Below are 56,047 nucleotides of genomic sequence, written 5' to 3'. Positions count from 1 at the left end.
TCTCGGCGAGAGCGGGACGGGCAAGGAGCTTGTGGCGCGGTCGATTCATGAGAATGGCCCGAATGCGACGAAACCATTTGTGCCAGTGGATTGTGGTGCGCTGGTTCCGACACTGATTGAAAGTGAGCTCTTCGGTCATGTGAAGGGAGCGTTTACCGGAGCAGATCGCGCGAAGGAGGGACTTCTGGCCTCGGCTGAGGGCGGGACGGTGTTTCTGGATGAGATTGGGGAGCTGCCACTCGATTTGCAGGCAAAGCTTCTGCGTGCGTTGCAGGAAAAGGAAGTGCGTCCGGTGGGTGCCACACAGTCGAAGCCGATTTCAGCGCGTGTGCTAGCTGCGACTAATCGCGATTTGGCGGCAATGGTCGAACACGGTAAGTTTCGTAAGGACCTCTTCTTTCGTCTGAATGTGGTGAATTTGCGGATTCCGCCACTGCGCGATCGTAGAGGAGACATCGCACCGCTGGCGGTGCACTTTCTTGAGCGCATTGATCGCGAAAACGGGACTTCCCACACGTTCTCTGATGAAGCGTTGAGAGTGATGGCTGAGTACGACTGGCCGGGCAATGTGCGCGAGTTAGAGAATGCGATTGAGCGTGCATGCGCGCTCTCATCCGGGCCGGTGTTGCACATGGGTGATCTGCCGACACAGTTGCAGGACTTTCGGATGCATCAGACGCAGACGAGGTACGTCGAGCCGGAACAAGATGAGACTGCGGAGATGGTGCGTGGCAAGAAGGGCATTGTCTCCATCGCAGAGATGGAAAAGCACGCAATTCTGGGCACGATCCGCCAGTTGAATGGTGACAAGCTGATGGCGGCAAAGCTGCTGGGTATTGGCAAGACGACGCTCTATCGCAAGCTGAAGGAGTATGGCATTACTGACGATCTTGGAGACCTCGACAGCTTCGCCAGGAAGGCGTAACGGCATTTGCACTGACGGTTGGCAGCACCGGATTGGCCGCGTAGCTTAGAATCGCTCGTGAGGTGGATGCGATGCCGTGTGCGCATGTGAATCAGATACAGAAGGTGAAGCCGTCGGCTGATGGTTGCGAAGAGTGCCTGAAGATGGGCAGCACATGGGTGCATCTGCGGATGTGCATGATCTGTGGTCATGTGGGCTGCTGCGACTCTTCTCGACACAAGCACGCAACGCAACACTTTCACACGACGAAGCACCCGATCATGCGTTCGGTTGAGCCGGGTGAAGACTGGGGCTGGTGCTATGTGGATGAGGTCGAGTTGGACTTCGCCTGATTGTCCCCGGGAACACCGTGTCTCCCGTTTGTTATGCTGACGACATCCTTTTGGGAACTTTGACGAGGAAAGTGAGTTGGCATGTCAGAAGAAGCTGTAAAGATTACTGTGCGCCCGAATGGGCCTCTGCGAGTGGAAGGCCCGGTTGTATTGCAGGACGCCGAGGGCAGGGTGTGGGACCTGACTGGAAAGCCTGGAATTTCGCTGTGCCGTTGCGGCGCGAGCGAGAACAAGCCCTTTTGCGATGGCGCGCATAAGCGGATTGAATTTCAATCTTCGCCGACTCCTCCGTCTGCAGGCTAGAATCGCGGTCTTGTGCGGCTGCCGTCTGAGTACCGGGCGGCAGCCGGTCTGCATGAGGGGGACCGATGAATTTGTGCTTGAAGAACAGAGTTGTGTGTTTTGTCTGTGCGGTGTCTGTTGGCCTATTAGTGGGTCCGCAGACTTTGTTGGCGGTTGCGGGTGCGCGCCAGACCGGGACTGCCTCTCCGGCTGATGTTGCTGGACTGTATCGGAACGCGGTCGAGCCGGATGTGCTGGTGGTGGTCTATCACGAGGGTGGCGATCTCTATGAGGAAGGGCCACGAACGCCGCGCGAACAACTGGTTGAGTCATCGAAGGACCACTTTGCGACGGTAGTGGATGCGGTGAGTTTTGTCTTCAAGCGCAACGCCGATGGCGACGTCGAGAGCTTTACGCAGGGTACTGGCGGTGACTGGCCAGGATCGCTGAGCCATGAAGAGCGGTTTGACCGGGTGAACGGCGACACGGCGCGACTGAACCACTTCCGTCCGTATATGCGCACTGAGGCGATGATTCCGGTACGCGATGGGGTGCGGCTGCATGTGGTGATCCTGCGGCCAGAGGGGTCTGAAACGTCAGGGCCACCGGTGCCCTTTCTGATGACGCGCACGCCTTATGGCGTGGATGGTTACACGTCTGATGTGGTGAACGCGATGAAGCCGGAGCTGGCGCAGAGCGGATACATTTTTGTGTTCGGAGATATTCGCGGGCGCTATGAGTCGGAAGGCAAGTTCGTGATGAACCGGCCTATTGTCGCCCACAAGACGAAGAATGATGTAGACGAGACGACCGACACGCGCGACACAATCGACTGGTTGCTGAAGAATGTTCCGAATAACAACGGCAGAGTGGGGGTGCTGGGGATTTCGTATCCTGGATTTCTGGCCATGATGGCAGGCATTGATGCGCATCCCGCGGTAAAGGCGATCTCGCCGCAGGCTCCGATGACTGATGTTTGGATGGGTGACGATTTCTTCCACAATGGGGCCTTTCGCGAGACCTATGGCTTCGATTATGTGCAGGAGCTCGAGGCGCAGAAGACCGATGCTGTAGTGCAGTCGAAAGAGGACACGTATAACTTTTTCCTACGCAACGTGGACTTTGCTGGTGCAGCCAAGGCGGCGGGAATGGAGAATCTGCCTACCGCGAAGATGTTTCTGGAGCAGCCTTCGTACACGAAGTTTTGGCGCGATATGGCCGTGGAGTGGCACCTGACGAAAGTGGAGGTGCCTACGCTTGAAGTTGGGGGCTGGTGGGACCAGGAAGATATGTGGGGCACGCAGGCGGAATATGCGGCACTCAAGCCGCACGATTCGAAACATGAAGTCTTTATGGTGCTAGGGCCATGGAACCATGGCGGCTGGGTATCGACGACGCGCCATCTGGGAGTGCTGGACTTCGGCGCGCCGGTGGGCGATGAGTACAGGAGGAGCATTGAGACTCCATTCTTTGAGAAGTATCTGAAGGACCGCCCGGGATTTGACTTGAAGGATGTTGCCAGCTTCCGCACGGGAGTGAACCAGTGGGAGCGGTACGATGCGTGGCCGCCGAAGGTTGGATTTCATGCGGTGAAGCTGTATATGACTGCGGATGGCGGATTGGGCGAAGTTGCGCCTGGTGCTCAAGGGGTGGGCGGGAAGGTTGCGGTGAACTATAGCGCTATCCCGTTCGACCCGATTCCTTATCGGCATCGGCCGATTCAGGCGACGTATGGGAAAGGTTCGAAGTGGCGGACATGGCTGGCGGAGGACCAGCGGTTTGTGAGCGGGCGCAAGGACCTCAGGAACTTTGAGACTCCGGTGCTGGACCACGATGTGACGGTCACAGGGGATGTGATGGCGGATTTATTTGCCTCGACTACGGGAAGCGATGCGGACTGGGTGGTGAAGCTGATCGATGTGTATCCGGACGATGCGCCTGCGCCGATGGGCGGCTATCAGTTGATGATTGTCGATGAGATCTTTCGCGGGCGCTACCGCGAGAGCTTCGAGAAGCCGGAGCCGATTACGCCGGGAAAAGTTGAAGAGTACAAGTGGAGTCTGCATGGTGTAGATCACACGTTTCTCAAAGGGCACCGCATCATGGTCGAGGTGCAATCGAGCTGGTTTCCGCTCTATGATCGCAATCCGCAGACATTTGTGCCGAACATCATGGCTGCGCCGGCGAGCGCGTATGCAGGGCAGACTGTCTCGATCTATGGGTCGGCGAAGTATCCCTCGCACTTGGATGTTTCGGTCGCCGACCGGTAGGCTTTGGAGTCCAGGGGTCTAATTTCGATGTCGATCAAGACGATCAGTAGCCGCGAAGTTTACCGCAACCCCTGGACGCGTGTCCGGGAGGATGTGATCGAACGTGCGAATGGACAGCGCGGCATCTATGGTGTTGTCGACAAGGATCCTGCGTCGATTATTATTCCGCTGGAGCAGACACCTCAGGATGAGTTTGTTTACCTGGTGCAGCAGTTCCGTTATACGGTTGGTGGGACGTTTATGGAGTTTCCGCAGGGTGGCTGGGAGCAGGCTGAGGTGCTGCCCGAAGAATTAGCTCGCGGTGAGTTGCGCGAAGAGACTGGCCTGACCGCGGAGCGTATGACGCTGCTCTCGACGCTACAAATTGCGTATGGCGTTATGAATCAGAGGCACTATGTCTATCTTGCAGAAGGGTTGACGATGGGCGAACACGACCGCGATCCCGAGGAACATGACCTGGTTGTGCGGAGGGTGAGTGTCGACGAGTTCGAGGCGATGGTATTGGATGGAAGCATCGTCGATAATTGCACAGTTGCTGCGTGGGGACTCTACAGGCTATGGCGTGAGCGGCGCTGACGGGAACTCCTTGATGTGATTCCGCATCAAAACTGCCTGAGGTGGTCTTGATCGGCGAGGATTTCAGTCGCGGTGCCAGGAGCAATGTAAGGCCAACATGGCTTTCAAAAAGAGTGCTCGTCTTCGCCGTAGCGACTGCGGTTGCAATCGGAGTAGTCATCGAAATTGCGGTACACCGTGCGGAGCCTGTTCTAAAGCAGCGTGTTCTCGAAACCCTGAGCACTTCCTTTGATAGCAGGGTTGAGTTGGATAACTTTCATGTGTCGATTGCCGATGGACTTGCTGTGTCTGGCAAAGGCTTGCGGATATTTCCTTCCGCGGGGGGGGACGAGACTGGAATGCGTCCTTTGATTACATTGGGACGCTTCTCATTTCATGTGAACCTACCCGGATTGTTTGCCAGCCCGATGCATGTGGGGACGGTTCATGTGAGCCACATGAAGATCGATATTCCTCCCAGGAGCGCTCGTGCGCAGGGAAAACGCAAGGCGCCGATGGGCAAGATCAGGATCGTCGTCCAGCAGATTGTGTTTGATGATTCTCAACTTGTTTTGGAGACGGATAAGCCAGATAAAGAACCGAAAGAGTTTGATCTGAAGCATATTGTGATGCGCGACGTTGGCCCCAATGAGCCTTGGTTGTACGATGCGGCGCTCGTCAACTCTATTCCTGCGGGCAACATTCACGCGACGGGTACGTTTGGACCTTGGACGAATGAGAGCCCTGGTGATTCTGCGGTGACCGGCCACTACACGTTTGAGCATGCGGACCTGGACACAATTAAGGGTATCGGCGGGGTGCTCTCCTCTGTTGGCGACTTCAAGGGGCGGCTCGACCGTATTGAGGTTGATGGCACGACCGACACGCCAGACTTCTCACTCGACACGGCGAAGTATCCCATGCCGCTACATACCCGGTTTCATGCGATCGTAGATGGAACCAGTGGAGACACCTACCTCGATCCAGTTGAGGCGCAGCTAGGAACCTCCGACTTTACCTGCAATGGGACAGTGGTCAACGTCAAAGGCAAGGGGCACATTATCGATCTTGATGCTGATGTGCCACATGGCGCGGTGCAGGACTTTCTGTCATTGGGTGTCGCAGCGAGGCAGGCGATGATGACCGGAATGCTGCAAATGAAGGCTCACTTGCATATTGATCCAGGCGAGGAGAGCGTCTCTAAGAAGATGAAATTACAGGGCCAGTTTGCGCTGAGCGGTATCCACTTTACGGACCCTGTGATGGAGGACAAGGTCGATATGTTGAGTCTGCGAACGAGCGGACATCCCAAGGAGGCTAAACCTGGCGCTCCAGATGTGCATTCGAAGATGGTGGGAGAGTTCGTGATGGCTGATGGGAAGGTCCGATTCAGCAAGCTGAATTATGCTTTGCCAGGAGCGACGGTGGAGTTGACGGGGCTGTACTCCCTCGATGGGCGACAGTTTGACTTCAGTGGGAAGGTTAGGACTGACGCAAAGATCTCGCAGATGGTTGCGACTCGGTGGAAGTCGTGGCTTCTGAAACCGGTGGACCCGTTTTTTGCGAAGAATGGGGCGGGCGCTGTTGTTCCCATCAGAATTAGCGGGACGCAGTCCGATCCGAAGTTCGGGCTGAATCTACACCATTAGGCTGCGCTGGCACGGTCTCCTCCGGTACGGCTACATCCCTCGTTGTAGGAGCGAGCCAACGGGTGATTTTCAGAATTGGATCGATTCGCGAAACTTTTATATGAAGTTCACGTCTTCATCAGCATGGCGCATGCGCTACTGCATCGCCACGGCAACTAGAGGAAAATGAGATGGCCAATCGACTGAAGTATTTGACTGTTACCGGCCTACTGTTGATCGCTTTGAGCTTCACGTTCGAGCGCAAAGCATATGCCTATATCGATCCCGGCTCCGGGCTGCTGGTCTTCCAAGGCATCAGTGCAGTTGTATCCGGGACACTGTTCTACTTCCGCCGTCGCCTGAAGGCACTCTTCGGTAAGACTCCTAAAGTCGAGTCGACCGCTGCCGACTCCCAATAGCGGCAACTTTTCCGATATGATGCACTTGCCTGGACCGCGTGACATAAAGTCGATTTTCTCCGGTCAAGGCATCATTCGCGCATGACACAACGTTCTCTCAAGCAGAAACAGGGCCAGTGGTGAAGCCGTTTATTCACCGGGCTGCGGTGTCTTTTGGTCTGGCAAATCTTTATTTGCTGGCTCTGACCGGCCCACTTATTTCAAGTGCGCACGACCTCGTATATCACCTGACGGGGTCGGCCTCGGTCATCTTCATCCCCGTCATTATTAATTTACTGGCCCTTTGGGTGGTATTTATCGGCCTCTTTGCCCTTGCTGAGCGCTCGGAACGGCTGATGGTTGCTATCTGGAGCGCGACATTGCTTGCTCTGCCTTGGATTCTGGTCAAGACCTTTATGGGGTTCTTTGGCTCGAGCGTACCCCGATGGGTGAGCGCTTTGATCGCGCTGGCATCGCTGGCTACATTTCTGGCGATCGTGCTGTCTGGACGGATGCGCAGAGCATTTGAGAAAGTGCAGCCACTGGCTGCAACGGTGCTGGGCTTCTTTGCGCTCTGTGGTGTGCTCATTCTGTGCCAGCTTGTATGGTTCGGTTGGCAGGCGCGCGACCTGAACCCTGCCCCCCGACTGCATCAGGAAAATACTGCTACGGCAGTGGTCAAGCCGCACATCATCTGGATCGTCCTGGACGAACTCTCCTATCAGCAGGTTTATGAGCAGCGTTTTCCAGGATTGCAGTTGCCTGCGTTTGACCAACTTGAAGCTGAATCAACGATGTTTACTCAAGTCACCCCAGCGGGCGAGTATACCAGGCAGGTCCTGCCTTCACTGCTGACGGGAACGCCAGTCAATGGAATCAGCGTGTCCGGCGCGGGTATGCTCTCTGCGCTGCATAATGCGGCAACACATCAATGGGTGAGATTCAGCCCGCAAGATACGGTTTTTCGGGACGCTCTCAATGCTGGTTACTCTACTGGCCTCGTCGGATGGTACAACCCATACTGTCGCATCCTCCCATCGGTGCTCGATCATTGCTACTGGATGTATCACGAGGACACTCCGGCACGTCTTTCACCGCAAGGCAATGCCGCATTGAACACCGTTCTTCCTCTGCGACTCTTATGGAAAAGAGTCAGGCATTTCTTCGGCATTGGCCCAGCAGTGCTCTCTGCGGAGCAAATCGACATTCGGATGCACTCTGGCGATTACCGCGATCTGCTCGCGGCTGGCGATGATCTGCTCAATGACCCTTCGGCGAACTTCATTCTGCTTCATATGCCTGTGCCACATCCATTCGGGTTTTACGATCGGAAGAGCGGGCAGATTGCGTTGCATCATACGTCCTACATCGACAATCTTGCTTTGGCTGATCGATATCTGGGGCATGTTCGGACCTTGCTTGCAGAACGGGGCGAGTGGGATTCGTCCACAGTTGTTGTCATGGGAGATCACTCATGGCGGACGAAGTTGATCTGGGCTAATTCAGATGGGTGGTTGGCGGAGGACCAGGCAGCCAGCCATGGCGGCAAGTTTGACAGCCGCCCTGCGTACCTCGTAAAGCTACCGAATGAACACGGCAGTGCTCGCATCGATACGCCATTTGCCGCAGTCCGTACCCGAGCGATGTTTGACGCTATGCTGCAGGGGCGCGTGCAGTCGCCAGCGGAATTGCAATCCTGGGTTGCGAACCAGCGCTGAGGTTGTCGAACCTTCAGAACGTTCGCCACATCTAAACTAAGATGAAGAACAGGCAGTCTGTATGAAGCGCGTCCGATATACGAAATTCACCGGCGACCTCTCCTCAAGCTTCGGTCTCGAAGATCTTATCGATGCACTGTCTGATTTCTTGCTCGATTCTGGTTTCAATGATCCCTACTCGCAGTTCAGTGAGTTCAATGAGCAGACGCTGGAGAACTTGCGCGATGCCGTTCGTCAGGCGCTTGAGTCTGGCGAACTCTTTGACGAGGAGGCGCAGGAGAAGTTCGATGAGCTTTCGGAAGAGCAGGTTGAGGAACTGATCGATCGCATCGTCGCGAAGATGCAGGAGCAGAACTTCATCAATGCTGAGCAGCCACAGACCGGGCAGGGCATGGCGGGCAATGCGGAGAATGCGCGTTTTGAAGTGACGGATAAGGCGATGGATTTTCTGGGTTATAAGGCGCTGCGTGATCTACTGGGGCCGCTTGGAAAGTCGAACTTTGGGAGGCACGACACGAGGCACGAGGCTGCCGGAGTCGAGATCAATGGTTCGACGAAGCTTTATGAGTTCGGCGACACGCTCAACCTCGACATCACGGCAACGCTTTCGAGCGTCTTTGCGCGTGAGGGCATCCAGAGCGCTGTAGAAGGCGAAGAGCGGGTGCCGCTCAGCATTGGTTACTCGGACCTGTATGTGCACCAGTCTGACTACCAGTCGTCATGTGCGACGGTGGTGTTGCTTGACTGCTCGCATTCGATGATTCTCTATGGCGAAGATCGTTTTACTCCCGCCAAACGTGTGGCCATGGCGCTGTCGCATCTGATTCGCACTCAATTTCCGGGTGACACACTTAACCTGGTGCTGTTTCATGACTCCGCTGAAGAAGTCCCGGTGTCACAGCTTTCTCGTGTACGTGTTGGCCCTCACTACACCAATACACGCGAGGGACTGCGTCTGGCCCAGAGGATTCTCGCGCGGCAGAACAAGGACATGAAGCAGATTGTGATGATTACTGACGGCAAGCCATCGGCGCTGACGCTCGCCGATGGACGCATCTACAAGAATGCCTTCGGCCTTGATCCGCTGGTCATTTCGGAGACGCTCGAAGAGGTGTCGCGGTGCAAACGCTCCGGCATCATGATCAACACCTTTATGCTTGCACAGGAGTATTCGCTGGTGCAGTTTGTCCAGCAGGTAAGCGCCATGTGCCGCGGCAAGGCGTACTTCACCACACCGCAGACACTAGGCAACTACTTGCTGATGGACTTTATGTCCCGTCGCATGAAGACCATCCACTAGCGGCTACGCGCGCGTGCCTGCCATTACAGCGAAGCGATTGTCTTTGTACCAGCAGTCAGCGTCAGCAAAGCCTGCCTCGCTCATCCATTCGAGCTGATCTTTGACAGGTGAACAGCGGTCTTCCTGCTGGCGATAAAGCGATGCTTCGATCTGTTGGTCAGTGGCGCCGGCGGCGCGCACCTGCCTGAGCCAGAGGGAGCGATAACGTGCGTCGAGTGTAGGCGTCGGTCCGGCCACCTGCTCGGCGTTGATGAAGACGCCACCTGGCTTCAGCGCGGAGTAAGCTTTTTTGAAGACGGTGCGTTTGTCGTGGTCATCAAGGTGATGCACAGAGAGAGAGGTGACAACTGCGCAGAGGCCGTCGGACAATGGCTCTTTGGCATAATTTGCACGCTGGTAGGTGATATTCGGATCGTTGCCTAGTCGGTCTCCGGCGAGCGCTAGCATAGGCGCGGAGAAGTCAATGAGATGAATGTGTGCTTCAGGGAAGCGATTGCGAACAAGAACTGTCAGCAATCCGGAACCGGCGCCAAGGTCGAGAATGTTCTTCGTTTGCGAGGGAATAAGGTCGATGGCCCAGCGGTAGAAAGTATCGCAGCCGGGAATGAGTAGCGAGCGATCATGGTCGTATGTGGATGCGGTCCGGTCAAAGACTTCTCTGGTGCGGTTCATCATCTGCTGTCTCCTCTATTTCGGAGGATAAGGCAAACGAATAAAGTATTACATTTATATAATTAATTCGAATAGGTGTATCTATACAGATGGATTTAGTTGAAGCCGCGGCGTGTCCGGTTGCGGGCGGTGAGCTCTTCCTGCTCGCGCTCTCTCATGCGCTCTGCATAGTTGGCGGCGTCCTGAACCCGCTGCTTCTTTTCAACAGCGGAGAAGACGCGCTCTTCTGCCCGGCTGATGCGCTTGTGCGCATACATGCCTTCCAGCAGAAACTCGGCTGCGCTGACGGTCGTCTCGGGAGAGGACTTGCTCGTGATCTTCAGTGGAGTGAGTTTTTCGAAGAGCCCTTGTATCTGCTGCAATTCGGTGAGCGAACTTGCGGCGGGTTGTGAGTCGTTGAGTTGCACCGTGCCGCCCAGGTTGAACCACTGCTCGATCTGTTGTGTGTTTGCGTCACCGAAGTGCTGGTCGAAGACTGTTGCAATCGAGGAGCGGATGATCTCGCGGATGACAGTATCTGCGCCGCGCATCTCGCCTTCGTACTCCAACTCGATCTTTCCAGTGATGCCCGGCAACGCGGAATAGATATCGCCTACACGCGGCACGACGAGCGACTCTCCATGCAGCAGAGCGCGCCGCTCGGCGTTCGAGACAACCAGCTCCATCGTGCTGATGGGAAGCCGTTGCGAGACGCCGCTACGCTTATCGACCTTTTTGTCTTCGCGCGCATGGAAGGCGATCTGTTCGATGATCTGGCGGATGTAGTGCGGGATTTCGAGACTTGCGTGATTCCGCGCAGTCCACGCTTCTTGCGCGGTGATGGCGATGCCTTCTTCGATGTCTTCCGGATAGTGAGTGCGAATCTCGCTACCAATGCGATCCTTGAGCGGCGTGACGATCTTGCCGCGCGCGGTGTAGTCCTCGGGATTGGCGGAGAAAACCAGTGCAACATCCAGCGGCAGGCGGACGGGATAGCCCTTAATCTGCACATCGCCCTCCTGCATGATATTGAAGAGCGCGACCTGAATCTTCGCTGCGAGGTCGGGAATTTCGTTGATGGCGAAGATGCCGCGGTTAGCGCGGGGCAGCAGGCCGTAGTGCATGGTCAGCTCGCTGCCGAGGTCCTGGTTGGAGCGTGCGGCTTTGATGGGGTCGATGTCGCCGACGAGGTCGGCTACAGTGACGTCGGGTGTGGCGAGCTTTTCAACGTAGCGGTCGTCGGGCGTAAGCCACGCGATCGGCGTGTCGTCGCCCATCTTCGCTATCAGGTCGCGGCTGAACTTGCTGATGGGGGCGTAAGGGTTGTCGCGGATTTCTGAGCCCGCGACATAGGGAGTCTGCGGGTCGAGCAAAGTGGTTAGTGCGCGCAGAATGCGAGATTTTGCCTGTCCGCGTAAGCCCAGCAGGATGAAGTTGTGGCGAGAGAGCACAGCATTCACAATCTGCGGCACAACCGTGTCTTCGTACCCGACAATGCCGGGAAAGAGTGGCGACTTGTCCCGTGCTACGGCGCGCAGTCTGGCGATGAGGTTCTCGCGCAACTCGTCTTTGACGCTGCGGGCCAGACGGGCCGGGGTGAATTCGCTTTTGCGGAGTGCGCTGAGTGTTGCAGGAAGTGCGTTCGCCATGTCTAAGTATAGATGTTTGGCGAACGTGTAAGGGTTCGGCTCAGATGCTGAGATCGTCGAGCAGCGCCTGCATTTCGCTGGCCGCATGGGAGTTGTGCGTGCGCTTGGCGGCGGAGATGCCGGCTTCGAGCCGTGCAATGGCTTCGTCGGTGCGGTTGAGTTTTGCCAGTGTCTGCGCGGACATCTGATAGGCGGGAACGTAATCCGGATTGTGCTGGATGAGCGTGTCGAACTCGACGAGCGCCTGGTCGGTGCGGCCCTCGGAGGCATGCGCCATGGCAAGTCCGTAGCGGGCGAAGGCGTCGGTTGGGTTCTGCTCAAGTACCTGCGTGAGAAGCGCGATTCTGTCCATGTCTTCGATGTTGCTGTGTTCGTGTTGCGGTTGGCAAGTTGGGCAAGGGTAATTGCGGCGATTTAGACTGGTAAGAATGAGCGATTTGATGATTAAGCGCACTGTTGCTGAGTCTCAGTCGGAGCGGAGCGAGATTGTGCTGCCGGCTGACTCGAATGCCTTGGGAAGTTTGTTTGGCGGACGGCTGATGCAGTATATCGACCTGGTAGCGGCGATGGCTGCTTCGCGTCATGCTCGGACGTATACCGTGACGGCTTCGATGGACCATCTGGATTTTGTGTCGCCGGTGCGGGTTGGAGAGTTGCTGATCCTGAAGGCCAGCGTGAACCGCGCGTTCAGGACTTCGATGGAAGTCGGTGTCCGCGTGATGGTCGAAGACGTGCGGGGGCAGCGGCTGCGGCATGTTTCATCGGCTTACCTTACCTTTGTCGCGATCGATAAGGATGGGCACCGGATGGAGGTGCCGCAGGTGGTGCCGGAGACCGAGCATCAGAAGCGGCGATATGAAGACGCAGGACGACGGCGGGAGATGCGCTCAGGTGAAACGGCACGCAAGAAAGAGATGCGTGCTGCGATGCCGAACGGATGGCACGTGTAAAGATGCGGGGCCGCGCATAATTTTTGGATTGTTTGAGACAGGAGAATTCTGATGGGACACATGGGACATGGAGCACCGCAGGGGCCGCAGCCTCTGCCTGGAGTAGCGTACGTAGTGGCTGTGGGAAGCGGCAAAGGCGGCGTGGGCAAAACGACAGTCGCAGTGAATATTGCGATCGCGCTGAGCAAACTTGGCTACAAGGTAGGTCTGCTCGATGCGGACATCTACGGCCCGAACGTGCCGACGATGATGGGCGTTACGCGTCAGCCGAATGTCGTGAACGAGAACCGAATCGAGCCAATCGTTGCGCATGGTGTGAAGTTCATCTCGGTCGGGTTGATCTCACCGGGCGACAAGCCGATGGTGATGCGCGGGCCGATGCTGCACCAGATCATTCGCCAGTTTTTGCAGCAGGTAGAGTGGGGCGAGCTGGACTTCCTCATCGTCGATCTTCCTCCGGGAACGGGCGATGTGGTGATCTCGCTGGTACAGACAGTGCCGCTGACAGGGTCGGTTGTCGTCTCGACTGGATCGAGCGTGGCGTTGCAGGATGCGCGCAAGGCGCTGGAGATGTTCCATCAGGTGAAGGTGGATGTGCTTGGTATGGTCGAGAACATGAGCCAGATGACGCTGCCTTCGGGTGAGGTCATCGATGTTTTTGGAGCAGGCGGCACCGAACGCACGGCAGCGCAATTTGGAATCCCATTTCTCGGTGCGGTCGATATGGACCCGCAGATTCGAGAGGGCGGCGACAAAGGATTGCCTGTTGCGCTAGCCGGGCTTGAGTCGAAGCTCTGCAAGGGCTTCTATGATGTGGCAAAGCAGGTCGCCGAGCGGGCGAAGGAAATTGCTGCGAAGAGCGAGAGCGTCATCGAGATTAGCTGACGGGACGAAGTAGACTTAAAAGTGGCAAAGATGGAGGGACTATGGCAGATGCGGAGCGGGTAACGGCGCGGCAGCGGTCCATTCTAACGGCCATTATCGAGAGCTATATCGAGACGGGTGAGCCGGTGGGTTCAGGCACAATCGCCCGGTTGCAGGGGGCTGAGGGGGTTGGCTTCAGCTCTGCCACTGTTCGGAATGAGATGGCTGAACTTGCTGAGGCGGGCCTGCTTGAGCAGCCGCATACCTCGGCTGGTCGCGTGCCCACGGCGCGAGCGTTTCGGATATATGTGGAGCAGTTGAGTGGCGGGGCTTACCCGCGAATCGACGCGGCGCGGTTACCGGTGAAGTCAAGGCAACAAATAGACTCCAGTTTTGTTGGAATTGCAGGAACACAGGCTGTGCTGGAGCGCACGTCGCATGTACTGGCGACGCTCTCAAGCGGAGTTGGTGTGGCGATTGCCGCTGCGGCTGGAGGAGATACGCTTGAGCACGTGCATTTCTCGAGGTTGGCAGCGGCACGCGTGCTTGCAGTCGTCGTGACACGCAGCGGGCTGGTGCGAGACCGAGTACTCATGCTCGACCGCGACCTGGCTCTGAGTGAATTGGAGACAGCGGCTAACTTCCTGAACGAAAACTTTCGCGGTTGGGATGTCGAGCGTGTTCGTGCCGAGATTGCGCGCATGGTGGAACGCGAGCAGAGTGAGTATCAGCGACTGCTTGACTCTGTGCAGCAGCTCTGGGCGAAGGCAGTTCCGGAGTCAGACGCGACTGAGCAAGCGGTATATGTCGATGGCGTGGCGAACCTTGTTGGCAGTCAGGAGAATCAGGAGCGGCTGCGTGAACTGCTGGCGGCACTCGAAGCCAAGCAACGTGTTGTGGAATTGCTGAATGCGTACATCGACGCGCATCAGGAGAGTGTGCGCGTAGTCTTTGATCTGGACGAACACGTGCCGGAGATGGCCGGTTTGGTGCTGATTGCTGCTCCAACCGTGCGCGGAACTGTTGGCGTGATTGGATCAAAAAGAATCGATTATGAGAACACCATGAATGCGGTCAGCTACGTGGCGCGGCTCTTTGATCGGATGCTCCATCCGGGCGGTTGATTCGAGCAGAGTTTAGGGACAGATCAAAGGCATAGGTGTCTGCCATGGGTCGCGCTATCGCGCGGAATAGGCAACAATAGAAAAGGAACCTTATGAGGAGACACGAAAAGATGCAGGATGAGACGATCGTGCAGGCTGTGCAGGAGGGTGACGCTGTCACCACTTCGGGTGCCGAGCCTCCGAGCGAGATGAGTGTGTTGCAAGCCGAGCTTGAACTGGTCAAAGGTGAGCGCGACCAGCTGCTGGATCGGCTCGCGCGCTTGCAGGCTGAGTTTGACAACGCTCGCAAGCGGGAGTCTAAGGAGCGGCTGGATGCTCAGGACCGTGCTGTTTCGCGCACGGTGGAGCCATTTCTGGGTGTGATGGACAACTTCCAGCTTGCGCTCAAGTCTGGCGGGACAGCGGAACAATTGAGGGCGGGCGTCGATCTTATTCTGAAGCAGATGGACGACGCGCTGAAGGGCCTTGGAGTGCAGCCGGTTGAGGCGGTGGGGGCTCAGTTCGACCCTCGAATCCACGAGGCTTTGGGTAGCATCGAAACTAAGGAGATTCCTGACCATCAGGTGGTTGAGGAGATCCGGCGCGGATACCGAATCCGCGAGAAGCTGCTGCGGCCGGCGCTGGTGAAGATTGCGGTGAATCCGGCACAGGTGGCGGAGTAAGGGTGGGATAGTCTAGAGAGATGGCGACGGCAAACGTGACCAAGGTTGATTACTACGAGGTGCTGAGTGTCTCGCGGGATGCGAGCGACCAGGAGATCAAGACGGCTTACCGCAAGCTGGCGATGAAGTTCCATCCGGACCGCAACCCGAACAACCCCGACGCGGAGGAGAGGTTCAAGGAGTGCGGTGAGGCGTACTCGGTGCTGAGCGACGCGGACAAGCGGGCGGCGTACGACCGGTATGGGCACGCGGCGTTCCAGGGTGCGGCCGGTGGTGGGAACCCGTTCGCGGGCGGCTTCGCGGGGCAGGACCTGGGGGACATCTTCGGGGATCTCTTCGGGGAGATGTTCAACGTGGGCGGCGGCGGCGGCGGGCGCCGGGCTTCGCGGGTGCAGCGGGGGCGTGACCTGAAGTACGACCTGACGATCGAGTTCGAGGAGGCGGTCTTCGGGGTGGAGCGGGAGATCAAGATCCGGCGGCTGGAGATGTGCGCGGAGTGCAAGGGGTCAGGCGCGCGGCAGGGCAAGTCGGCGGTGACGTGTACGCAGTGCGGCGGGCGGGGTCAGCAGAGGTTCCAGCAGGGGTTCTTCTCGGTGGCGCGGACGTGCTCGGTGTGCGGCGGGACGGGGACGGTGATCGTGGACCCGTGCCAGACGTGCCGGGGTGAGACGCGGGTGCAGGTGGAGCACACGATTCTAGTGAAGGTGCCGGCGGGTGTGGAGCAGGACACGCGGATTCGGTACCAGGGCGAGGGTGAGGGCGGAAAGTTCGGCGGGCCTGCGGGCGACCTCTACGTGGTGCTGACGGTGAAGGACCACAAGTTCTTTGAGCGGGAGGGGGATGACCTTCACTGCGTGATGCCGATCTCCTTTCCGCAGGCGGCGCTGGGGACGGAGCTGGAGATCGAGACGCTGGAGGGGACGGCCACGCTCAAGGTGCCCGAGGGGACGGAGAGCGGGAAGGAGTTCAAGCTGCGGGGGAAGGGAGTGCCTCACCTGAACTCGCACGGGAAGGGGGACCTGATCGTGGAGATTCGGGTGAAGACCCCGACGAAGTTGTCGAAGGCGCAGAAGGAGTTGCTGCGGCAGCTCGGGGAGACGATGGTGGTGGAGAATACGCCGACCTCGCGTGGCGGGTTGTTCGGGAAGGTGAAGGATATCTTCAGCTAGAGGTACCCCCTCCCCGTGCTTTTGCGGCAAAGTATTCATTTTATTTGGGTTAGGCTTGGACTTTGCGGCTTCGGGCTTGTGTAAGTTGTTGATTTTATTTAGCCTCTGTGGGAATTTGCAGTAAAGTATTCATTACAAAAGAGTAAGGCCCGGATAGGTTTCCCTCTCTCCGGGCCTTGCTCTTTTTGAATGTTGATTTAAGTGTAGCAAATGGTTCAAAACTAAACCGCCAAACTGGGCGGGAAAATTTTTATGGTGGAAGTGGTTTGGTTGGTTGGGGTTGGAGGGTTTTGGTGGTGTTGGGTTTGGGGTTTGGGGGCTTGACAGGAATTTGTGGCGCGGAGGATGGCGAGTTTTTTGTGTGGGATGAGAGAGGTAGAGGCAGCTGAGAAGAAGGCATATCCCAGGGGCTGAAGCCCTCTGTTTTTGTGGCTGGTGTTGCCCGGACTGAAGTCCGGGCCTATCTCAGGAGCAACGACAAGGGCAACGGCAACAGCAGATTTCTTCGTGCGCTGTGGAATAGCTATCAACGCGGCACGTCGTTTTTAGACATCGAGGCGGTTGGAGGCGGCTACGCGGCTGTACCAGTGGCCGGAGTCTTTGATGATGCGCTCCTGAGTGCGGAAGTCGATGTGGATGAGGCCGTAGCGCTCGGTGTAGCCTTCGGCCCACTGGAAATTGTCGAGCAGGGACCAGGCGTGGTAGGCGCGGACGTGTGCGCCGTCGGCGATGGCGCGGGCGAGTTCGCTGAGCACCTGGCGGTACCATTCGATGCGGCGCGTGTCTGGTATGCGGTCGTTTTGTTTGGCGTCTGGGCCGTCGAGATAGCCGCAGCCGCTCTCGGTGATCTCGATGATGGGGTGGTTGTAGTCGCGCGAGATGCGAGTGACGAGGTCGTAGATGCCGCGCGGCCAGAGTTCGAGGCCGGATTCGGTGAGTGGGCCTTCGGTTGGCATGGTGGCGCGGATTTGGGTGTAGGGATCGCGCGCGCCGCCGGAGTCGGACTCGATTTCGGTGCCGCTGAAGCTGCCTCCGAGGGTGTGGGTGTGGCTGGCGTCGGAGACGATGCGGCGGGTGTAGAAGTGGAAGCCTACCCAGTCGAGCGGCGCGTAGAGGATCTTTTCGTCGCCGGGTTTGAAGCCCATGATCTCGTAGGGTGGTTCGCCGACGAATGCGTTTGGATAGCGGCCCTTCATGGCGGCTTCGAGAAAGAAGACGTTGTTCATGGCGTGGTAGCGCTCGGCGGCGGCGCGGTCGGCGGCGGAGTCGGTTTTCGGATAGGCGGGAGCCATCTCATAGGCGCTGCCTATGGTTGCTTTTGACGATGCGGCTTTCACGGCGCGGTGCGCTTCGCCTTGCGCGAGCGCGAGGGTGTGGGCGGCTTTGAGGAAGTCGGGGAAGCTGGTGCGGCAGGGAGGGAATGCTCCGGCGGCGTAGCCCATGAAGGCGATGGCCCAGGGCATGTTGAAGGGAGCCCAGGTGGTGATGCGGTCGCCGAGGTGTTTGGCGAGGATGCCGGCGTAGTCGGCGAAGTAGTTGGCGAGATCGCGGTTGGGCCAGCCGCCGCGGTCTTCGAGCGCCTGAGGGAGGTCCCAGTGGTACATGGTGCACCAGGGGCGGATGTCGGCGGTGAGGAGCGTGTCGGCGAGGCGGCTGTAGTGGTCGATGCCTTTCATGTTGGGCGCGCCGATGCCGGTGGGCTGGATGCGGGGCCAGGAGATGGAGAAGCGGTAGCTTTTGAGGTTGAGGCTTTTGGCGAGGGCGATGTCTTGCGGGTAGCGATGGTATTGGTCGCAGGCGACGTCGCCGGTGACGCTGCCACGGACTTTGCCGGGCGTGTGGGTGAACTTGTCCCAGATGGATTCGCCTTTGCCGTCTTCGTTCCATGCGCCTTCGACCTGGTAGGAGGCAGTGGCGGCGCCCCAGAGGAATCCGTCGGGGAAGCGGGCTTGCTGGATTTCGGAGTCGGGGATGGCGCCGGGCATCTGCGATGCGGGCAAGAGGCCTGGAAATTGGTTCGTGGTGGATGGAGCAGCATGGAGATCGTTTTCGACGAATGCGGACGCTGCTGCTGCCGCTACTGAACGAGTGACAAATTCCCGGCGATTCATGTCGTCTCCCATGGGTTAGTTCTCTTTCAAGAGATTGCCTAGATGAGGCATCGATGTCCAATGAAACATTGAACACATTTTGATAACGTTTGGTTATGAGCATGGAACTCGATGATTTGCGTTCGTTCCTGATCCTCTCGGAACAGCTTCACTTTCGGCGTGCGGCGGAGATGCTGCATGTGTCGCAGCCTGCGCTGAGCAAGCAGATTCGGCGTCTGGAAGACCGGATGGGTGGGCAACTGCTGATCCGGCGCTCGCGTGGGTTGCATCTGACGGCGGCGGGACAGGTGCTGCTGCAGCATGCGCGACACATCATCGAAGATGCTGAATCGGCTGAGCGGGTCACGCGTCTGGCGCTGAAGGGAGAGGCAGGGACGCTGCGAGTCGGGTTTGGAGTTGCGGTGCTGGCGCGTGGATTGCCGAACCTGATGATGCGCTTCAGGAAGCGATATCCGAACGTTGATCTGTCGGTGCGGAATATGTCTACATCGGATCAGACTCAGGAGCTTTGCGAGAGAAAGATTGATGTGGGATTTGTGCGTCTGCCCATTCGGGCGGAAGAGATTGCGACGATACCGATTGTGAAGGAGCGGCTGATGGTCGTGTTGAGTGAGCAATCGGCTTACGATGCGAGGAAAGGCCTGGCTGGTTTGCGCAATGCGCCGTTTATTATTCCGTGTCGCGCTGATTCGGCGAGCTTCTACGATCATGTGTTTCGTACCTGCAGGGCGGCGGGGTTTATGCCTACGGTGGTGCAGGAGACGGATGTGTTTTTCACGGCGCTGAACCTGGTGCGCGCGGGTTTGGGTGTGAGTATTGCGCCGAGTGCGGTACAACTAATGCGCGTGCCGCAGATACGATTTGCAGAGACGAGGGTTCCTGAAGGGGAATGGAATATCGGCATCGCGTGGAATCGGCGGAATGCGCGATCGGTGCTGGTGAAGAACTTTATTGCAATGGCCCGCAAGCACCTTTCGTCCACGATCAAATGAGTTGTGGGCCGGCTATGATTTCGGGCCCGGCTATTATTTTGAAGATGGCTGAAGGAGTGGGTGTGGGCTCGGGGACTTCGAGGTGGAAGAGATGGTTGAGGCCCTCCGGACGGCCTTCTGCGCGGTTTTCTGTGCGGGCTCTCGTGGTGTGGGTTGTCGTCGGGCTCGGACTGCTTTGGTCGCTGGCTGCGTTGACGATTGTTGGGCTGAAGTGGATTGATCCGCCGACGACTGCGGTGCATGTTCAACGGCGCGTGCAGGCGTGGGTTGATGGGGTTCCTTATCGGGAACGCTACACGTTTGTGCCGCTGAGCCGGATCTCGCCGAATTTGCAGCATGCGGTGATTGCTGCGGAGGATGCGCGGTTTTATCAGCACCATGGATTTGACTGGCAGGCGATGGAGATTGCGGCAGAAGGCGATATGGATGGCAAGCGGCTGCGGGGCGGGTCTACGCTGACGCAGCAGCTGGTGAAGAATTTGTTCTTCGGGACGAACCGCTCGATTTTGCGCAAGGGCGCGGAGGCTTCGCTGGTGCCGGTGGCTGAGCTGGTGCTGGGGAAGCAGCGGATTCTTGAGCTGTATTTGAACGAGGTGGAGCTTGGGCCGGGGATTTATGGTGTGGAGGCGGCGTGCCGGTCGTATTACGGGACGTCGGCGCGGAGTGTTGATCGGGACGAGGCGGCGAGGCTGGCTGCGGTGCTGCCTGATCCGCGGAGACGGCGGCCTCAGGCGATGAATCGGTATAGCGGGATTATTCTGCGGCGGATGGGGCAGATGGGGTGGTAAGGACGCAGTTCTTGCCCAAGCGAATGGACGCTTGCGTTGCGCACGTTTTATAAGGGAAGCATGGAAACGAAACAGCTTGGCAACTCGGATATGCGCCTGACACGGATTGGGCTTGGGACCTGGGCAATTGGTGGCGGTGACACGCCGTTTTCGTGGGGGGCGCAGGATGATAGCGATTCGATTGCGGCGATTCATCGTGCGCTCGATCTGGGCGTGAACTGGATTGATACGGCGCCGGTGTATGGGCTGGGGCATTCGGAAGAGATTGTGGGGCGCGCGCTTAAGGGTACTTCGCATAAGCCGTATGTCTTCACCAAGTGCGCGATGGTGTGGAACGAGAAGCGCGAGATCGCCAATGATATGACGCAGATTCGCCGCGAGATTGACGAGAGCCTTCGGCGTTTGCAAGTGGACGCTATCGATCTTTATCAGATTCACTGGCCGAAGCCGGATGAGCAGATCGAGGAGGCCTGGGGAGTGCTCGCGGATTTGAAGCGCGCGGGCAAGGTGCGGTGGATCGGGGTCTCGAACTTCAATGTCGCGCAGATGGAGCGGGCGATGAAGATTGCTCCGATTACGTCGCTGCAGCCGCCGTACTCGATGATTAATCGGACGGTGGAGGCGGAGATTCTGCCGTTTTGCCGGAAGCAGGGCATTGGCGTGATCAATTATTCGCCGATGCATTCGGGGCTGCTGACCGGGGCGATGACGAAGGAGCGGGTGGCAGGGTTTCCGCAGGATGATTTTCGTCGCCGGGCGAAGAATTATCAGGAGCCGCACCTGTCGCGGAACCTGGGTATTGCGGAGTTTCTGAAGGGCATTGCGGCGCGGCACGGTGTGCCTGTTGGGGTGATTGCGATTGCCTGGACGCTGCATAACCCGGCGGTGACGGCGGCGATTGTGGGCGGGCGCAGCGCGAAGCAGGTGGAAGGCGTGGCGCCGGCGCTGGAGTTTAAGATTTCAGATGCTGAATATACGGAAATTCTGGACTATCTGGATGGACATCCGGCGCATGATTAAATGGTGGGCGTTCTGTAAGTGACGGCTGGTCAGGGTCTTTGAAAGAAAGTTCTCCGGGATTGCACCAAGGTGCGATAGACTCCAGTGAGTTGGCAGGAAAGACTGAAGTTTGATTCGGAAGTGGGAAGGGAGGAGTTGTGGCCCAGCGGCAAAGGCGCGAGGCAGAAAATCCTGTTCGCACGGCGGTACGTTTTCCTATGAGATTGTCGATTCATGTGAAAACGGAACAGGGCGAGCTGGACGCGGTGACGGAGAATATCTCCGCCAACGGCCTGCTTTTTGTCGCTGACCAGTTGCCGGCCATTGACAGCAAGATAGAGTTCACCATCACAATGCCTTCCGAAGTCATGGGCTCGGAGACCGACGTTACGATACACTGCGTCGGCCGAATCGTACGGCACTCGGTCCAGGACGGAGAGAAAAAGGCAGCGGCGGTGATTGATGAGTATTTCCTAAAGGCCTGAACTATGACGGTAGTGAACTTCGACCAAACCCCTCACCCTGACGACGCACCGGAAGAAAGCATTCCACACGGTGGCATCCGCGTGATCCTCGCGGACTCGCAGGCGATCTATCGCGTCGGCATGAAGAAGGTCTTCGCGCTCGAAGACGATATTCGCGTCGTCGCGCAGGTGGAGACGCTGGCTAATCTGTACGCCGCTCTGCAACGTTATCCCACGGACGTGGTGCTGCTGGAAGGGCAGCTGATTGCGGGGACGACGGACGCGATTCCTGAGCTGGTTCGCCAGGCGCCGGATGCCAAGCTGATTGTCCAGGTCTCTGAGACGGACGAGTCCAACACAGTAGAGCTTTATCGCCGCGGGGTGCGCGGGGTGGTGCCGCGGTCGATCTCGCCGGACCTGCTGGTGAAGTGCGTGCGCAAGATTGCCGAGGGCGAGACCTGGATCGACAACCAGTCGATTAGCTGGGTCATTGAGGCGTACCGCTCGCAGGCGACGACACTGACCGATCCGAAGGTCCAGCCGAAGCTCTCGAAGAAAGAGCTAGCAATCATCAGCTGCATTACGCGCGGCATGCGCAATAAAGAGATTGCTTACCAGATCGGCACGACGGAGCAGGTCATCAAGAACTATCTGCGCAAGGTGTATGACAAGCTCGGCGTTTCGGACCGCCTGGAGCTGGCGCTCTATTGTCTGCACCATGAACTGCTGAAGCAGTACATGCATGACGAGAACGCCGCGGCCGGGCAGCAGGGCGAGGCGGCGCCTCCGCTGCGCGCGAAGCTGTAGCCACCTGTTAGCATCATCTCGACGATATGGCCATGATGCGCGAGCTGCGATCGCTGAACGCGGTCCAGCGGAATACCTTCTTTGCCTGCTTCCTCGGGTGGACGCTCGATGCGTTTGACTACTTCCTGCTGACGCTTTGCCTCACCGCGATTGCGCGGGACTTCCATACCAGCATTGAGACGGTTGCGGAGGCGACGTTCTGGACGCTTGCGATGCGTCCTGCGGGCGCGTTTCTTTTTGGACTGATGGCGGAGCGGTATGGGCGGCGGCCTACGCTGATGCTGAATATCGTCTCGTTTTCGACGTTTGGACTGGCTTCGGCGTTTGCTCCCACGATTGGGAGCTTCATGGTGCTGCGCGCACTGTTTGGGCTGGCGATGGGTGGTGAATGGGGTGTTGGCGCGGCGCTGGCCTTTGAGACTTTGCCTGCCGAGGGACGTGGATTTTTTTCCGGCCTGCTGCAGGAGGGGTACGTTGTCGGCAGCTTTCTGGCTGCTGCGCTCTATTGGCTGCTGTTTCCGCACCTGCATGGGACGGGGATGCTCAGCGCGTGGCGCGTGATGTTCATGATTGGCTCGCTGCCTGCGCTGCTGGCGCTTTATCTGCGGTTCAAGGTGGAGGAGTCGCCGGTGTGGCTTGCGGCGAGGGCAAAGGGGCAGAGTCTGCGTGCGAGCCTTCGCTGGAGTGAGCTGGTGCGCTATCTGCCTGCGTTTCTCTTTCTGATTGCGCTGATGACGGCGTTTAACTCTTTCAGCCACGGCACGCAGGATATGTATCCTACGTTTCTTCAGCATGACCATCACATTGTTCCTGCGCATGTCGGGCTGTTGGTGATGATTGGCAATCTTGGCGCGCTTGCGGGAGGCATCTGCTGGGGATGGGCTTCGGAGCGGATGGGGCGCAAGGGGGCGATCATCGCTGCTGCGCTGCTTGCGCTGCCGATGGTGCCGCTGTGGGCGTGGTCGCACTCGGTGGTGCTGCTTGGAGTGGGCGGATTTCTGATGCAGTTCATGGTGCAGGGCGCGTGGGGGATTGTTCCGGCACATTTGAACGAGCTGTCGCCGGGGCCGGTGCGCGCTATTTTTCCAGGGCTGACGTATCAGCTCGGCAACCTGATTGCCTCGCGCAACAATGTTTTCCAGGTCATGCTCGCGAACCGGTTTTCTGGTGGGATGCTCAAGATGGTGATGTCGGTGACGGTCCTAGTTGTGGCGCTTGCGGTGGCTGGAATTACAGCGCTGGGCAGGGAAGCGGCTGGCGTCGAGTTCTCCGGCGAACCATAGCGCGACTCCGTGGCAGATGCGTTGAATGAAATTAGTCGACGCCGAGGCCAAGCAGCAGAAATTCGCCTTCGATCTCGTCACCATCTTCGAGCCTGGCTTGTGAGCGGCTGCGCAGGATTCCGATCACTCCATAGGCTGCTGGAACAACGATGACCGAGGCCAGCAGCCAGAGTGGTTTGCGTTCGAGCCATAGCTCTGCACGCACCATGGCGACGCAGAATAACGGCAGGATTCCGGTGAACAGGGTCAGCATGAGGGGAAGGCTTGTCTTGCCTGGTGAACGCGGCTGTGCGAAGGGGATGCCGTGGTTGGCGAAGAGCAGGCTGTCGACGAGCACTGCGCACACGCACGCGCCGGTGATGGCTTGTACAAGAAGTGCGCGGGCGCTGAGTCCGGCGATCCAGAGGATTGGAAGCAGCATCGCAAGAGCTGCGAGCCCGCAGGCGAAGGCCCAGACGCGCGTAGCGGAGATGCATGCTTCGCGCTCGGCTCCGGTGACGCGGAAGACCCATCGTGCGGGGAGATTCAGCGGCAGCGCAAAGGCCATGCGGAGGCCGGCGACGATCCAGAAGAGCATGAGCGGCATGACGGCGTGCAATCCGTCGATGGAGAGCGCGGGGCGCAAGCCGCTGCCGCTGCTGACGAACGTGACCGCGCAGGCGATGGCGAGGGCGAGTCCTGTGCCGCAGTACATGGCGAGATAGACCTGATATTTGCTGTTGCGTGCGATGGTCTGTCCGATGAAGTAGGTGACTGCTCTGCGCGCGGGTAGCGGGACGATGCCTGCTACAAGCCTGTTCAATGGCACTGCAGGGCGGCTTCGCAGGCCGGTGGTGCCTTCGATTGCCATCTTCCTCATGCGCGCCCATGCAAGAGGATAGGTTGCTACAGCGAGGACAAACGCAATCGAGATGGCGCGGATGCCCGAGCGCATCATCGGTGCGGCGAACGGGGCGGCAGAGTGGCCTCGCAGCGCATGTTCGTAGATGCCGAGAAACCAGAACGACGGTACCCACAGGGCGTGCCCCAGTGGGATTTGCAGCGTCTTGTCGAGGGAGTCGCCGAAGCGTGCATACGACACCAGCAGGAGCCCCAGCACGGCGACGACGAGCGCCTGCATGATGGGCGAGAGGATGCGGAACGTTCGCGCGGGCAGGATGCAGATGAGGATTCCTCCTGCGGCCAGTATGGCGAACGCGCCGAATGCTCCGGAGCAGGTGACGGCAAGACATTGTGCCCAGGCCGTTCGCCAGAAGTGCTCCTTGCTGACGGCCGGCAGCATGAACACGCCGAATACATTCGCTGCGAAGAGGAAGAGGCCAAGGAAGAGTCCGAGGGCGGTGGCTTTTGCGGCGAGTGTGTCGCGCCCGCGCAGCGGCAATGGAGACAGCACAAGAAAATCCAGCGTGTCGGGAAAGAGCATCTCCCACTCGAAGATGGCTACGCCGGCCATGACGAGCATGGAGTAGAGCACGAAGAAATACTGGTCCTCGATGCGTCCCCAGGCGGTGCGCTGCGGATACTGGTTTTGCAGGAAGAAGGCAAGCATGAGCCCTGGCGCGGCGGCGATGGAGAGCGCGCGGACGATGGTGGTCACGGTGTCTCCGGTGGCCTGGATGACGTCGTTCTCGAAGAAGCGCCGGAAGAAATAAACCGTTAATGTGACGAAGACCGGTCCGCGCTCAGGCATGCTGCACCTTCATGACATCGACCATCTGGCGGGCTATGCTCTCGGTGTCGGTCTGCTGCACGAGCTGGGCGAAGACGCTTTCGAGGGTTGGGAGCTTCATCAGCGTGGTGAGCTCGTGCGGAGCGGCATCGGCCACCACTCTGCCCTTCGACAGAACGATGACGCGCTCGCAGACGCGCTCGACTACCTCCATGACGTGCGAGATGTAGAGAATGGCCTTGCCTTCGCGGGCCAGCAGGGCGAGCAGGTCTTTGAACATCAGGGCGGAGACGGCATCGAGGCCGGACAGCGGCTCGTCGAAGACAATCAGCCTTGGGTTGTGCAATACGGCTGAAGCGATCAGCACACGCTGACGCATGCCTTTGGAGTAGTTCACCATCGGGGAATACTGCGCGTGTTCGAGCCCGAGCAGCTCGAGCAGCGCGCGCGCTTTGGATTCGAGCAGCGATTCACGGATTCCACGGAGACGTCCGACGAGCTGGAGATACTCGAGGCCGGAGAGATGCGTGTACACCTGGGCCTCTTCGGGAACGTAGCCTAGTTGCGCCCTGTAGCTTGCCAGGTCTTCGCGTATGTCCCGGCCGTCGAAGAAGACTTTGCCGCGTGAAGGCTTGATCAGCCCGGTGATCATCTTCACGGTGGTCGATTTGCCGCTGCCGTTGGGGCCGAGGTAGCCGAGTGTCTCGCCGGAGTGCAGGGAGAAGCTGACGTCTTCTACCGCGGGAATACTGCGATAGGTTTTGGAGACATTGCGTACTTCAAGCATTGGGCTGGGCATGCTGCCTCCCTATGTAGTGTACTACTTTGTATTGCCTTGTGGTAGCATACTACATAGTCATGGCAGCGCAACGACTTTCTCATTCCGCCGCTCTTATCTTGAAGGCCCTGAGCCTCGGCTATCGCTTTGGCTTCGAGATTATGGAGGTGACGGGCCTGCCTAGCGGCACGGTGTATCCGGCGCTGCGGAGGCTGGAGCGCGATGCGCTGGTGCAGTCGGACTGGGAGCCGGAGGCTGAGGCGACCGAGAACGCTCGCCCGGCGCGCCGTTACTATGAGATCACCAAGACCGGCAAAGTCGCTGCGCTTGCCGCCACCGAACGCTATCCGTTGCTCGCTCGCCTTGTTCCGGAGAAACGCGCATGACACATCCCCTTTCGCCGCTATCGACTTCAGATCGCGTGCTGCTGCGCCTGATGGTGAGATTTGTTCCGATAGATGAGCGCGAAGACTGGCTGCGTTGCTGGCGTGCGGAGCTGTGGCATCGGCGTTATCCGCGCGCGCGGGTTTCTAAATCTGCGGTCGATCTTTATCCGGGGCTGGTGTCGGACGCGATGTGGCTGCGCGCTGAGAGCTGGCGCCAGGCTTTTACGGGCACGGCGTCGCTGTGTATTGCGTCGCTGGTGGTCGCGCTGCTTTTTGCCATGCTGCCTCTCCTGGTTTTCTTTGGAGGAGTGCATGGCCTGGGTGTGTTTGTCGCTGCCAACACGAATCTGTTTCTTTGCGAAGCTGCGCTGGTTGCGCTGGTGAGCTTTGCGACCTCTTCGCGCGTGGTGGAACATGCGTCACCTGCGGCGCCGTTCTCGCGGTTGCGCACGCAGATGTTTCTGGCGGCGAAGCTGGTGCTTGTGCTGCTGATTACGTTTCTTTTGAGCGAGGACCTGGCGCGGACCTTCTATGGGGTGCATCCGTTTACGGCGGAGATTTTGCAGCCCCAGTTTTTTGTTGTGATGGCGCTGCTCGGTCAGCGATGGAACTTCAGCGACCAGGATAGCCGCTGCAAGCACTGTCTGCGGGTCCTTGCGCTGCCGGCCCGGGTGGGCCGTCCTTCGTGGAACTTTCTCGATTCGAACGGAACCGAGTTTGTGTGCAAGGACGGCCACGGGCTGTTGAGTGTTCCGGAGATTGAGACGAGCTGGCGCCCGTCGAGCCGCTGGATCGCTGCCTAGCGACGGCCGTGTCCTTCGCCGTGCCAGCCGCCATGGTAGCCTTCGTGGCCGCCACGATAGTAGCCGCCACGATAGTAGCCGCCTCTACCCCAGCCTGGGTGTCCGTAGTAGCCGCGAGCGTAGTAGCCGGGGTGGTGGTAGCCCGGACGATAGTAGCCGCGATAGCCGTAGTACGGATGGTGATACCACGGGCCTGCTCCGATAAAGATGCCGTTTGCGAACCAGGATGGGCCGTAGTAGCCATAGGGGGCGCAGGCGTATGGGTAAGTTCCGTAGTAGCCGTAGCTGCAGACTGGCGGAGCGTATACGGGACCGCCGACGCCAACTCCGATGCCGACTGAGACCTGTGCGTGAGACGAGTAAGCTGCCGGGAAGAGCAGGATGCTAAGAAGTGCGAGATAACGTAAGACGCGCATTGGGAAGACTCCTGTAAAGCCCGGTGCCGTTCAGCTTGGGCCCTTTAGAATGCAGGCTTTTGCAGCCTGAATCCATGTTCATTGTGAACGCAGGATCGGTTGAAAAGTTGTGGGCGGAGCCTGTGGAGAATATGGTTTTTGGGTGCTCCCTGCTGCTAATGGTTGATAGATATCAAGTTGTGCAGTTGGAAGAGGGCGAATGTGAAAACAATGTGCAACTGGTGTTAGTCGAAGTGGAAAACATTTTCACACGGGGCGCTTTCGGAAAGGCTTTTGAGGCAGGAAATGCCCATTTAATTGCGATGTTGCGGCAAAGTTTTGCGTAAAGACGTTTGGCTGCTGAATTGCTTGCATAGTAAGTGCGAGCGATATCTCGCTCAAGGTCTGAACCAATGCGGCGCCTGATTCAATTCGTGCTTTTGGTGATGTTTGTTACAGCCTCGACGACGGGGATTCGCGCGTCGACGGACTGTGAACGATGGTTTATCGCCTATAAGCAGCAACTGGCCCATGCCAAGAGCATGCAAAGGATTGAGGCTGCGAGGCGTCGCGCGCGGATGTATGCCAAGCGCAAGCTCGCCGGTTACGTGAAGCCGACGACGCCGGTTCATCCCCATCCACATCGCAGACCGATGAGTCGTGAGGAGACACTGCGCCACTTCAACCTGGCTTGTGGCGTTCTGCCGGAGGAATCGACTGATCAGCCATTGATTGCTGAGGAGAAGCCACCGGCGTTTGAGCCGTTCGAACCGACAGATGACTTCCTTGCGCCGGATGATGGCGATCAGCAGATTGCTTCGTATGTTGCGCCGCCTTATGTTCCACCGAACTTTGGGCCTCCGAGCGAGAGCGGACCGCCGCTGTATGCTCCTCCGATTGGCGGCACGGGTGGTGGACCTGCACCTCACATCCCGAACAACCCACCGCCAAACAATCCGCCGCCGAATAATCCGCCACCGAATAATCCTCCGCCGGTGGTGCCAGAGCCGGGAAGCCTGGTGCTGGTGCTGACAGGAGCGATTGCTGCCGCGGGTGCGTTGCGGCGAAAGTTCCGGGGATAGCGTTCACTCTGGTTAGAGGTTTCTGTGCCGCCTGCATGCAACACTTTGCAGGCGGCCTTTTCCTTGGTGCGGATTTTTGCGGGACGGGTTGATTCGTGTGCGAGGTGGAAATGCAAAAGCAGATCCTCCCGCTTCGCGGAAGGATGACAGTTATTGAACTAGACAGTTATTGATTTAGTGGAAGGATGACAGCCTATCGATTTATTTATGTGACCTGGATTGCGTGGCCGATGAGCATGACGACCGGCGCGGGACCTACGGCTGCGTCTTCGAGCGTGGCCAGCGTGGATGCGTGGACGTGCTCCTCGGGTGTGCTGGCTTTGCTGACGGCGACGCATGGGGTGTTGGCAGGGATTCCTGAGGCGATGAGATCGTCGGCGAGGGCGCGGAAGTTTCGGCCGGGCATGTAAATGACGAGCGTGGCGTCTTCTGGGAAGGCTCCGGTCCATTTCGGCGTCAGCTCAAGTTTGCCTGCGGCGTGATGCGCGGTGGCGAAGATGAGTTTCGACGCGGAGCTGCGATCGGTCAGGGGTGTTTGCAGCTCGGCGGCAACGGCGAAGGCGGCGCTGATGCCGGGGACGATCTCGAAGGGGATATTTGCTTCACGCAGTGCGGCGATCTCTTCGCCTGCGCGCCCGAAGACCAGCGGGTCGCCGGATTTGAGGCGCAGCACGGAGCTTCCTTCGGCGGTGTGCTCGCGCATCAGGTCGTGAATGCCGGCCTGGGTGATGCGCGGCTGTCCGCAGCGCTTGCCGACGGGGATGATGTTTGCGGTGGGGCTGGCCAGGGCGAGGATCTCGTCCGAGACAAGGTCGTCGGGGAGGATGACGTCGGAGGTTTGCAGCAGGGCGAGCGCGCGGAGTGTGAGCAGGCCGGGATCTCCGGGGCCTGCGCCGACGAGATAGACGTGGCCGGGCTGGGCCTCGTCCTGCGAGTGCGCGTTCACGGCTTCACCTCTGCGTGGGGTTTGTTTGGGAGCGGATTGGGCTTTGGATTCTTGACGGCGTGCTCACGGGCGATGACGCGTGAGGGGCACTGCTCGTAGCCGCAGACCTCGCGTTGCGCGAGCTGATGGAGGAGCCAGCGGCGCTCTTCGTTCAAGGGCTCGGCGGCGACAACCTCGCGGCGCAGGTTGCCAAGTTCTGTGAGCCATTCTCCTGCGTCGAGGGGAAGCTGCGCGTTGATCTCCTTGCGTAGTTGCTGCGCGAGTGCGGGGCTTGCGCCTGCGGTGGAGATGGCAATCTGCAGATCGCCGCGGCGGACGACGGAAGGGAAGTAGAAGTCGCAGAAGGGGGGATCGTCTACGGCGTTGCAGAGAACGTCGCGCTCGCGCGCCTCCTGGAAGACGGCGCGATTGGTTGCGGGATTGTCGGTGGCGGCGACGACGAGGAAGTGTCCGGCAAGGTCGCCTGCGGCGTACTCGCGCCGGAGCCATTCGATCTCGCCTGCGGCGGCGAAGTTTGCGATGCGCTCGGTCACCATCGGGGCGATGACGGTGATGTTTGCCTCGGCGGCCTGGAGGGACTCGATCTTCGATTCGGCAATGGTGCCGCCGCCGATGACGATGCATCGGCGTGCTGCGAGCTTGAGGAAGATGGGGAACAGACTCATGATGGCCTGTTATCCATGATAGCCGCAGTTATACCGCTTCGAAGCAAATGCTAGTGCGACGCTGGGCAAATTGCGGATTTATGACGTGGGGGAGTCGGATTCGTCGGTCTTCCAGACGTAGAGAAAGTCTTCGTCGCTGGAGGTTGCGAGCGCAATGCTCTGGTGGCGCGCCGCACGGCTGAGGGCTGAACGAATGTTCTCCTTGGTATCGGGGAGCTGTGCGAGAGGAATTTTGAGAGCCGATCCCTTGATGAGCTGACTGATATCGCTGAGGATCTGCGTGATGATTACTTTGTGCTTTCCATCCCTACCCTTAGGAACATCAACCTGGAAGATGGATGCAAATGGCACACGCTTACTGGTAGGGACATCTTTCTTTTTGTCCACAGAACTCTCTCCTATGCAATCGTTAGCTTAACGTGACGTATACGAGATACTAATCTGACGCAAACTGTGAAACAACGGTTTCCTATATCGACAAAAAAACGCAGTCCTCGCTACGAAAAAACGAGATGGTGATTCGAAGAGAAGCATACCTGCCGATCACAAGAGCTTAAATAGTCCTGTAAGAAATTGATTTAAAAGAGTTAACCCGCATTGATCGCAGGGTGCTAGTGTCGAATTTGAGGTACTCTATGGACCACTTCGAGGTAATCCCATTATCAGAGGTACCGAGGAACGGCGAGCCGCAGCCAACGGACGACAGGCGAACGGTATTGATCGTGGACGATGAGGAGGTGATTGCAGATACCCTCGCCATCATTCTTGCTAAAAGCGGCTATGCGACGTTTTCTGCGTATAACGGCATAAGCGCGTTGGAACTGGCCGAAGCAATCGAGCCGGAGTTAGTCATTACGGACGTCATGATGCCGGGAATGACGGGTATTGAACTCGCGATCACTCTGAGGCAGAATGCGCCTGATTGCAAAGTCCTGCTGTTTTCAGGCCATGCTGCGGCAAGAGATCTTCTGCAGGAGCCATCCGTGGCAGCGAACAACTTTGAGATTCTGTCAAAGCCGATTCATCCAAGCGACCTGCTACGGCATATCCGTGAATGCCTGGACGGGCAATCTCTACGGTGTGCAGTTTGAAGTCGCGAGCGTTTTTCTAAAGCTCCAGCGAATCGGCGTCACTGCAAAAAAGAAGCGACCTGGTGCAGGCCAGGCCGCTTCTTTTTTGTTTTTGACGATTACTCTGCCGAGACGAATCGGCCGGCGCCGACGGGTGGAGCGTCGCGCTCGACGGCCGCGACCGTCTCGCCGTTGAGGTGAGCGCGGAGGGTCTCGTCGCTGGTGCGGCGGAAGTAGCTGCGGAGGTCTTCGCCTTCGGTGCGCTCGGCCAGGTAGGCGCGCAGGAGACGCTCGATTGCTTCGGGGCAGTCTTCGGCGGCGGCGCGATAGCCGATCTGGCGCGCGATGCCGGCGTACTTGCCGACGGCACCGCCGACGCAAAAGTAGAAGGCGTCGACCATCTTGCCGTCCTTCTTGATCTTCTTGCCTTCGAGGCCGAGGTCGGCGATCCAGCTTTGTCCGCAGGAGTTGGTGCAGCCGGTGATGTGGATGCGAATCTGCTGGTCGAAGCCGGGGAGCCGGTCTTCGAGCTCGGCGACGAGCCACTTGTTGAAGCCCTTGGTCTCGGCGATGGCGAGCTTGCAGAACTCGGTGCCGGTGCAGGCGATGGCGCCGCGCCAGAAGGCGGAGGTGTCGACGTTGAGGCCGAGCGTGTTGAGCTCGACGACGAGCGCGGCGGTCTTCGCATTGGGCACGTTGACGATGAGGATGTTCTGGCCGATGGTGGTGCGGAGCTGGCCGTCGCCGTACTTCTCGGCCAGCTCGGCGAGCTTCTCAAGCTGATCGCCGGAGACGCGTCCGTTGATGACGCTGGCGCCGACGGCGGAGAGGCCGGGCTGGAGCTGCGGCGTGATGCCGACGTGGTCGCGATAGATGTCGGCGGGCGGATTGTCTTCGCTGACCGGGCTGGGGTCGAGCTTGTAGCCGAGCTTGGATTCGAGCTCGGTGAGGAAGGTCTCGGCGGTCCAGCCGAACTTCATGAAGAGGTACTTGATGCGGGCGCTGGTGCGGCTCTCGCGGAGGATGCCGGCGTCGCGGAAGACCTCGGCGGTTGCGGTGGCGACGGCGATGGCCTGGTCCTGACGGACGAAGACGGGGATGCGCACGGCAATGTGCGGTTCGTTCGAGAGGCCGCCGCCTACGCGCAGCGTGTAGCCGATCTCCTCTTTGCCGTCGACGACACGCTTGATCGCGGTGAGCGCAGCGTCGTTGATCTCGGGGAAGCTGCACCAGAGCGGGCAGCCGGAGATGGTGAACTTGAATTTGCGCGGCAGGTTGTAGAAGGTGTCGTTGCCGTTGAGCTTGTGCGCGACCTCGACGGCGAGGGGGCTGGCGTCGATGAGCTGGTGCGAGTCGAGCCCGGCGAGTGGGCAGCCGGTGACGTTGCGGACGACGTCGCCGCAGGCGCCCTTGGAGCTGAGGCCGACGGACTCGAGTGCGTCCTGCACGTCGACGAGGCCGCCGATGGTGAGCCAGTGGAGCTGGATGTTCTGGCGGGTGGTGATGTCGGCGAGATTGTTGGCGTACTTCCTGGTGATTTGTGCGAGGACGCGAAGCTGGGCGCTGGTGAGCAGACCGTTCGGCAGGGCCACGCGCATCATGAAGTACTCGGTCGCTTTGCCTTCGCCGCCTACGCCGCCGGTGACTCCCTTGCCGTCGCCCTGGGTGTAGATGCCCCACCAGCGGAAGTAGGTGGACCACTCGGCCGGCACGGAGTCGCGGCCATCACGCGCATACTGCCGCACCTCTTCCCAGGCGTGCCAGGGATTTTTTGCGGCTTTGATGCGCTCGGCCTTCTGGGCCTTGGTCTCTTTCACGGCGGGTGCGGCTGGCGTGGTCATTTGAATTCCTTTTGAAATTTTTTCTGATGCCTGAAAATAAAAATGCCCACTTTGTAAGTGGGCGCTGGCAACTTTGCGTTTGAGATTGGTGACTGGCGTTCAGTCTACGAATCGAGGCAAAGACGGCGGCGCACACGGTCGCAACAACACGACATGCAACACGCTGCCATCATCTTTGCGGTAGAACTTGCCATTGCTTAATAGACTACTGGCGATGCGGGCAAGCGTCAATATATTCTTGGATGGAAATTTACGATGGTTGCGTCCCTGGGGGTGGGGCGGTCTTAGTATTTTCAATTACTTAGGGAGGCTTTGCCTTCGTTCAAGCTGTTTCCAGTCAGTTTGGCTGGAGGATAGAGGCGGCGATGGCGATGGCGGCGATGGCGGCGGTTTCGGCGCGGAGGATGCGGGGGCCGAGGGTGACCGGTTGCCATTGGTGTTGGGTGAAGAGAGCCATTTCGTCCTGCGTCCAGCCGCCTTCTGGGCCGATGGCTAACGCGGTTGTTGGTTGATGGTTGCTGGTTGTTGGTTGATCTTGTCTGAGCGCTTCGGCGAGTGGGGTGGCTTGCTCGGTTTCGCTTAAGAGGATGCGGATGGGGCTTTGTTCCTGTTCGAGGGCGGGTTTGAGGGCGATGGGGTCGGCTATCTCGGGGATGGTGGTGCGGCGGGATTGCTTGGAGGCTTCGAGGGCGATGCGGCGCCAGCGTTCGGCTCGCTTCGCTGAGGCTTGCGCGAGGTGCTTTTCGGTGCGGCGGGCGAGGATGGGTGTGATGCGTTCGACGCCCAGCTCGGTGGCCTTCTCGATGGCCCACTCCATGTGGTCGAACTTGAAGACGGCCAGCAGGAGATGAAGTGGGAGCGCTGAGTCGGACTCGAGCTCTTCGTGCAGGGTGAAGTGGACTTCGGTGGGGCTGACGGTGGTGATCTCTGCGCGGTGGAGGAAACCTCCGGCGACGACATCGTAGATCTGGCCGGGTTCGGCGCGGAGGACGCGGGCGAGGTGGATGGCCTGGTCTCCGGTGAGTGTGGCGGTGGTCGGGGACCAGGTGTCAGCGATGAAGCGGCGGCGCGTCATTTTTCGATGGTCATCGATCGACAGTTATTTGTCGATAGAGCCGGGCGGCGGCGTGTAGGTTGGCTTGGTGATCTCGCTGCTGCGCAGGATGGGAACGTATTGGTCACCTTCGTGGTAGAGATCGACGTCGAGCACGGCAGTGCGGCGGTGGTCCCACACGGATTGGGTGATGGGGAAGTGAAGGATGACGGTGCCATCGGCGGACTGGCCAGGGTCGATGACGGTCTCGCGGAGAAGTGGGGTGCTGGCGAACGGTTTGAGGGCCGGGTAGGACGTGAAGAGGTTGGGCAGGTCGTCCTTTTCAACGGCGCTGGTGGTGATTTGCTCTCCGTCCTCGGTGGTGATGGTGGCGGTGAAGTCCTTGAGGAAGATGGGGTAGCGGATGCGGTTGCTGACGTGGACGTTGGTGAAGACGTAGAGGTCGTCCTGGGTTTCAGTGCTGCCGACGGCGATGGACTCGCCCTTGATTTCGGTGTGGATGGGATAGACGATCGTGTGGGAGGTGCTGAGGTCAGCGGTGGTCTGCGGAGTGAAGCGAAGGACCAGTACGATCACCATCCCCAGGACAAAAAACGCAACGATGACCGGAACAAGAAGATTGCTTCGGGCGGGTTGGGGAAAAGCTGGTGTGGAGGTCGATAGGCTCATAGGCGAAAGTTTCTATCCCACTATTACATAAGTTTCGAAGTGATGTTACAGAAGTGGGAGGAGGTTGAACATGACACCAAAGTTCGCAAGTGCTGATATGACGTGCTATGACAGACGAGCCGGAGGTGGGATGGGTTTCAATGAATGATGAATCATAGTTCATCATCGTGGACTGCGTATTCCTGAAGCACCACAGTGATGAGGGCAGCAGTCGGGACGGCGACCAGGGCTCCGACGATGCCGGCCAGCGAAGTTCCGAGCAGCAGCGAGATAAGGACGGTGAGGCCCATGAGGTTGACGCTGGACCGCATGATGCGAGGGGTGAGGTAGGCGTTCTCGACGTTGACGTAGATGAGGTAGAAGATGAGGACGCCGCCCATCTTGGCCCAGGAGTCGAGCGCGGCGACGCAGGCGGCGATGGCGATGGTGAAGATGCCTCCTGCGATGGGGATGATGTTGAACAGGCCCATGAGGAAGCCCAGCAGCAGGAAGTAGCGCACGTGCAGGAGGCCGAAGACGATGGTGCTGGTGACGCCGAGAATCAGCATGAGCAGGCCTTGCGCGGCGAGCCATTTGCCGACTTTCTGGTTGGCATGATGGAGGGTGAGGTCGAGGCGCTCACGCTGGGGCTGGCGGAAGAGTGAGAGGAAGAAGCGGTAGGCCTTGTCGCCTTCGAGCATGAAGTAGACGCAGAGGAAGGCAGCGGTGAGGATGTCGAAGAGGTGGGAGAGCCAGTCGGGCAGGGCGGAGACGAGGTAGCCGGCGGTGGCGCTGGCGGCGGATTCGGCGCGCTCGGCGATGGATTCGAGGCCGAAGTGGCTGGCCAGGGGCATGCGCTTGAAGCGCTCGACGGTCTGGGGGATGCGTTGAGGCAGGTCGATGGAGAACTGATGCAGATCGTGCACGACGGGTGGGATCCCCGTGGTGAAGAAGACGGCCAGCACACCGACGACGATTGCGATGAGCAACACGATGGCGAGAGGACGCGATGGGTGGTAGGAGCCGATGCGCCAGGAGGCGATACGGTCGACCGCCGGCGTGAGTACGACGGCGAACAGCGCGGCGACGTAGATGATGAGGAGCTCTCTGAGGAGTACCCAGGCAATTGCAAGCAGAATCGCGACGCCGAAGGCGAAGAGAATGTGGCCGCGAACGGCGCGGCGGGAGGCTGCTTCGGCAGGAGTGGGGGCTTCGGGAAGGTTGATCAGCGCGGTGCTCCTTTGAAACTGCTATCGGGTTTGGATGCGGCTGATGCGGATTTGTTTTTACTGTAGCTGATAGATGTTCGTAGAAACAAAAGCAGGCCCCTCACCGATGACGACAAGCAGGAAAAGCAAGAGCTCGTCCTATTTTGCGATTGCTGCCAGGATGGCTTCGATGGTCTCGTTGGGCGTGCTGCTGGTGGTGTCGATGGTGAGGCGCGAGATGCGGCGGTAGAGTGGATGGCGGCGCGCGAAGCGGGCCTGGGCGGCGTCGAGGTTGGCGAGGACTGGGCGGCCTATCTCCTGCAACATGCAGCGATCGTAGAGCGTGGGGAACGGCGCGTCGAGGAAGATGGTGAAGGTGGCGGGGGTCTGCTCGATGAGGAGGCGGTTGGTGAGCTCTTCGGGCGCACCGCCGCCGAGGGCCAGGACGGTCTGGGTGCGGGCGAGCGCCGAGGCGATCGCGGAGGATTCGAGACGGCGGAAGGTGGCCTCGCCGTGGCGCTCGAAGAGCTCGGGGATGGTGGCGTTGGTGCGGGCTTCGAGGTGCGTGTCTACGTCGAGGAAGGTCCAGCCGATGCGGGAGGCGAGCAGGCGGCCGATGGTGGATTTGCCCGCGCCCATGAAGCCGGTGAGGACGATGCGCTTAATGTCTGCCGGGATGGATGCTGTGGCTTCGGTGATGGGGTTGGGTTGGGTGGTCATGGCCTCTCCTGAATAGTGTATTGATGACGGAATGAAAAAGCCGCAACCTTTGGGGTCGCGGCTCGTGAAGTTCGATGATCTCTGACGGGTTCAGGGGGTTTCAGAGAGACATGCGAGGACTCCGCTGGCCGCTGGGTAGCGCCAGTAGCAGAAGGTAAAGCTAAATTGGAGTCGGCCTGTCATTTGATTATGAGAGTACACGGCGGTGCTGGGGCGGTGCAAGCGAGACGAAGTCAGGCCTCGTCGTCTTCTTCTGCGAGCAGGTCGCCGAGGTGGTCGAGGCGCTTCTCCCAGAGGGTACGGCGGTCGTTGATCCAGCGTTCGACTGCGCTGAAGCCTTTGGGTTCCATGTGGCAGGTGCGGACGCGGCCGACTTTTGTGGTGCGGACAAGGCCGCTGCCTTCGAGCACCTGGAGATGCTGGACGACGGCGGCGAGCGTGATGTTGAGTGGAGCGTGAAGTTTTGAGACGGAGACGGGGCCTCGGCTGAGGCGCTCGACGATGGCGCGACGCGTGGGGTCGCCGAGGGCGTGGAAGACGCGTTCGATACTGGCAGACGGACGGGGCATGATTTGAGTTTAGTTTTCCGGTTGAGTCAATGTGTTGCCGAGTTCGGTGAGCAGATCGCTCCAGCCTTGTTTGCGCATCTCGGGGCCGTCGGAGTGCTCGAAGAAGGCGGCTTGCTCGGTGAAGAGGAGGGTTGTGCCTTCTGCTGTGGGTAGAAATTCGAAGGTGCCCTGCGAGGAGGAGATGCACTGGCCGTTCACGGTCATGGTGTAGGCGAAGACGATGCGGTCGTTGGGGCGAATGTCCTGGTAGATGGACTCGCTGACGCAGTGGAAGCCTTGCGGCGTGGAGAAGGTAAGGCGGTCGCGGCCTCCGACGCGGAAGTCCATGGTGAACTCGCCGACGTCCTTGCGCTCGCCTTCGGCGTACCAGCGGCGCTTGCGGGCGGGGTCGGAGAAGGCGCGGAAGACGCGCTCGGGGCGTGCTGGGTAGGCGCGCTCGATGGTGTAGGTGGCGTGGTTGACGGTGCGTTCGCTCATGCGGGTCCTCGCAGGAATTTCTGAAGCGTAGCAGGTGGTTGCGTCCGGCCTCAAGGTTTAGGCCGGACGCAATTAGGGTATTGGCTCATGCTGCTGGTTCGTAGCAGAGAAAGGTCTTGCCGCTTTTGAAGGTGCGGGATTTTGTCTGTCGGAGCGCCAGCTTTTGCGGGATGCCATCGAACATGGAGCGTCCGCTGCCGAGGGCGATGGGATCGACCATCATCTGGTACTCGTCGATGAGGCCTTCGGGGGCGAGCTGAGCGATGATGGTGCCGCTGCCCATGATGAGGATGCCCGGGCCGGGCTCGTTCTTGAGCCGGCGGACTTCGGAGATGAGGTCGCCTTTGAGGACGCGGGTGTTGGCCCAGGAGGCGTGGTTGAGGGTCCGCGAGAAGACAATCTTTGGCATGCGGTTCAGGCCTTCGGCGACGGTTGGGGCCTGCTGGGCGGCCATGGGGGTGGGCCAGTACTTTGCCATGAGGTCGTAGGTGACGCGGCCGAAGAGGAGCTCGGCGGTGCCTTTGGCGTTTTCGGCCTCGAATGCGGCGTATTCGGGGTCGTCGATGGTGTTACGGGCCCAGGTGAAGTCTCCGTTGTGGCTGACGAAGTAGCCGTCGAGGGTGACGTGGTTGAAGACGAATAGCTTTCGCATGGCGTTCTCCTTATTGGTGGGCGTTGTGGGGGGCGCCCATTAGTTTAGTAAATACTTAACTAATCCTTGGATGATCTAATTGTCAAGTGGATGCTTAACTATTTTCGAGAATTTCCTCGCTTGCTGTCACCCTTTGGTCGAAGACGAAGATTTGTGCTGATACAAGCAAAATGCGGGGGTTCTTCCCCTTCACTTCGTTTCAGGGTCAGAATGACGGAGCTGAAAAGGAAGCTACGGCCACGAGAAGACACTCTACGGCCATTGTCCCGGAGCGCGGAACGCCTATTGCTGAAACGATTTGGGTTGCCCCTATAATTGGCGGTTGTCTGGAATCGGGTTGCTAAGGAGGGGCTTTGCGAGTCTGGGGATGGGTGTGGGTTGCGGTGTTGGTGACGGCTACGTGCGGGACCGGGGTTTCGGCTCCGTTTCCTGCGACGCATGTGGATGAGTTTCAGGGTAAGCCGCGGGTGATTGTGATCAGCGATATCGGCAATGAGCCGGACGATCAGATGTCGTTTGTGCGGTTCCTGCTGTATTCGAATGAATTCGATGTGCAGGCGATGATTGCGGCGACTTCGACGTGGCAGAAGACGGTGACGCATCCGGAGACGATGCGGGCGTTGATTGATGCTTATGGCAAAGTGAGGCCGAACCTGATGCTGAATGCGAAGGGCTGGCCTGAGGCAGAGGATTTGCTGGCGAAGGTCTTTGCCGGACAGCCTGCGTATGGCATGGCTGCTACCGGCGTGGGTAAGGCTTCCGATGGGGCGAAGGCGATTATTCGCGCGGTGGATAAGGATGACAGCCGTCCGGTGTGGGTGTGCATCTGGGGCGGTGCGAATACGCTGGCGGAGGCGCTGATGGAGGTGCGGGCTACGCGGTCTGCGGATGCGGTGGAGAAGTTTGTGGCGAAGCTGCGGGTGTATTCGATCTCGGACCAGGATGATGCGGGGCCGTGGATTCGGCGAGAGTTTCCTGATTTGTTTTATGTCGTCGAGCCTTCGACGCCGACGAGTGGCGAGTATGCGTATGCGACGTGGACGGGCATCAGCGGCGATGTTTACTACCGCAATGGCGATGGCGCGGACTTGACGACGGTGACGAATGAGTGGCTGGAGAAGAACATTCGCATTGGGCCGCTGGGGAAGCTGTATCCGCGGTTCATGTTCATTATGGAGGGGGACACGCCGTCGTTTCTGGGACTGATTGACAATGGGCTGAATGCTTATCGGAGGCCGGATTGGGGTGGTTGGGGCGGGCGGTATGTGTATCGGCAGCCTTATGGTGAGACGCATCCGATATGGACGCAGGGCGGGGATGAGTTTGGACGTGTGACGTCATCGCAGGACACGGTGATGGGTGTGGATGGGAAGATGGATACGTCGGACCAGGCGACGGTATGGCGGTGGCGCGAGGCGTTTCAGCATGACTTCGCGGCGCGGATGAGTTGGACGGTGGAGGACTTCAAGCATGCGAACCACAATCCTGTGGTTGAGGTGAATGGTGAGGGTGGGACTGCTCCGATTGTGATGGATGTTGAGGTGGGCAAGACTGTGACGCTCGATGCGAGTGCGAGCCGTGATCCGGATGGGCAGACTTTGCATTACAGGTGGTTCCACTATGCGGAGGCTGGTGGAGGAGCGGGCGAGCAGTTGGGGTCGGTGTCGATTGCTGGTGCCGATGGCGCGAAGGCGGTGGTGACAGCGACTTCAGCGTGTCATGCACTGTGGCTGCCGTTGATACCTTGTAAGGGCGATGGCGTGGCGCATGTGATTCTGGCGGTGATGGACGATGGGACGCCTTCGCTGACTTCGTACCGGCGGGTGATTTTGCGGATTCATGCGGCGAAGCAGTGAACGCGCTTTAGTGAAGAGCGGCCGCGGCGTTGAGGGCGTCGAGGGCGGAGCTTTGGCGTGAGGCGTCGGCGAGGTCGAATGGGCCGGCCCAGTAGAAGCCGAAGTGGTTGGCGGCGTCGCGGTCGTTGGTCCAGAGGTTTTGGGCGTTGGCGCGGGCGAAGGACTGGTAGCGCGGGTTGGGGAAGGCTTCGTTCAGGAGCATGAGGTTGCGGCTGAAGATGCCTTTGAACTGCGGGACGTCTCCGCCGGTGTGGGCGGGGCTGGTTTCGTGGAGGATGCCGTTTGCGTCGGTGAGGTGGTCGATTGCAGCGAGCGCGATGGCTTCGGCGGTTGCGGGGAGGGTTGGGTCGGGTGCGGCTTTGTTTAATTCGGTGAGTGCGCCGAGGATGACTCCCTGGTTGTAGCTCCAGGTGTTGCCGCCGTTGTTGGTGCAGTGGCCGGGGTCGCGGTAGTTGAGGCCGTCGTTGATGAGGTGGTCGGAGTTGATCATGCCGGAGGCGCGGAACCAGGCCCACTCTTTTTGCGCCCATGCGAGGTAATCTGCGCGCTGCTCGGGAGTGCGTGCGCGGTTGGCGAGTGAGGCGGCGACGTCGAGGAAGAGCTCGTTTTCGATGGCGTTTTTGCCGTGGTTGGGCTTCTTCCACCAGACGCCTCCGCCGCAGGCTGTGGTGTCCCAGCCGGACTGCATGTTGGTGAAGATGGACGCGGCGGTCTGGAGATAACGGCGATCGTGAGTGAGGTCGTAGGCGTCGATCCAGGCGAGTGCCCACCAGCCTTCGTCGTCGTAGTAGCTGTTGATGAAGCCGGGTGCGCCTTTGGGGCCGGTCTGTGCGGCGTGCAGCGTGTTTTTGAAGATGGACCGGTATTTTTTTGTGTGGGCGATGCGGCTGTAGTTGGCGAGCGCGGTGATGGCGTTGGCGGAGTTCCACCAGCCGGTGGTGTTATAGAGGCCAGTCTGGGGCGTGTACCACTGTTGCAGGGAATCGACGGCTGCTTTGGAATAGGCGCGGAAGTCTTGTGCGGGGGAGGAGAGCGCACAGATGCAAAGCAGAGCGGCTGATAGCAGATTGCGAACGGCGATTCGCTTGATCACGGGTCGCAGGATCACGGTCTATGATTTTGCGGCAAGCGGGAGATCGTTGTCGCCTGGGTTTTCCTGCTGGAGCTTGCTCTGGATGTTGGTCCAGACATCGTCGCTGGGTTCGTAGTCCGGTTCGAAGAGGCTTTTGGCGTGCTCGGCGATGGTTTCGAGGTCGCGGACGAGGGCGGCGCAGTCTGGATGACAGCTGAGAAAGGCCTGAAGACGCGGGTCCGTGCTGAGCTTACCGTTGCTGTCGGCGAAGAGGTCGGGTAGATACTGTTCAAATTCCGCAGTGGTCATGGTGTCGAAGTTTGGGAACGATGGGTCACTCATAGCGCCGCTTCCTTGAAGGCAGGTTGGGCGGCCTGGGGAGTGGGTTCGCCGGTTTCTCTTTCGCGAAGAATCTCGCGCAGCCGGAGGCGCGCTTTGTGAAGTTGGCTCTTGCTGTTGCCGGTGGAGCATTCGAGCATCTGGGCGATCTCGTTGTGCTCGAAGCCTTCGACATCATGCAGGATGAAGACCATACGGTAGCCGGGAGGGAGCAGCGCGACGGCGCGTTCGAGCGCGACGCGGTCGACGGAGCCGGCAAGATGGATGTCGCGGCTGCCGAAGTCGCGCTTGGGCGTGTCTTCGTCGGACGGGTTGATGGTCTCTTCGAGCGAGACGAGATTGAGCCCCTTTTTGCGCAGATGCATGAGGACCAGATTGACGGTGAGGCGATGGAGCCATGTAGAGAAAGCGCTTTCGCCGCGGAAGCTGCCGATCTTGCGGAACAGATGCAGGAAGGCTTCCTGCGTCATGTCTTCGGCTTCGGAGACATTGCCCAGCATGCGGAGGCAGAGGGTGTAGACGCGGCGTTTGTGGAGGGCGTAGAGCTTGGAGAAGGCTTCGGCGTCGCCGTTTTTCGCGCGCTCGATCGCATCGAATTCTCCAGCGATGGGAGGGTTCCGCTTAAAGATGGCGGGACCAGATTTAGTCGGCTGCATTTGTGTCATGTGTTGGCCCTGGAGCTCCATGGGTTAGACTCCGGTGTTGGTTCCAAGACAGCGGAATTATATTTTTTTGACTAGGCTTTTAGTTTAAATCAAATGTCGTCTCTTCTTGATTTTCAATTAGTTGAGACGCGTCGGCGCGCATAAAGGTTGTGTGGGAGTAAGGACTTCAGGAGCCGATGAATCGGGCGTAGAGTGAGCGCGCGAGAGTAATGTCGGTGGTGCCCTGGATGATGGCGCGGCCGTCGCTGAAGAGCGTGAGGGTGTGGGGTGGACGCTCGAAGCGGAGCAGGAGATTGTTGAAGCGTACCTGGCCATGGGGGGCGAGGCGGTCGCGCATGGCGGCGAAGTCGACGGGACGATGGTGCTCGTGAATCTGCACGGAGTTGCGTCCGCAGAGCGTGATGTGCGGGCGGCCTTCGCCGGCGAGATGGGTGAACTGGCGCCGGGCGCAGACGGTGCAGGATGGGTTTGGCTTCGAGGCGTTGATTTCGCTGCGCTCGCTTGACCAGAGGTCGAAGGAGAGCAGTGTGCGGCGCATCAGATGCGGCTGATGCGTGAGGAATTTGAGGGCTTCGGTGACCTGGATGGAGGCTGCGAGGTTGACGGCGGTTGAGAGGATGCCGGAGGTGTCGCAGGTTTCGACAGGGCCGGATGGGGGCTTGGGAAAGATGCAGGCGAGGCAGGCGGTGGGGTTGAGGGTAGTGGGGTTAAGGGTATAGGGTGCAGGGGATTCGGTCGCCGAAGGTTTCGGGAGGATGTTCATGGTGGCGGCGTAGGCGCCGATGGCAGCGGCGTAGATCCAGGGTTTGGATTGTTCGACGGCGTAGTCGTTGATGAGGTAGCGGGTCTCGAAGTTGTCAGTTGCGTCGAGGACGATGTCTGCGCCGGCGAGCAGAGCGTGGATGTTTGCGGGGACGAGGTCGTCGATGTGCGCGTTGACGGTGATGGCGGAGTTGAAGAGGGCGATCTTGCGGCGGGCGGCTTCGGCCTTGGGGAGTGATTCGAGGGCGTCGGCCTCGTCGAAGAGGACCTGTCGCTGGAGGTTAGAGGGCTCGACGAAGTCACGGTCGATGAGGGTGAGTGTGCCGACGCCGGCGCGGGCAAGCAGGGAGGCCGCTGCGGCCCCGGTTGCGCCGCAGCCGATGACAGCGGCATGTGACTGGCGAAGCAGGTGCTGGCCTTGTTCAGCGATACCGGGGAAGAGGATTTGGCGCGAGTAACGGTCGGCGTCGGTGATGGGGGAGGTGGGGCCGGGCTGGTTACCGGATTGGGTGCTTGCCGGGGAATCTTCGACGTGTGTGGCCGGGTGATGAGGCATGATGGATTGCGGCTGAAAATGCCGCACTTTCCGTAGTATAGAGAAGATGGAAGCGCGCCGGGCGGGCGTGTCCACTATGGCTGGTAGAGGCATCCAAAGGCAGTAAAGGCTTGGGCGAGACGCGGAGCTTTTTCTTTTGCTGGCCGATGGCTTTTCTACTGTCAAGGAAGCGGGACCGAATTACAGGAAACGATGGGTGGTTTTTTGCGCCGGATGGAAAGAGGTCGAGCGAATTCGCTGAGATGGGTCGCGGGCTGGCTCGTTGCCTTGGGCGTATTGGGGGTAGCGTGCGTGGCGGCGCAGGCCCCTGCCGTGGCGACTGGCGCGAACACGGCGCAGCCTCAACAGGCAGATACGGCTGGCGCGTCGGCGGCAACGGTCTGGCAATGGAAGGGGCTCTACGTCGACAGGATTGAGTTTGAGGGTGTGACCTTCGACAAGACGGACGATTTGCCGAATGAACTGGAGCAGAAGACCGGCGCGCCGCTGGAGCCTCAGAATGTTCGCGCGAGTGTGCGGCGGTTGTTTGCAAGCGGCCGGTACAGGGACATCTCGGTGCGTGGGGTGAGGCAGGGAGATCATGCGACGCTGATCTTCGCGGGCGTGCCGAGGTACTTTGTCGGGCGCGTGACGATTGAGGGAGTGAAGAGCGAGCGGCTGATCTCTGTGCTTTCGTTTGCGACGAAGCTCTCTGCGGGCCGTGCGTTCGAGGACGGCGATATTGCTGCTGGGACAGAAGGCTTGCAGCAGATGTTGCAGCAGCAGGGGTATTACGAGTCGAAGGTGTCGGCGGCATCGGATATCGACGCGGTGAATAACCAGGTGAATGTAACCTACACGGTTACACTCGGAGCCCAGGCGCGGATTGGGACAGTGACGGTGGAAGGCACTGATGTCGGTATGACGATTGCGGAGTTCCGCAAGAGGGGAAAGCTGAAGGAAGGCAGCAAGGTAACGCGCGAAACGACGAGCAATGCACTCACACGGCTGAGGGCGCAGTATCAGAAGAACGATCACCTTGAGGCTACGGTGACGCTGCAGAAGCAGACGTATGATGCGACGAAGAACCGACTGGATTATGACTTTCACGTGAGTCAGGGGCCTAAGGTGAAGGTGCTGGTTGAGGGCGCGAAGATCAAGACAAGCAAGCTGCGCGTGCTGGTGCCGATCTTCGAGGAAGGCGCAATCGACAATGACCTGCTGAATGAGGGTGTGCACAACCTGCGCGATTTTCTGCAGCAGCAGGGATATTTCGACGTGTCGGTCGATGTGCGGGTGGTTGGTCAGGGTACAGGGGCCGAGCGTGTTGTGTTCACAGTGGACCGCGGCGTGAAGCACAAGGTCATCGAGGTAAATATTGTCGGTAACAAATACTTTACCGACGATATATTGCGCGAACGTATGAGGGTGATTAGAGGAAACCTGTATCGGCCGAGCGGACAGTACAGCCCTTCTTTGGTGAGCGCGGACGTGAACTCGATCCAGGCGTTGTATCGTGCGAATGGTTTCGATGAAGCGAAGGTGACGACGAAGATTCAGGACAAGGATGACTCGGCCAACGGCAAGCCTCTGAAGGAGGCGCAGATTCGAGTGACATACAACATCTCGGAGGGGCCGCAGCAGAAGTTTGGCAAAGTCGATGTGATGGGCGTTGCGGCGGCACGGATGGCGGATGTGCGCGGTTTGCTGAATGCGCAGCCAGGACAGCCGTTTTCGCTGGTGACGCTTTCGGGCGACCGCGATACGGTGCTGCAGTACTACCTGAGCAAGGGCTTCGACCAGGTGAAGGTGGAGATTGCGCAGCAGAAGGAGCAGAACAATCCTGACAAGACGGATGTTTCGCTGAATGTGACGGAAGGCCAGCAGGTGTTTGTGGATAAGGTGCTGCTGTCGGGCGTGGAGAAGACGAAGCCAGCGGTCGTTCAGCAGCAGATCCTGGTGCATCCGAGCGAGCCGCTGAACCAGTCGGCGTTGCTGGAGACGCAGCGGAATCTCTATGGCATTGCGCTGTTCAACGAAGTGGTGGCCGCAGTGCAGAACCCTACGGGAGACGATCCGGCGAAGAATGTGCTGTTGCAACTGTCGGAGGCGAAGCGATGGAATGTGACGTATGGTTTCGGCATTGAGGCGCAGACCGGAACGCCGTCACAGGGCATGATCTCAGAGGCTTCGTGTATTCAACTCGGGCTGAACCCTTGCAATATCACGCAGGAAGGCAAGGTCGGCGTGAGCCCGCGGGTGTCGCTGGATGTGTCGAGGATCAATCTGCGCGGCACGGAGGACACGCTCACGCTGCACTCGGCGTTTGGCCTGCTGGAGCAGGTGGCGATCCTGACGTTCCAGAATCCGCATTTTTTGAGCAGCAAGAAATGGTCAGGAGCGGTTTCGGGTGGTTACTCGAATATTCAGGACATTACGACGTTTACGTCATCGACGCTGCAGGGTGACGTCAGACTGACTCAGAAGCCGGAGCGGAAGGACACGTTCATCTACGATTTTCAGTACAGAAGAGTGAAGGTGAACAGCTTGCAGGTGTCGGCTGATCTGATTCCGCTGCAGTCGCAGCCGGTGCGTGTCGGCGGGCCGGGAATTACGTGGTTCCACGATACGCGGTCGCCCGGGCCGCTGGATGCGGTGAAGGGAACGTACTCGACAATCCAGGCGTTTGTTGCGTCGTCGAAGTTCGGGTCGCAGGCGGACTTCTGGAAGGTGGATGGTTCTAATTCGACCTATTATCAGTTTGGGAAAGAGAAGTATGTTCTAGCGCGCAATACGCGGATTGGATATGAACATCCGTGGGGGCCGAATCCGAACATTGGCAATGCGGCGTGCGCGGGGATATTGCTGACGACGAATCCAAGCTGCAGCGCGGTGCCATTGCCGGAGCGTTTGTATGCGGGCGGCGCGAACTCGCTGCGCGGGTTTGGAATCAACCTTGCCGGACCACGAGATCTGCAGACGGGCTTTCCTGTGGGAGGCACGGCGGTGTTTGTGAATACGACCGAGCTTCGCCTGCCCGCGCCTACGTTGCCGTATGTGGGCAGCAGTGTGAACTTCGTGCTGTTTCACGATATGGGTAATGTGTTCCAGAATCCCGGTGATATGTTCCCGTCGTTTCTGCGTTTTCACCAGCCGAACCGCGACACGTGCAACGACTATTCAGGCAAGGTGGGCACGTGCAGCTTCAATTACTTTAGCCACGACATTGGCATCGGCGCTCGCTATAAGACGCCAGTTGGCCCGGTGCGGCTGGACTTCAGCTACAACCTGAATCCACCGATCTACCCGGTGATATATGACTTTGCGAACAATCCACCGCACGTAGGTGCGGCCGGGCACTTCAACTTCTTCTTCAGTATTGGGGAGAGTTTCTGATGTTGGTGGCGGGAAACAATCCGGCGCGCTGGCGAGCAGTGGCGGTGTGTCTTGTTGTGCTGCTCGCGGCGCAGGCGCGGGGATTGCCGCAGGCGACGCAGGCCGCTGCTGCGACCACTACTGCGAACACCGCTCAAGGAGTCGTGCTGGATCGGGTTGTCGCTGTGGTGAATGGCGATGTGATTTTAGAGAGCGATGTGGATGAGGAGAGGCGGTTTGAGGAGATACAGCCTTACCGCCAGGCAGGAACCTTCTCGCGGGACAAGGCGATTCAGCGGTTGATCGATCGCAAGCTCATTTTGCAGCAGGCGGACTTCGAGCCGGAAGACAAGGTGACGGATGCAGAGCTGAACAAACAGATTGCTACGCTGCGCAAGGATATTCCTGCCTGCACGCAATACAACTGCGAGAGCGATGCGGGCTGGACGAAGTATCTTGCTGATCATGGCTTCACGGTGGAGGAGTTTGCGGATCGCTGGCGGCAGCGGATGGAGTTGCTGCGATTTATCGAGATGCGGTTCCGTGCGGGGATCAGCATCTCGGATGCGCAGATCAAGGATTACTACGAGAAGACGATGCTGCCGGAGTATGCGGCGCGGCATGTGGCTCCGCCGCAACTCGACACGATCTCGAAGCGGATTGAGGAGGTGCTGCTACAGCAGCAGGTGGGAAATCTGCTGCAGGATTGGTTGAAGTCGCTGAGGGCGCAGGGGAGCGTGCGCATCTTGTCTCCCGGTGAGGTGGCGCCGTGAGCGACCTGGAGCGGAAGCTGTCGGAGAAGAAGGAGCGTCTGGAGGCGAAGGTCAAGGACGAAGTGCAGAAGGTGAAGCGCTCGCTGGCATCGCAGATTGGACGAGTCGTGCTTTGGACGGTGGGCAGCGCGGTGGCGCTTGCTGCGGTGCTGTTTCTGACGTTTGCGTGGTATTCGACGACGTCGGACTTTGAGCACAGAGTGAATGCCGAAGTTGTGAAGGTGCTGGAAGACGCGACCGGCGGGCAGGTGGAGATCAAGGCGATCCATTTTCACCTGTGGCATCTTGCGGTTGGTGTGGATGGGCTGGTGATTCATGGACTCGAAGGTCCGGGTGAGGCGCCGTATCTTTCGGTAGACAGAATCGAGGCGCAGGTGAGGATCGTCAGCTTTTTTTCTCATCTGACTGGCAGCGGGCTAGCGTCGTATGTGAATTTGAACTCATTGACGGTGGAGCATCCGCAGTTTCATCTGATCGTCGACAAGGACGGCAAGACGAACCAGCCGGTGCCGAAGCATCCGAGCACGAGCAATACTCCGGTGATGGATACGCTGCTTGATTTGAAGGCGGGCGAGGTGTTGCTGGCCAATGGTGTTGCGCTGTTGAATGATCGCGCGATTCCGTTTGACGTGGCGGCGCGTGATCTTGATGCAGAGGTGCATTACATCTCTGCGACGGAGCGCTACGGTGCGACGGTTGATCTGGAAGACCTGCGCACGAAGCTCAAGCAGGAGCCGGAGGCGCACTCGGTGCTGCACATGGAGGCGCAGGTTGGCAGGGACATAGCTGAGGTGACGAAGCTGGACTTCGCCAGTGGGAAGAACTCAACGCTGGAGGCGACGGCGAGCCTGACGCACTTCGCTCAACCGGAGTGGCAGATTGCGGCAAAAGGCAATCTGGAGTTGAAGCAGGTTTCAGCGCTGACGGGTGTGGATGGATTGAGCGCGGGCACCGTTGATCTGGATATGAAGGGGCATAGCTGCGCGGTCGCGTCGGCGCCTGAGAAGCAGGGGTTCTGGCGGAGGTTTGAGGCGAAGAGGGCAAAGGCCCCGCAGCCGGAGCCGGGCTGTGTGTCGGGTTATTTGATTACGGGCGCGGCGAAGATCCATGGTGTGGCGTATCGCGACGAGTACATACGGACGCAGGGTGTCGATGGCGGAGCGACGCTGCATATCACTCCGGATGAGTTGTTATTGACCTCGATGATGGCGCGCTTGCCTGGTGGAGGAATCGCGGCGGGCGATATGCGGATTGAGAACTGGCTGGGCAATGCGCCTGTCGAAAAGGGGAAAAAGCCGCAGCCTTCGCACGCATTCATCGATGCCACGCTGACGAAGATGCCTCTGCGCACGATCATGGACGTGACTGCGCCGGAGCACTATGGCGACCTGGGATTCGATACAGCCGTATCGGGACCTGTGAAGGTGGAATGGCTTGGCACGAATGATGTTGCTTCGACGGTTGAGGTAGATGGGAAGCTCGCGTTTGCGCCGACCGGCGTGCCGCGCAAGGGCGCACGCTCGAATGTTCCAGTGACGGGCCAGACGGTGGCGCACTACTCGGGCAAGAACGAGACGGTGATGATTCAGCAGATCGCGCTGCGCACGCCTGGCTCGACACTGGAGGCGTCGGGCGTGTTGGGCGTGAACAATGGCGATGCTCTGACGATGCTGCGGACGGATTTGACGGTGAGCAATCTGGGGGACTTCGACCAGTTGCTGACGACGCTTGATCTGGAAGCGAATGGCAAGCGGGGCGCGGCGGCGATTCCAGTCGTGCTGCATGGGTCGTTGCAGTTCAATGGAACGGCGCGTGGAGCGGTGCGTGATCTCGACGTGAAGGGACATGTGCAGGCGGAGAATGTCGAGTTTGCGCTGGACCAGACGGATGCGTCGATCGACTCCGTGACGAGTGATGCTGAATATTCGCCCGATGGCGGGTTGGCGATTGCGAATGCTACGGTCCGGCGCGGAAGCGCGGTGCTGAATGCCGAGGGAACGCTGGTGCCTCGTAAGGAGGTGTCGAAGCGCGGTGTGGCGAGCTATGTATGGGACAGCGGCATGGCCGTCGATGCAACGGTGCAGCTGGCCGATGCCAGCATGACCGATGCGATGCAGATTGCCGGCGTCAAGGAGATTCCTGTGACAGGGACTGTGGCGTTGAACGCGCACGTAACGGGCACGTTCGACAACATGAGCGGCGGTGGGCATATTTCGCTCGTGAATGGTGAGGCGTATGGCGAGCCGTATGAATCGGTAGGCGCGGACCTGGTGGCACAGGGCAAGGACATCGAAGCTGACAATGTCGTACTGAAGCTGCACGGAATGCAGATCGATGGCAGAGGCGGATACGACATGGGCTCGGAGCACCTGCATGGGCACGTCGAAGGGCATGATCTGGTGCTCTCGAAGTTCGTTGTCGTGCAGCGTGCGAAGACTGGACTGGACGGAGTGGCCAGCATGGTTGCGGATGCAGATGGAACGGTCTCGCAACCTGGTTTGAAGGCGAGTGTGAAGCTCGATGGCGTTACCTACAAAGGACAGGCCGCTGGGAACGCGGTGGCCGATGTGCATAGCGAAGGCAAGAACCTCTATTACACGATCAACTCGACTCTGCTTGGGGCAAAGATTGATGCCAACGGACAGGTGCAGATGGCGGGCGATTTTCCTGCACAGGGCAAGGTGACGGTGACGGGGCTTGATGTGGGCAAGCCCCTGGCGATGTTCGGTGCAAGCGGGATCAAAGCGCAATCGATGATCAACGGCTCGGTGACGGTGAGCGGGCCGTTGAAGACGCCCAAATTGCTGAGCGGCGAAGGTGTGTTCAATCAGGTGGACGTGAAGCTGCAGGGTGTTGAGTTGAAGGCTGCCGAGCCTCTGCGGATTGGATTGCAGAACGGAGTCGCTACGCTGGAGCAGGTTCACATCACCGGGCAGGACACGGACATGCGTGCAAGCGGCACGGCGCAGTTGTTTGGCTCGACTGATCCGAAGGGCGGGAAGCTGGATGTGAAGGCGACGGGCAGTGTGAGCGTTGCCCTGCTGCACACCTTCGATCCTGACCTGAATTCAAGCGGGAAGATGGAGTTCACGATTGCGGCGGGCGGCAGAGTGATGAAGCCTGCGCTGACTGGGCGCGTGCAGTTCGACAACGTGAACATTGCGATGGATGGCGTGCCGAATGGGCTGAGCAATATGAACGGCACGCTGGTCTTTAACCAGGACAGGTTGCAGGTGGAGAAGCTGACCGCGACGACCGGCGGCGGACAACTGAATATTGGTGGTTCGATCCGTTACCAGAATGGCGTGTATGCAGACCTGACAGCAACTGGTGATACTGTGCGCGTGCGGTTGTATGGGCTGAGCGCGACTGCGAATGCGAAGCTGCGGCTGCAGGGAGGGCCAGATAGTTCGCTGCTAAGTGGGAATATTCTGCTGACGCGGTTTGGCGTGGGTGCGGATGTGGACTTTGCGGCATTCTCGTCGGTCGGCGGCGTGAGCGCACCTCCGGACCCGAACGCGCCGGCAAATAAGATTCGGCTGGATGTGCATATCACGAGCGCTCCGCAGTTAGACTTTCAGAACTCGTATGCGAAGCTGGCTGGGTCGGTAGATTTGACGATTCGCGGAACGGTTGCGGTGCCGTCAGTGTTGGGCCGTATCGAGATTAACGATGGGAGCGCTACGTTTGCCGGGACGAAGTATCAGCTACAGCGCGGAGAGATCTACTTCACGAATCCGGTGCGGATCGATCCGACGATTGATCTGGATGCAACGGCGCGTGTCGAGACGTACGACATTACGGTGGGATTGCATGGGACGGCTACAAACCTGAAGCCGACGTATCGTTCGGAGCCTCCACTGAGCGAGAGTGATATTTTTGCGCTGCTGGCGCTGGGGCGCACGCAGGAAGAAGCGCAGCTTTACCAAGAGAAGCAGATGCAGGCGGGAACGGATCCGACGACGAGTGCTTTGCTTGGCGGCGCGTTGAATGCAACGGTGAGCAATCGTGTGGAGAAGCTATTCGGAGTGGGTAGCGTGAAGATTGATCCGGCGTTTGTCGGAACGCTGGGCAATTCGTCGGCACGTATTACGGTGCAGCAGCAATTGTCGCGACAGATTACGGCAACGTTTGCGACAAATGTGAACTCCTCGGCGCAGCAATTAATCCAGGTGGAATACGACCTGAATCCCACTTCGTCGATTGTAGTGACGCGTGATGAATCGGGCGTGTTCAGTATTGTGTATAAGTTGCGGCGGCGCTATCGGTAGGCCATTTTGGAGATGTTCATGAGATCGAGGTTTGTGGGTTGGCTCTGCGTGTTGGTGCTGTGCTGTACGGCGATGAGTCTGGCCCAGGTGGATAGTGCAACTAGCAGATATGACTCGCAGATTCGGGCTGAGATGTCTCGGGCACTTGGTGGCCGGAGATTTCGAGCAGTGAAGGCTGAGGTCCACGACGGTATCGTGACACTGACCGGGACGGTTCAGGTTTACAGCGCGAAGACGGATGCGAGCAGGCGTGCGCATCGCAGACGATATGTACGTGGCGTTGAGAATCTGATTGAGGTTGCAGGGCCGGTGGTCGATGACGATACTCTGCGAAACAAGCTCTCGGAGAAGATTGCATATGACCGTATCGGTTATGGGACAACGGCGTTCAATGCATTCACGATCGGAGTGAAGAACGGGGTGGTGACGCTGGGTGGCGTAGCGTACGGGCCCGTGGACAAGGACTCGGCGGTGAGCCTGGTGTCGAACTATCCGGGGGTGAAGGGTGTGGAGGACAAGATTGAGCTTGCTCCGCTGTCTCCGATGGATGACCGTATTCGCCTGGCAGAAGCGCGTGCAATATATGGTGCGCCACAGTTGAACCGCTATGCGATTGATCCGGCGAAGCCGATTCGGATTACCGTGGTCCACGGCAATGTGACATTGACTGGACTGGTTGATACCCAGAGCGACAAGGATGTGGCTTTTGTCCGTGCAGGTGGCGTTCCGGGCGTCTTCAAGGTGATTAATCTGTTGCAGGTTGCTGGAGCGGCTCCGGAGAAGTAGAGGTTCTTTTACGATAGAGATATGGCTTCTTTGTTGAAGAGTACTCGGGTGACGCTTGAGATGATCAAGTGGGAGCACTCGGTGTTTGCGCTGCCGTTTGCTTTGACCGGCGCGGTGTTGGCGGCTGGCGGCTGGCCAGCGTGGCGTGTGCTGGGTTGGATTGTGGTGTGCATGGTTGCGGCACGGTCGGCGGCGATGGCGTTCAACCGGCTGGCGGATGCTGGGCTGGATGCGGAGAATCCGAGAACGGCGATGCGGGCGATTCCGGCGGGTTTGTTGAGTCGCGGGTTTGTTGCAGGGTTCGTGGCGGTTTCGGCTGGGGTGTTTCTGCTGGCGGCGGCGCGGCTGAACCGGTTGACGCTGGAACTTGCTCCGGTGGCGCTGGCGGTGGTGCTGGCGTACAGCCTGATGAAGCGGGTGACACGGTGGTCGCACCTGGTGCTGGGACTGGCGCTTGGGATTGCGCCTTCGGCGGCGTGGATTGCGGTGCGCGGGTCGCTGGACTGGCGGATCGTGGTGCTAACTGGAGCGGTGTTGCTGTGGGTGGGTGGGTTCGACGTGTTGTATGCGTGCCAGGACTTTGAACATGATCGCCGCGTGGGGTTGAAGAGTGTGCCGCAGGCGTTCGGGGTGCGCGGCGCGTTCTGGATTGCGCGTGGGATGCACCTGGGGATGCTGGCGCTGCTGTGCTGGCTGGTGGTGCTGTTCGGGTTGGGGAAGGTTTCGGTGCTGGGAGTGGTGGTGGTGGCGCTGCTGCTGCTGTATGAGCACTCGATCGTCTCGCCGGGCGATTTGCGGCGGATGAATGCGGCGTTTTTTACGCTGAATGGGATCATCTCGGTGCTGTTCTTTGGATTTGTCGCGGCAGACGTTCTGCTGCGGAGATAGAAAAGACCCGCCGGCAAGGCGGGTCTTTGTGAGAACACAGAGACGTGATGGTTGGAGCGTATAACCAGCGCTATTCTTTGATGTGCTCGCGTTCAACACGCTGGTCATTTTGGATGTTGTCGAGATTGTCGGCGATCCGGTCTTTGAGGCTTTGCGTGCCAGATGCGATACTGTCGCGCGCACGATCCTGGTCTGCTTGATGTTTTGCCTCGGCAGTCTCCTTGATCTCGTTGGCGGTGTCTTTGATATGGCCCCAGGTTTCTTTTGCAGAGCCTCTGATCTGGTCGGCGACACCTTGATTTGCGATGCGCTGATTCCCCGTTGATTCGCCAGCTTTTTGTTTAACTTTGCCGATGAGTTGTTCGACTTTCCCAGAAATCTGATCTTTATTCATTGCAGTCCTTCCTTTCCGTAGGGCAAGCGGATGGTTACTCTGCTCCGCTGCAGGTGATGAGTTGCAGGTCGGCTTGCAACGTTTCGGTCGTCAAACGACGCGGCGTCCGGCGATCAGGTTGTAGATCAGGACAATAATGGCGAGTACCAAAAGGATGTGGATCCAGCCTCCGAGCGTGTAGCTGCTTACCAGGCCAACAACCCACAGCAGGAATAGGATGATTGTGATAGTCCAGAGCATGCATCTCTCCTCACTTTTGACTTGGCTTGCATACGTTCGTGGCTCTAGGGCCTGTTGAAGTAAGTTGCGCTGGAACAGTGTGAGGTTGCCAGACTGCGTACAATGGCTGTATCTGCTTAGGGAACAGGGGTTAGCCGGTGAAGATTGCGATTCAGGGCGAGATGGGGTCGAACAGCCACATGGCTGCGGTGGCGATGCTGAGCGACCTGCGGGGGCTGGAGATCGTGGCGTGCACGGTCTCGGCCGAGGTGATGGCGAAGGTGGTTGCGGGCAGTGTGGATGGGGCGGTGCTGCCGATTGAGAACAGTCTGCACGGGTCGGTGGCGGAGCACTACGACCTGCTGCTGGAGATGCCGGTGCGGATTGAGCGGGAGAGCTTGCTGCGGATCCGGCACAACGTGATCGCGGCGCCGGGGGTGAAGCTGGGTGAGGTGCGGAAGGTGATGTCGCACCCGGTGGCGCTGTCGCAGTGCAGGAAGTTCCTGGCGTCGCATCCGGAGCTGGAGGTGGTGCCGTTCTACGACACGGCGGGGAGCGTGAAGCACGTGATGGCGGCGGGGCTCCGGGATGCTGCGGGGCTGGCGCCGGAGTTGGCGGCCTCGTGGTACGGGGCTGAGGTGCTGCTCCCGGGAGTGGAGGACCATGCGGACAACTTCACGAGGTTCCACCTGATCCGGCGGGATGGGGTGGTGGATGGAGAGTTCGGGCCGACGGGTGAGCCGAACAAGATGAGTGTGGCGTTCGCGATCGACCACCGGCCGGGGACGCTGGTGGCGGCGCTGGAGCGGCTGGCGGCGGCGGGGGTGAATCTGACGAAGATCGAGTCGCGTCCGGTGCCGGGGAGTCCGTGGGAGTACGTCTTCTACGTGGACGCGCGGTTCGATAGCCGGGAGCGGGCGGAGGCGGCGCTGGCGGCGCTTCGGGAGCACTGCCGGATGGTGAAGGTGCTGGGGCGGTATCGGGCGGCTTAGGCCCCCTCCCCCATACTTTTTTGCGTAAAGTCTTCATTCGAGTTTGGTTAAGTCTGGACTTCACGCGGGCCTCCTTCGGTGAAAATGCAAGACCCCGGCTGGTGGCCGGGGTCTTTTTGACTCTATTTCTATGAAGATTATCCCCTTGACACAAGGTAAGGACATTGCTATCCTTTCTTCACTGAAGGCTTGTTGAGTCTTTCCACCTCTGTTTTCAAGTGTTTGACGATCTTCGG

At 59.1% G+C, this 56,047-nt stretch carries 56 protein-coding genes (1 of these 56 cut by a window edge); 32 read left to right on the top strand and 24 right to left on the bottom strand.

Translation table 11 applies throughout. The features are described 5' to 3' along the window. The 9 genes from IEX36_RS15085 to IEX36_RS15045 form a co-directional block, all read left to right on the top strand. Positions 1-925: the 3' portion of a sigma-54-dependent transcriptional regulator gene (locus tag IEX36_RS15085; RefSeq protein WP_188760413.1), read on the top strand. Its footprint begins 677 nt before the window's first position; only the last 925 of its 1,602 coding nucleotides appear in the window; its start codon lies beyond the left edge, outside the window; its stop codon occupies positions 923-925. 71 nt (positions 926-996) lie between these two features. After that, a complete protein-coding gene (locus IEX36_RS15080; RefSeq protein ID WP_188760412.1) occupies positions 997-1,257 on the top strand; it encodes a UBP-type zinc finger domain-containing protein in 261 nt (86 codons plus the stop codon). 81 nt (positions 1,258-1,338) lie between these two features. Next, on the top strand, positions 1,339-1,560 hold the full coding sequence (locus IEX36_RS15075; protein ID WP_188760411.1) for a CDGSH iron-sulfur domain-containing protein: 222 nt from the start codon (positions 1,339-1,341) through the stop codon (positions 1,558-1,560). Between the two features lie 77 nt (positions 1,561-1,637). Beyond that, a complete protein-coding gene (locus IEX36_RS15070; RefSeq protein ID WP_229669053.1) occupies positions 1,638-3,809 on the top strand; it encodes a CocE/NonD family hydrolase in 2,172 nt (723 codons plus the stop codon). 27 nt (positions 3,810-3,836) lie between these two features. Continuing rightward, a complete protein-coding gene (locus tag IEX36_RS15065) occupies positions 3,837-4,385 on the top strand; it encodes an NUDIX domain-containing protein (protein ID WP_188760409.1) in 549 nt (182 codons plus the stop codon). Between the two features lie 338 nt (positions 4,386-4,723). Beyond that, positions 4,724-6,013: an AsmA family protein gene (locus IEX36_RS15060; protein ID WP_229669052.1), complete on the top strand. Its 1,290-nt coding sequence runs from the start codon at positions 4,724-4,726 to the stop codon at positions 6,011-6,013. 170 nt (positions 6,014-6,183) lie between these two features. Further along, on the top strand, positions 6,184-6,411 hold the full coding sequence (locus IEX36_RS15055; RefSeq protein WP_188760407.1) for a hypothetical protein: 228 nt from the start codon (positions 6,184-6,186) through the stop codon (positions 6,409-6,411). 116 nt (positions 6,412-6,527) lie between these two features. Further along, entirely contained in the window at positions 6,528-8,108 is a 1,581-nt protein-coding gene (locus IEX36_RS15050; protein WP_188760406.1) for a sulfatase-like hydrolase/transferase, read from the top strand. Positions 8,109-8,169: 61 nt separating this feature from the next. Then, on the top strand, positions 8,170-9,408 hold the full coding sequence (locus IEX36_RS15045) for a vWA domain-containing protein (RefSeq protein ID WP_188760405.1): 1,239 nt from the start codon (positions 8,170-8,172) through the stop codon (positions 9,406-9,408). Positions 9,409-9,411: 3 nt separating this feature from the next. Here the strand turns inward: IEX36_RS15045 and IEX36_RS15040 are convergent, their stop codons facing one another. The 3 genes from IEX36_RS15040 to IEX36_RS15030 all read right to left on the bottom strand — a co-directional run bounded on the left by IEX36_RS15040 (position 9,412) and on the right by IEX36_RS15030 (position 12,060). Further along, positions 9,412-10,080, bottom strand: a complete 669-nt coding sequence (locus IEX36_RS15040; protein ID WP_229669051.1) for a class I SAM-dependent methyltransferase — start codon at positions 10,078-10,080, stop codon at positions 9,412-9,414. A 95-nt stretch (positions 10,081-10,175) separates the two neighbouring features. Next, positions 10,176-11,708, bottom strand: a complete 1,533-nt coding sequence (locus IEX36_RS15035; protein WP_188760403.1) for a sigma 54-interacting transcriptional regulator — start codon at positions 11,706-11,708, stop codon at positions 10,176-10,178. A 40-nt stretch (positions 11,709-11,748) separates the two neighbouring features. Continuing rightward, on the bottom strand, positions 11,749-12,060 hold the full coding sequence (locus IEX36_RS15030; RefSeq protein WP_188760402.1) for a tetratricopeptide repeat protein: 312 nt from the start codon (positions 12,058-12,060) through the stop codon (positions 11,749-11,751). An 88-nt stretch (positions 12,061-12,148) separates the two neighbouring features. Here IEX36_RS15030 and IEX36_RS15025 point away from each other — a divergent pair, with 88 nt between their 5' ends. From IEX36_RS15025 to dnaJ, 5 genes are all read left to right on the top strand, one after another. Beyond that, entirely contained in the window at positions 12,149-12,658 is a 510-nt protein-coding gene (locus IEX36_RS15025; protein ID WP_229669050.1) for an acyl-CoA thioesterase, read from the top strand. A gap of 51 nt (positions 12,659-12,709) precedes the next feature. Further along, a complete protein-coding gene (locus tag IEX36_RS15020) occupies positions 12,710-13,543 on the top strand; it encodes an Mrp/NBP35 family ATP-binding protein (protein WP_188760400.1) in 834 nt (277 codons plus the stop codon). Positions 13,544-13,584: 41 nt separating this feature from the next. Then, positions 13,585-14,646 (top strand): heat-inducible transcriptional repressor HrcA, encoded by a 1,062-nt coding sequence (gene hrcA / locus IEX36_RS15015; RefSeq protein ID WP_188760399.1) that lies wholly within the window; start codon positions 13,585-13,587, stop codon positions 14,644-14,646. A gap of 92 nt (positions 14,647-14,738) precedes the next feature. Continuing rightward, entirely contained in the window at positions 14,739-15,308 is a 570-nt protein-coding gene (locus IEX36_RS15010; RefSeq protein WP_188760398.1) for a nucleotide exchange factor GrpE, read from the top strand. Positions 15,309-15,328: 20 nt separating this feature from the next. Further along, entirely contained in the window at positions 15,329-16,477 is a 1,149-nt protein-coding gene (gene dnaJ / locus IEX36_RS15005) for a molecular chaperone DnaJ (protein ID WP_188760397.1), read from the top strand. Positions 16,478-17,022: 545 nt separating this feature from the next. On the opposite strand, the gene IEX36_RS15000 is transcribed toward dnaJ, so the two are convergent. Next, entirely contained in the window at positions 17,023-18,588 is a 1,566-nt protein-coding gene (locus tag IEX36_RS15000) for a GH1 family beta-glucosidase (RefSeq protein ID WP_188760396.1), read from the bottom strand. A gap of 95 nt (positions 18,589-18,683) precedes the next feature. Here IEX36_RS15000 and IEX36_RS14995 point away from each other — a divergent pair, with 95 nt between their 5' ends. From IEX36_RS14995 to IEX36_RS14970, 6 genes are all read left to right on the top strand, one after another. Then, positions 18,684-19,580 carry a LysR family transcriptional regulator gene (locus IEX36_RS14995; RefSeq protein WP_188760395.1) on the top strand — a complete coding sequence of 299 codons (897 nt, stop codon included), beginning with the start codon at positions 18,684-18,686 and terminating at the stop codon, positions 19,578-19,580. Positions 19,581-19,675: 95 nt separating this feature from the next. Then, positions 19,676-20,368, top strand: coding sequence for a monofunctional biosynthetic peptidoglycan transglycosylase (mtgA, locus tag IEX36_RS14990; protein ID WP_229669049.1), 693 nt, complete (start codon positions 19,676-19,678; stop codon positions 20,366-20,368). A gap of 60 nt (positions 20,369-20,428) precedes the next feature. Beyond that, entirely contained in the window at positions 20,429-21,388 is a 960-nt protein-coding gene (locus IEX36_RS14985; RefSeq protein WP_188760393.1) for an aldo/keto reductase, read from the top strand. Positions 21,389-21,525: 137 nt separating this feature from the next. Continuing rightward, positions 21,526-21,852 carry a PilZ domain-containing protein gene (locus IEX36_RS14980; protein ID WP_229669048.1) on the top strand — a complete coding sequence of 109 codons (327 nt, stop codon included), beginning with the start codon at positions 21,526-21,528 and terminating at the stop codon, positions 21,850-21,852. Between the two features lie 3 nt (positions 21,853-21,855). Then, on the top strand, positions 21,856-22,638 hold the full coding sequence (locus IEX36_RS14975; RefSeq protein ID WP_188760392.1) for a response regulator transcription factor: 783 nt from the start codon (positions 21,856-21,858) through the stop codon (positions 22,636-22,638). A gap of 32 nt (positions 22,639-22,670) precedes the next feature. Next, positions 22,671-23,921 carry an MFS transporter gene (locus tag IEX36_RS14970; protein WP_308422324.1) on the top strand — a complete coding sequence of 417 codons (1,251 nt, stop codon included), beginning with the start codon at positions 22,671-22,673 and terminating at the stop codon, positions 23,919-23,921. A gap of 31 nt (positions 23,922-23,952) precedes the next feature. Here the strand turns inward: IEX36_RS14970 and IEX36_RS14965 are convergent, their stop codons facing one another. Both IEX36_RS14965 and IEX36_RS14960 read right to left on the bottom strand, forming a co-directional pair. Then, entirely contained in the window at positions 23,953-25,611 is a 1,659-nt protein-coding gene (locus tag IEX36_RS14965) for a hypothetical protein (RefSeq protein WP_188760390.1), read from the bottom strand. After that, complete coding sequence (locus IEX36_RS14960; protein ID WP_229669047.1) at positions 25,604-26,389, bottom strand: ABC transporter ATP-binding protein; 786 nt, start codon at positions 26,387-26,389, stop codon at positions 25,604-25,606. The genes IEX36_RS14965 and IEX36_RS14960 overlap by 8 nt, the downstream gene beginning before the upstream one ends. A gap of 59 nt (positions 26,390-26,448) precedes the next feature. Between IEX36_RS14960 and IEX36_RS14955 the strand changes: the two genes are divergently transcribed. Continuing rightward, a complete protein-coding gene (locus IEX36_RS14955; protein WP_188760389.1) occupies positions 26,449-26,754 on the top strand; it encodes a PadR family transcriptional regulator in 306 nt (101 codons plus the stop codon). Then, on the top strand, positions 26,751-27,557 hold the full coding sequence (locus IEX36_RS14950) for a hypothetical protein (protein ID WP_188760388.1): 807 nt from the start codon (positions 26,751-26,753) through the stop codon (positions 27,555-27,557). Before IEX36_RS14955 ends, IEX36_RS14950 begins: the two co-directional genes overlap by 4 nt. Here the strand turns inward: IEX36_RS14950 and IEX36_RS14945 are convergent. Continuing rightward, a complete protein-coding gene (locus tag IEX36_RS14945; RefSeq protein WP_188760387.1) occupies positions 27,554-27,973 on the bottom strand; it encodes a hypothetical protein in 420 nt (139 codons plus the stop codon). The genes IEX36_RS14950 and IEX36_RS14945 overlap by 4 nt on opposite strands. 74 nt (positions 27,974-28,047) lie before the next feature. On the opposite strand from IEX36_RS14945, the gene IEX36_RS14940 reads away from it, so the two are divergent. Together IEX36_RS14940 and IEX36_RS14935 are read left to right on the top strand one after the other, a co-directional pair. Next, positions 28,048-28,299: a hypothetical protein gene (locus IEX36_RS14940; RefSeq protein ID WP_188760386.1), complete on the top strand. Its 252-nt coding sequence runs from the start codon at positions 28,048-28,050 to the stop codon at positions 28,297-28,299. Positions 28,300-28,365: 66 nt separating this feature from the next. Then, positions 28,366-29,034, top strand: coding sequence for a PEP-CTERM sorting domain-containing protein (locus IEX36_RS14935; protein WP_188760385.1), 669 nt, complete (start codon positions 28,366-28,368; stop codon positions 29,032-29,034). A gap of 205 nt (positions 29,035-29,239) precedes the next feature. Here IEX36_RS14935 and cobA read toward each other — a convergent pair whose 3' ends face one another. The 3 genes from cobA to IEX36_RS14920 form a co-directional block, all read right to left on the bottom strand. Further along, the gene (gene cobA, locus IEX36_RS14930; RefSeq protein WP_188760384.1) at positions 29,240-29,980 is read right to left on the bottom strand and encodes a uroporphyrinogen-III C-methyltransferase; all 741 of its coding nucleotides are present in this window, start codon (positions 29,978-29,980) and stop codon (positions 29,240-29,242) included. Next, positions 29,977-30,645, bottom strand: coding sequence for a precorrin-2 dehydrogenase/sirohydrochlorin ferrochelatase family protein (locus IEX36_RS14925; RefSeq protein WP_188760383.1), 669 nt, complete (start codon positions 30,643-30,645; stop codon positions 29,977-29,979). The genes cobA and IEX36_RS14925 overlap by 4 nt, the downstream gene beginning before the upstream one ends. Before the next feature lie 78 nt (positions 30,646-30,723). Then, positions 30,724-31,032: a hypothetical protein gene (locus tag IEX36_RS14920; protein ID WP_188760382.1), complete on the bottom strand. Its 309-nt coding sequence runs from the start codon at positions 31,030-31,032 to the stop codon at positions 30,724-30,726. A 248-nt stretch (positions 31,033-31,280) separates the two neighbouring features. On the opposite strand from IEX36_RS14920, the gene IEX36_RS14915 reads away from it, so the two are divergent. Beyond that, complete coding sequence (locus IEX36_RS14915; protein ID WP_188760381.1) at positions 31,281-31,736, top strand: response regulator; 456 nt, start codon at positions 31,281-31,283, stop codon at positions 31,734-31,736. Positions 31,737-31,834: 98 nt separating this feature from the next. On the opposite strand, the gene IEX36_RS14910 is transcribed toward IEX36_RS14915, so the two are convergent. The 8 genes from IEX36_RS14910 to IEX36_RS14875 form a co-directional block, all read right to left on the bottom strand. Beyond that, a complete protein-coding gene (locus IEX36_RS14910; protein ID WP_188760380.1) occupies positions 31,835-33,556 on the bottom strand; it encodes a nitrite/sulfite reductase in 1,722 nt (573 codons plus the stop codon). Between the two features lie 337 nt (positions 33,557-33,893). Next, a complete protein-coding gene (locus IEX36_RS14905) occupies positions 33,894-34,631 on the bottom strand; it encodes a 16S rRNA (uracil(1498)-N(3))-methyltransferase (RefSeq protein WP_188760379.1) in 738 nt (245 codons plus the stop codon). A gap of 24 nt (positions 34,632-34,655) precedes the next feature. Then, the gene (locus IEX36_RS14900; RefSeq protein ID WP_188760378.1) at positions 34,656-35,279 is read right to left on the bottom strand and encodes a hypothetical protein; all 624 of its coding nucleotides are present in this window, start codon (positions 35,277-35,279) and stop codon (positions 34,656-34,658) included. Between the two features lie 152 nt (positions 35,280-35,431). Continuing rightward, entirely contained in the window at positions 35,432-36,352 is a 921-nt protein-coding gene (locus IEX36_RS14895) for an AI-2E family transporter (protein ID WP_229669082.1), read from the bottom strand. A 273-nt stretch (positions 36,353-36,625) separates the two neighbouring features. Then, the gene (locus IEX36_RS14890; protein ID WP_188760377.1) at positions 36,626-37,186 is read right to left on the bottom strand and encodes a shikimate kinase; all 561 of its coding nucleotides are present in this window, start codon (positions 37,184-37,186) and stop codon (positions 36,626-36,628) included. Positions 37,187-37,419: 233 nt separating this feature from the next. Next, positions 37,420-37,755: an ArsR/SmtB family transcription factor gene (locus IEX36_RS14885; RefSeq protein WP_188760376.1), complete on the bottom strand. Its 336-nt coding sequence runs from the start codon at positions 37,753-37,755 to the stop codon at positions 37,420-37,422. A 9-nt stretch (positions 37,756-37,764) separates the two neighbouring features. Beyond that, positions 37,765-38,232 (bottom strand): SRPBCC family protein, encoded by a 468-nt coding sequence (locus IEX36_RS14880; RefSeq protein WP_188760375.1) that lies wholly within the window; start codon positions 38,230-38,232, stop codon positions 37,765-37,767. Positions 38,233-38,317: 85 nt separating this feature from the next. Further along, positions 38,318-38,884, bottom strand: coding sequence for a dihydrofolate reductase family protein (locus IEX36_RS14875; RefSeq protein WP_188760374.1), 567 nt, complete (start codon positions 38,882-38,884; stop codon positions 38,318-38,320). A 353-nt stretch (positions 38,885-39,237) separates the two neighbouring features. Here IEX36_RS14875 and IEX36_RS14870 point away from each other — a divergent pair, with 353 nt between their 5' ends. Next, positions 39,238-40,740 (top strand): DUF1593 domain-containing protein, encoded by a 1,503-nt coding sequence (locus IEX36_RS14870; protein WP_229669046.1) that lies wholly within the window; start codon positions 39,238-39,240, stop codon positions 40,738-40,740. A 7-nt stretch (positions 40,741-40,747) separates the two neighbouring features. Here IEX36_RS14870 and IEX36_RS14865 read toward each other — a convergent pair whose 3' ends face one another. From IEX36_RS14865 to IEX36_RS14850, 4 genes are all read right to left on the bottom strand, one after another. Beyond that, entirely contained in the window at positions 40,748-41,833 is a 1,086-nt protein-coding gene (locus IEX36_RS14865; RefSeq protein WP_229669045.1) for a glycoside hydrolase family 76 protein, read from the bottom strand. Between the two features lie 18 nt (positions 41,834-41,851). Next, complete coding sequence (locus tag IEX36_RS14860; RefSeq protein ID WP_188760373.1) at positions 41,852-42,154, bottom strand: anti-sigma factor; 303 nt, start codon at positions 42,152-42,154, stop codon at positions 41,852-41,854. Further along, positions 42,151-42,837 (bottom strand): RNA polymerase sigma factor, encoded by a 687-nt coding sequence (locus IEX36_RS14855; protein ID WP_188760372.1) that lies wholly within the window; start codon positions 42,835-42,837, stop codon positions 42,151-42,153. Before IEX36_RS14855 ends, IEX36_RS14860 begins: the two co-directional genes overlap by 4 nt. A gap of 145 nt (positions 42,838-42,982) precedes the next feature. After that, positions 42,983-44,137, bottom strand: coding sequence for a ThiF family adenylyltransferase (locus IEX36_RS14850; RefSeq protein ID WP_373283054.1), 1,155 nt, complete (start codon positions 44,135-44,137; stop codon positions 42,983-42,985). 288 nt (positions 44,138-44,425) lie between these two features. Between IEX36_RS14850 and IEX36_RS14845 the strand changes: the two genes are divergently transcribed. Genes IEX36_RS14845 through IEX36_RS14825 form a run of 5 tightly spaced genes read left to right on the top strand, consistent with a single transcriptional unit; the run spans position 44,426 to position 54,206 of the window. Next, positions 44,426-47,509, top strand: coding sequence for a POTRA domain-containing protein (locus IEX36_RS14845; protein WP_229669043.1), 3,084 nt, complete (start codon positions 44,426-44,428; stop codon positions 47,507-47,509). Beyond that, on the top strand, positions 47,509-48,261 hold the full coding sequence (locus IEX36_RS14840; RefSeq protein WP_188760369.1) for a SurA N-terminal domain-containing protein: 753 nt from the start codon (positions 47,509-47,511) through the stop codon (positions 48,259-48,261). Before IEX36_RS14845 ends, IEX36_RS14840 begins: the two co-directional genes overlap by 1 nt. Beyond that, complete coding sequence (locus IEX36_RS14835; RefSeq protein WP_188760368.1) at positions 48,258-52,532, top strand: translocation/assembly module TamB domain-containing protein; 4,275 nt, start codon at positions 48,258-48,260, stop codon at positions 52,530-52,532. The genes IEX36_RS14840 and IEX36_RS14835 overlap by 4 nt, the downstream gene beginning before the upstream one ends. An 18-nt stretch (positions 52,533-52,550) precedes the next feature. Beyond that, a complete protein-coding gene (locus IEX36_RS14830; RefSeq protein ID WP_229669042.1) occupies positions 52,551-53,318 on the top strand; it encodes a BON domain-containing protein in 768 nt (255 codons plus the stop codon). A 21-nt stretch (positions 53,319-53,339) separates the two neighbouring features. Then, positions 53,340-54,206, top strand: coding sequence for a UbiA-like polyprenyltransferase (locus tag IEX36_RS14825; protein WP_188760366.1), 867 nt, complete (start codon positions 53,340-53,342; stop codon positions 54,204-54,206). Positions 54,207-54,276: 70 nt separating this feature from the next. On the opposite strand, the gene IEX36_RS14820 is transcribed toward IEX36_RS14825, so the two are convergent. Together IEX36_RS14820 and IEX36_RS14815 are read right to left on the bottom strand one after the other, a co-directional pair. After that, positions 54,277-54,600, bottom strand: a complete 324-nt coding sequence (locus IEX36_RS14820) for a CsbD family protein (RefSeq protein ID WP_188760365.1) — start codon at positions 54,598-54,600, stop codon at positions 54,277-54,279. 90 nt (positions 54,601-54,690) lie between these two features. Beyond that, a complete protein-coding gene (locus IEX36_RS14815; protein WP_188760364.1) occupies positions 54,691-54,840 on the bottom strand; it encodes a lmo0937 family membrane protein in 150 nt (49 codons plus the stop codon). 137 nt (positions 54,841-54,977) lie between these two features. Here IEX36_RS14815 and IEX36_RS14810 point away from each other — a divergent pair, with 137 nt between their 5' ends. Next, entirely contained in the window at positions 54,978-55,811 is an 834-nt protein-coding gene (locus tag IEX36_RS14810) for a prephenate dehydratase (RefSeq protein WP_188760363.1), read from the top strand. The last annotated feature ends 236 nt before the right edge of the window (positions 55,812-56,047 follow it).

This window comes from Edaphobacter acidisoli (assembly GCF_014642855.1).
Taxonomy (GTDB): Bacteria; Acidobacteriota; Terriglobia; order Terriglobales; family Acidobacteriaceae; genus Edaphobacter; species Edaphobacter acidisoli.
This window is presented reverse-complemented; position numbering and strand designations above follow the sequence as displayed.

What these genes read in the sequence shown, in the direction of transcription:
- IEX36_RS14970 (WP_308422324.1), top strand. Translation starts at nt 22,671, where the DNA reads ATGATGCGCGAGCTGCGATCGCTGAACGCGGTCCAGCGGAATACCTTC.
- IEX36_RS14910 (WP_188760380.1), bottom strand. Translation starts at nt 33,556, where the DNA reads ATGACCACGCCAGCCGCACCCGCCGTGAAAGAGACCAAGGCCCAGAAG.
- IEX36_RS15065 (WP_188760409.1), top strand. Translation starts at nt 3,837, where the DNA reads ATGTCGATCAAGACGATCAGTAGCCGCGAAGTTTACCGCAACCCCTGG.
- IEX36_RS14900 (WP_188760378.1), bottom strand. Translation starts at nt 35,279, where the DNA reads ATGAGCCTATCGACCTCCACACCAGCTTTTCCCCAACCCGCCCGAAGC.
- IEX36_RS14840 (WP_188760369.1), top strand. Translation starts at nt 47,509, where the DNA reads ATGTTGGTGGCGGGAAACAATCCGGCGCGCTGGCGAGCAGTGGCGGTG.
- IEX36_RS14960 (WP_229669047.1), bottom strand. Translation starts at nt 26,389, where the DNA reads ATGCCCAGCCCAATGCTTGAAGTACGCAATGTCTCCAAAACCTATCGC.
- IEX36_RS14820 (WP_188760365.1), bottom strand. Translation starts at nt 54,600, where the DNA reads ATGAATAAAGATCAGATTTCTGGGAAAGTCGAACAACTCATCGGCAAA.
- IEX36_RS15075 (WP_188760411.1), top strand. Translation starts at nt 1,339, where the DNA reads ATGTCAGAAGAAGCTGTAAAGATTACTGTGCGCCCGAATGGGCCTCTG.
- IEX36_RS14830 (WP_229669042.1), top strand. Translation starts at nt 52,551, where the DNA reads ATGAGATCGAGGTTTGTGGGTTGGCTCTGCGTGTTGGTGCTGTGCTGT.
- IEX36_RS15055 (WP_188760407.1), top strand. Translation starts at nt 6,184, where the DNA reads ATGGCCAATCGACTGAAGTATTTGACTGTTACCGGCCTACTGTTGATC.
- IEX36_RS15080 (WP_188760412.1), top strand. Translation starts at nt 997, where the DNA reads ATGCCGTGTGCGCATGTGAATCAGATACAGAAGGTGAAGCCGTCGGCT.
- IEX36_RS15035 (WP_188760403.1), bottom strand. Translation starts at nt 11,708, where the DNA reads ATGGCGAACGCACTTCCTGCAACACTCAGCGCACTCCGCAAAAGCGAA.
- IEX36_RS14875 (WP_188760374.1), bottom strand. Translation starts at nt 38,884, where the DNA reads ATGCGAAAGCTATTCGTCTTCAACCACGTCACCCTCGACGGCTACTTC.
- IEX36_RS15020 (WP_188760400.1), top strand. Translation starts at nt 12,710, where the DNA reads ATGGGACACATGGGACATGGAGCACCGCAGGGGCCGCAGCCTCTGCCT.
- IEX36_RS14985 (WP_188760393.1), top strand. Translation starts at nt 20,429, where the DNA reads ATGGAAACGAAACAGCTTGGCAACTCGGATATGCGCCTGACACGGATT.
- IEX36_RS14815 (WP_188760364.1), bottom strand. Translation starts at nt 54,840, where the DNA reads ATGCTCTGGACTATCACAATCATCCTATTCCTGCTGTGGGTTGTTGGC.
- IEX36_RS14945 (WP_188760387.1), bottom strand. Translation starts at nt 27,973, where the DNA reads ATGCGCGTCTTACGTTATCTCGCACTTCTTAGCATCCTGCTCTTCCCG.
- hrcA (WP_188760399.1), top strand. Translation starts at nt 13,585, where the DNA reads ATGGCAGATGCGGAGCGGGTAACGGCGCGGCAGCGGTCCATTCTAACG.
- IEX36_RS14925 (WP_188760383.1), bottom strand. Translation starts at nt 30,645, where the DNA reads ATGAGTCTGTTCCCCATCTTCCTCAAGCTCGCAGCACGCCGATGCATC.
- IEX36_RS14965 (WP_188760390.1), bottom strand. Translation starts at nt 25,611, where the DNA reads ATGCCTGAGCGCGGACCGGTCTTCGTCACATTAACGGTTTATTTCTTC.
- IEX36_RS14955 (WP_188760389.1), top strand. Translation starts at nt 26,449, where the DNA reads ATGGCAGCGCAACGACTTTCTCATTCCGCCGCTCTTATCTTGAAGGCC.
- IEX36_RS14890 (WP_188760377.1), bottom strand. Translation starts at nt 37,186, where the DNA reads ATGACCACCCAACCCAACCCCATCACCGAAGCCACAGCATCCATCCCG.
- IEX36_RS15025 (WP_229669050.1), top strand. Translation starts at nt 12,149, where the DNA reads ATGATTAAGCGCACTGTTGCTGAGTCTCAGTCGGAGCGGAGCGAGATT.
- IEX36_RS14905 (WP_188760379.1), bottom strand. Translation starts at nt 34,631, where the DNA reads ATGACGCGCCGCCGCTTCATCGCTGACACCTGGTCCCCGACCACCGCC.
- IEX36_RS14855 (WP_188760372.1), bottom strand. Translation starts at nt 42,837, where the DNA reads ATGGAGCTCCAGGGCCAACACATGACACAAATGCAGCCGACTAAATCT.
- IEX36_RS14860 (WP_188760373.1), bottom strand. Translation starts at nt 42,154, where the DNA reads ATGAGTGACCCATCGTTCCCAAACTTCGACACCATGACCACTGCGGAA.
- IEX36_RS15010 (WP_188760398.1), top strand. Translation starts at nt 14,739, where the DNA reads ATGAGGAGACACGAAAAGATGCAGGATGAGACGATCGTGCAGGCTGTG.
- IEX36_RS14880 (WP_188760375.1), bottom strand. Translation starts at nt 38,232, where the DNA reads ATGAGCGAACGCACCGTCAACCACGCCACCTACACCATCGAGCGCGCC.
- IEX36_RS14975 (WP_188760392.1), top strand. Translation starts at nt 21,856, where the DNA reads ATGACGGTAGTGAACTTCGACCAAACCCCTCACCCTGACGACGCACCG.
- IEX36_RS14935 (WP_188760385.1), top strand. Translation starts at nt 28,366, where the DNA reads ATGCGGCGCCTGATTCAATTCGTGCTTTTGGTGATGTTTGTTACAGCC.
- IEX36_RS14825 (WP_188760366.1), top strand. Translation starts at nt 53,340, where the DNA reads ATGGCTTCTTTGTTGAAGAGTACTCGGGTGACGCTTGAGATGATCAAG.
- IEX36_RS14995 (WP_188760395.1), top strand. Translation starts at nt 18,684, where the DNA reads ATGAGCATGGAACTCGATGATTTGCGTTCGTTCCTGATCCTCTCGGAA.
- IEX36_RS15000 (WP_188760396.1), bottom strand. Translation starts at nt 18,588, where the DNA reads ATGAATCGCCGGGAATTTGTCACTCGTTCAGTAGCGGCAGCAGCAGCG.
- dnaJ (WP_188760397.1), top strand. Translation starts at nt 15,329, where the DNA reads ATGGCGACGGCAAACGTGACCAAGGTTGATTACTACGAGGTGCTGAGT.
- IEX36_RS14885 (WP_188760376.1), bottom strand. Translation starts at nt 37,755, where the DNA reads ATGCCCCGTCCGTCTGCCAGTATCGAACGCGTCTTCCACGCCCTCGGC.
- IEX36_RS14915 (WP_188760381.1), top strand. Translation starts at nt 31,281, where the DNA reads ATGGACCACTTCGAGGTAATCCCATTATCAGAGGTACCGAGGAACGGC.
- IEX36_RS15060 (WP_229669052.1), top strand. Translation starts at nt 4,724, where the DNA reads ATGCGTCCTTTGATTACATTGGGACGCTTCTCATTTCATGTGAACCTA.
- IEX36_RS14950 (WP_188760388.1), top strand. Translation starts at nt 26,751, where the DNA reads ATGACACATCCCCTTTCGCCGCTATCGACTTCAGATCGCGTGCTGCTG.
- IEX36_RS15040 (WP_229669051.1), bottom strand. Translation starts at nt 10,080, where the DNA reads ATGAACCGCACCAGAGAAGTCTTTGACCGGACCGCATCCACATACGAC.
- IEX36_RS15045 (WP_188760405.1), top strand. Translation starts at nt 8,170, where the DNA reads ATGAAGCGCGTCCGATATACGAAATTCACCGGCGACCTCTCCTCAAGC.
- IEX36_RS14940 (WP_188760386.1), top strand. Translation starts at nt 28,048, where the DNA reads ATGTTCATTGTGAACGCAGGATCGGTTGAAAAGTTGTGGGCGGAGCCT.
- IEX36_RS15030 (WP_188760402.1), bottom strand. Translation starts at nt 12,060, where the DNA reads ATGGACAGAATCGCGCTTCTCACGCAGGTACTTGAGCAGAACCCAACC.